The 54,054-nt window shown below is 67.3% G+C and carries 37 protein-coding genes and 3 rRNA genes (1 of these 40 running past the window's edge); 35 read left to right on the forward strand and 5 right to left on the reverse strand.

Annotated features, from left to right (window positions below; all coding sequences use genetic code 11):
- Positions 1-2,248, reverse strand: the 5' portion of a protein-coding gene (locus RIF23_RS13735) for a Tex family protein (protein ID WP_310912890.1). The gene continues 197 nt to the left of window position 1, outside the view; the window shows 2,248 of its 2,445 coding nt (coding positions 1-2,248); the start codon lies at positions 2,246-2,248; its stop codon lies off the left edge, out of view.
- A gap of 251 nt (positions 2,249-2,499) precedes the next feature.
- On the opposite strand from RIF23_RS13735, the gene RIF23_RS13740 reads away from it, so the two are divergent.
- Positions 2,500-3,255 (forward strand): HAD-IIA family hydrolase, encoded by a 756-nt coding sequence (locus RIF23_RS13740; RefSeq protein WP_310912959.1) that lies wholly within the window; start codon positions 2,500-2,502, stop codon positions 3,253-3,255.
- A gap of 136 nt (positions 3,256-3,391) precedes the next feature.
- Here RIF23_RS13740 and RIF23_RS13745 read toward each other — a convergent pair whose 3' ends face one another.
- The 3 genes from RIF23_RS13745 to RIF23_RS13755 form a co-directional block, all read right to left on the reverse strand.
- Entirely contained in the window at positions 3,392-5,578 is a 2,187-nt protein-coding gene (locus RIF23_RS13745; protein WP_310912891.1) for a tripartite tricarboxylate transporter permease, read from the reverse strand.
- 17 nt (positions 5,579-5,595) lie between these two features.
- Positions 5,596-6,627 carry a Bug family tripartite tricarboxylate transporter substrate binding protein gene (locus RIF23_RS13750; protein ID WP_310912892.1) on the reverse strand — a complete coding sequence of 344 codons (1,032 nt, stop codon included), beginning with the start codon at positions 6,625-6,627 and terminating at the stop codon, positions 5,596-5,598.
- A 1,736-nt stretch (positions 6,628-8,363) separates the two neighbouring features.
- Positions 8,364-9,950, reverse strand: a complete 1,587-nt coding sequence (locus RIF23_RS13755) for a protein kinase domain-containing protein (RefSeq protein ID WP_310912893.1) — start codon at positions 9,948-9,950, stop codon at positions 8,364-8,366.
- Between the two features lie 402 nt (positions 9,951-10,352).
- Here RIF23_RS13755 and RIF23_RS13760 point away from each other — a divergent pair, with 402 nt between their 5' ends.
- The 13 genes from RIF23_RS13760 (at position 10,353) to pheT (ending at position 24,933) form a co-directional block, all read left to right on the forward strand.
- Positions 10,353-10,748 (forward strand): DUF948 domain-containing protein, encoded by a 396-nt coding sequence (locus RIF23_RS13760; RefSeq protein WP_310912894.1) that lies wholly within the window; start codon positions 10,353-10,355, stop codon positions 10,746-10,748.
- Positions 10,745-11,083, forward strand: a complete 339-nt coding sequence (locus tag RIF23_RS13765; protein WP_310912895.1) for a hypothetical protein — start codon at positions 10,745-10,747, stop codon at positions 11,081-11,083. Before RIF23_RS13760 ends, RIF23_RS13765 begins: the two co-directional genes overlap by 4 nt.
- Before the next feature lie 291 nt (positions 11,084-11,374).
- A complete protein-coding gene (alaS, locus tag RIF23_RS13770; protein ID WP_310912896.1) occupies positions 11,375-14,041 on the forward strand; it encodes an alanine--tRNA ligase in 2,667 nt (888 codons plus the stop codon).
- A gap of 100 nt (positions 14,042-14,141) precedes the next feature.
- Complete coding sequence (ruvX, locus tag RIF23_RS13775; RefSeq protein ID WP_310912897.1) at positions 14,142-14,603, forward strand: Holliday junction resolvase RuvX; 462 nt, start codon at positions 14,142-14,144, stop codon at positions 14,601-14,603.
- Positions 14,600-16,216: an endolytic transglycosylase MltG gene (mltG, locus tag RIF23_RS13780; protein WP_310912898.1), complete on the forward strand. Its 1,617-nt coding sequence runs from the start codon at positions 14,600-14,602 to the stop codon at positions 16,214-16,216. The genes ruvX and mltG overlap by 4 nt, the downstream gene beginning before the upstream one ends.
- Positions 16,217-16,228: 12 nt before the next feature.
- Positions 16,229-17,086 carry a shikimate dehydrogenase gene (locus RIF23_RS13785; protein ID WP_310912899.1) on the forward strand — a complete coding sequence of 286 codons (858 nt, stop codon included), beginning with the start codon at positions 16,229-16,231 and terminating at the stop codon, positions 17,084-17,086.
- A 386-nt stretch (positions 17,087-17,472) separates the two neighbouring features.
- Positions 17,473-18,009 carry a translation initiation factor IF-3 gene (gene infC, locus RIF23_RS13790; protein ID WP_310912960.1) on the forward strand — a complete coding sequence of 179 codons (537 nt, stop codon included), beginning with the start codon at positions 17,473-17,475 and terminating at the stop codon, positions 18,007-18,009.
- 179 nt (positions 18,010-18,188) lie between these two features.
- Positions 18,189-18,383 (forward strand): 50S ribosomal protein L35, encoded by a 195-nt coding sequence (gene rpmI, locus RIF23_RS13795; protein ID WP_310912900.1) that lies wholly within the window; start codon positions 18,189-18,191, stop codon positions 18,381-18,383.
- Positions 18,384-18,484: 101 nt separating this feature from the next.
- Positions 18,485-18,862 carry a 50S ribosomal protein L20 gene (rplT, locus tag RIF23_RS13800; protein ID WP_310912901.1) on the forward strand — a complete coding sequence of 126 codons (378 nt, stop codon included), beginning with the start codon at positions 18,485-18,487 and terminating at the stop codon, positions 18,860-18,862.
- A gap of 7 nt (positions 18,863-18,869) precedes the next feature.
- The gene (locus RIF23_RS13805; protein ID WP_310912902.1) at positions 18,870-19,691 is read left to right on the forward strand and encodes a TrmH family RNA methyltransferase; all 822 of its coding nucleotides are present in this window, start codon (positions 18,870-18,872) and stop codon (positions 19,689-19,691) included.
- A gap of 335 nt (positions 19,692-20,026) precedes the next feature.
- Positions 20,027-21,139 (forward strand): sensor histidine kinase, encoded by a 1,113-nt coding sequence (locus RIF23_RS13810; protein WP_310912903.1) that lies wholly within the window; start codon positions 20,027-20,029, stop codon positions 21,137-21,139.
- 159 nt (positions 21,140-21,298) lie between these two features.
- Positions 21,299-22,417 (forward strand): phenylalanine--tRNA ligase subunit alpha, encoded by a 1,119-nt coding sequence (gene pheS, locus RIF23_RS13815; RefSeq protein WP_310912904.1) that lies wholly within the window; start codon positions 21,299-21,301, stop codon positions 22,415-22,417.
- Entirely contained in the window at positions 22,417-24,933 is a 2,517-nt protein-coding gene (pheT, locus tag RIF23_RS13820; protein WP_310912905.1) for a phenylalanine--tRNA ligase subunit beta, read from the forward strand. The genes pheS and pheT overlap by 1 nt, the downstream gene beginning before the upstream one ends.
- A 115-nt stretch (positions 24,934-25,048) precedes the next feature.
- Here the strand turns inward: pheT and RIF23_RS13825 are convergent, their stop codons facing one another.
- Positions 25,049-25,552 carry a MarR family winged helix-turn-helix transcriptional regulator gene (locus RIF23_RS13825; RefSeq protein ID WP_310912906.1) on the reverse strand — a complete coding sequence of 168 codons (504 nt, stop codon included), beginning with the start codon at positions 25,550-25,552 and terminating at the stop codon, positions 25,049-25,051.
- A 671-nt stretch (positions 25,553-26,223) separates the two neighbouring features.
- Between RIF23_RS13825 and RIF23_RS13830 the strand changes: the two genes are divergently transcribed.
- The 21 genes from RIF23_RS13830 to rrf all read left to right on the forward strand — a co-directional run bounded on the left by RIF23_RS13830 (position 26,224) and on the right by rrf (position 54,047).
- Complete coding sequence (locus tag RIF23_RS13830; protein WP_310912907.1) at positions 26,224-27,450, forward strand: aminotransferase family protein; 1,227 nt, start codon at positions 26,224-26,226, stop codon at positions 27,448-27,450.
- A gap of 229 nt (positions 27,451-27,679) precedes the next feature.
- Positions 27,680-28,723 (forward strand): N-acetyl-gamma-glutamyl-phosphate reductase, encoded by a 1,044-nt coding sequence (gene argC, locus RIF23_RS13835; RefSeq protein WP_310912908.1) that lies wholly within the window; start codon positions 27,680-27,682, stop codon positions 28,721-28,723.
- A gap of 48 nt (positions 28,724-28,771) precedes the next feature.
- A complete protein-coding gene (argJ, locus tag RIF23_RS13840) occupies positions 28,772-29,923 on the forward strand; it encodes a bifunctional glutamate N-acetyltransferase/amino-acid acetyltransferase ArgJ (protein ID WP_310912909.1) in 1,152 nt (383 codons plus the stop codon).
- Positions 29,924-29,933: 10 nt separating this feature from the next.
- Complete coding sequence (argB, locus tag RIF23_RS13845; protein ID WP_310912910.1) at positions 29,934-30,872, forward strand: acetylglutamate kinase; 939 nt, start codon at positions 29,934-29,936, stop codon at positions 30,870-30,872.
- Positions 30,869-32,086, forward strand: coding sequence for an acetylornithine transaminase (locus RIF23_RS13850; protein WP_310912911.1), 1,218 nt, complete (start codon positions 30,869-30,871; stop codon positions 32,084-32,086). Before argB ends, RIF23_RS13850 begins: the two co-directional genes overlap by 4 nt.
- Entirely contained in the window at positions 32,079-33,038 is a 960-nt protein-coding gene (gene argF / locus RIF23_RS13855) for an ornithine carbamoyltransferase (RefSeq protein WP_310912912.1), read from the forward strand. Before RIF23_RS13850 ends, argF begins: the two co-directional genes overlap by 8 nt.
- Complete coding sequence (locus RIF23_RS13860) at positions 33,035-33,595, forward strand: arginine repressor (RefSeq protein ID WP_310912913.1); 561 nt, start codon at positions 33,035-33,037, stop codon at positions 33,593-33,595. Before argF ends, RIF23_RS13860 begins: the two co-directional genes overlap by 4 nt.
- Before the next feature lie 111 nt (positions 33,596-33,706).
- Positions 33,707-34,906 carry an argininosuccinate synthase gene (locus tag RIF23_RS13865; protein WP_310912914.1) on the forward strand — a complete coding sequence of 400 codons (1,200 nt, stop codon included), beginning with the start codon at positions 33,707-33,709 and terminating at the stop codon, positions 34,904-34,906.
- 383 nt (positions 34,907-35,289) lie between these two features.
- Positions 35,290-36,729 carry an argininosuccinate lyase gene (argH, locus tag RIF23_RS13870; protein WP_310912915.1) on the forward strand — a complete coding sequence of 480 codons (1,440 nt, stop codon included), beginning with the start codon at positions 35,290-35,292 and terminating at the stop codon, positions 36,727-36,729.
- 118 nt (positions 36,730-36,847) lie between these two features.
- The gene (locus RIF23_RS13875) at positions 36,848-37,591 is read left to right on the forward strand and encodes a hypothetical protein (RefSeq protein WP_310912916.1); all 744 of its coding nucleotides are present in this window, start codon (positions 36,848-36,850) and stop codon (positions 37,589-37,591) included.
- A 353-nt stretch (positions 37,592-37,944) separates the two neighbouring features.
- Positions 37,945-40,503 carry a sensor histidine kinase gene (locus RIF23_RS13880; protein ID WP_310912917.1) on the forward strand — a complete coding sequence of 853 codons (2,559 nt, stop codon included), beginning with the start codon at positions 37,945-37,947 and terminating at the stop codon, positions 40,501-40,503.
- Positions 40,503-40,937: a roadblock/LC7 domain-containing protein gene (locus tag RIF23_RS13885; RefSeq protein ID WP_407659471.1), complete on the forward strand. Its 435-nt coding sequence runs from the start codon at positions 40,503-40,505 to the stop codon at positions 40,935-40,937. The genes RIF23_RS13880 and RIF23_RS13885 overlap by 1 nt, the downstream gene beginning before the upstream one ends.
- A complete protein-coding gene (locus tag RIF23_RS13890) occupies positions 40,934-41,323 on the forward strand; it encodes a DUF742 domain-containing protein (RefSeq protein WP_310912919.1) in 390 nt (129 codons plus the stop codon). Before RIF23_RS13885 ends, RIF23_RS13890 begins: the two co-directional genes overlap by 4 nt.
- Positions 41,304-41,912: a GTP-binding protein gene (locus tag RIF23_RS13895; RefSeq protein WP_407659462.1), complete on the forward strand. Its 609-nt coding sequence runs from the start codon at positions 41,304-41,306 to the stop codon at positions 41,910-41,912. Before RIF23_RS13890 ends, RIF23_RS13895 begins: the two co-directional genes overlap by 20 nt.
- 103 nt (positions 41,913-42,015) lie before the next feature.
- On the forward strand, positions 42,016-42,921 hold the full coding sequence (locus RIF23_RS13900; RefSeq protein WP_310912921.1) for a sirohydrochlorin chelatase: 906 nt from the start codon (positions 42,016-42,018) through the stop codon (positions 42,919-42,921).
- A gap of 337 nt (positions 42,922-43,258) precedes the next feature.
- A complete protein-coding gene (locus RIF23_RS13905; protein ID WP_310912922.1) occupies positions 43,259-45,325 on the forward strand; it encodes a sensor histidine kinase in 2,067 nt (688 codons plus the stop codon).
- Between the two features lie 150 nt (positions 45,326-45,475).
- Positions 45,476-46,681: an L-2-hydroxyglutarate oxidase gene (gene lhgO, locus RIF23_RS13910; RefSeq protein WP_310912961.1), complete on the forward strand. Its 1,206-nt coding sequence runs from the start codon at positions 45,476-45,478 to the stop codon at positions 46,679-46,681.
- A gap of 154 nt (positions 46,682-46,835) precedes the next feature.
- Positions 46,836-48,182: a tyrosine--tRNA ligase gene (gene tyrS / locus RIF23_RS13915; protein WP_310912923.1), complete on the forward strand. Its 1,347-nt coding sequence runs from the start codon at positions 46,836-46,838 to the stop codon at positions 48,180-48,182.
- Positions 48,183-48,979: 797 nt separating this feature from the next.
- Positions 48,980-50,516 (forward strand): 16S ribosomal RNA (locus tag RIF23_RS13920).
- A gap of 284 nt (positions 50,517-50,800) precedes the next feature.
- Positions 50,801-53,882 (forward strand): 23S ribosomal RNA (locus tag RIF23_RS13925).
- Positions 53,883-53,928: 46 nt separating this feature from the next.
- Positions 53,929-54,047 (forward strand): 5S ribosomal RNA (gene rrf, locus RIF23_RS13930).
- Together the 16S, 23S and 5S rRNA genes form the textbook arrangement of a ribosomal RNA operon.
- The last annotated feature ends 7 nt before the right edge of the window (positions 54,048-54,054 follow it).

The raw sequence follows: 54,054 nt of genomic DNA on the forward strand, positions 1-54,054 counted from the left end.
GAAGTGTCAGCGAGATACGGGACCGGTCGGTGTCGACCGCCAGCACCTTGACCCGAACGACCGTCCCTGGGCGCACCACCGTACGTGGGTCCTCCACGAAACTCGTGGACATGGCCGAGATGTGCACCAGTCCGTCCTGGTGGACTCCCACGTCCACGAATGCCCCGAAGGCCGCGACATTGGTGACGACCCCCTCCAGGATCATGCCCGGGGCCAGATCCCCGATCGTGGTGACCCCCTCGTCGAACTGTGCGGTACGGAACTCGGGGCGGGGGTCCCGGCCCGGCTTTTCCAGCTCGGCGAAGATGTCGGTCACCGTGGGGAGCCCGAACGTTTCGTCGGTGAAGTCGGCCGGTCGCAGGCGCCGCAGGGCGGAACGACTCCCCAACAGCGAGGTCAGGTCACTGCCCGCCGCAGCGACGATGCGGCGAACCACCGGGTAGGACTCCGGGTGGACCCCGGAGGCGTCCAACGGGTCACTCCCATTGGGAATGCGCAGGAATCCGGCACACTGTTCGAACGCCTTCGGCCCCAGCCGGGGAACCTCGCGCAGCTGCGCCCTGGAGGCAAACGGTCCATGCGTGTCCCTATGCGTGACGATGGCCTGTGCCAGCGCCGACCCGATCCCTGACACCCGAGTCAGTAGCGGAACCGAGGAGGTGTTCACGTCGACCCCGACCGCATTGACACAGTCCTCCACCACCGCGTCCAGAGAGCGGGACAACTTCGTCTCGGCCAGGTCGTGCTGGTACTGGCCCACACCGATCGACTTCGGGTCGATCTTGACCAGCTCGGCGAGGGGATCCTGAAGCCGCCGTGCGATCGAGACCGCCCCGCGCAGGGACACATCCAGATCCGGAAGCTCCCGCGTCGCGTAGTCCGAGGCCGAGTACACCGACGCCCCGGCTTCGGACACCATGACCGTGGACAGGCCCAGATCGGGGTGGGTTCGGGACAGCTCGCGTGCCAGCTGGTCGGTCTCCCGAGAGGCGGTTCCGTTGCCAACGGCCACCAGTTCCACGGTGTGCTTCTGTGCCAGTGTGGCCAGGGTGGACAGGGCCTGAGCCCACCGCCCCTGGGGCTGGTGGGGATAGATCGTAGCGGTGTCGACCACCCGTCCGGTGGCATCCACCACCGCCACCTTGACCCCGGTGCGATAGGCGGGGTCCAGCCCCATCGTGGGACGAGCCCCCGCCGGCGCGGCCAACAACAGGTCGCGCAGGTTTCCGGCGAACACCCCCACGGCCTCATCCTCCGCGGCCTGCCACAGCCGCATCCGAATATCCACGGTGAGCCGCAGTAGGATCCGGGTCCGCCAGGCCCAGCGCACCGTCTCCAGCAGCCACCGGTCCGCGGGCCGGCCCCGGTCGCCGATACCGAACCGCATCGCGATCCGGGTCTCGTAGCCGCTCGGTGCGGTATCGGCACGGGATGTTCCCGCGCCAGCGTCCGGCTGCTCCTCGCCCGCGGACTCCGCGGGCTCCTCCGGTTCCAGGGTGAGGTCCAGAACCTCCTCCTTCTCCCCGCGGAACAACGCCAGAACCCGGTGTGAGGGCAGTGAGCCAAAGGACTCGGCGAACTCGTGGTAGTCGGCGAAGCGCTGTGCGGCCTGGGCCTGGGCGCCGTCGGCGCCGCCCGCACGCAGGCGGGAAACGATCCGGCCTCGTTCCCACATGCGTTCCCGCAGTTCCCCGGTCAGGTCGGCATCTTCGGAGAACCGTTCCACCAGGATCGCCCGGGCTCCGGCGAGCGCCGCGGTGACGTCGCCGATCCCGGCGTCCTCGTTCACATAGTCACCCGCCGCGACCTTCGGATCGGTACTGGGGTCGCCCAGCAGGAGTTCAGCCAACGGCTCCAGGCCCGCCTCCCGTGCGATCTGGGCCTTGGTGCGCCGCTTGGGCTTATAGGGGAGGTAGATGTCTTCCAGACGTGCTTTGGAGTCGGCAGCCCGGATCTGTGCGGCCAGGGCATCATCGAGCTTTCCCTGGTCACGGATTGATTCCAGGATGGTGTCGCGCCGCTCCTCCAGCTCCCGCAGATAGCGAAGGCGTTCCTCCAACTGCCGCAGCTGCGCGTCGTCCAGTGCGCCGGTCGCCTCCTTGCGGTACCGGGCGACGAACGGAACGGAGGCGCCGCCGTCCAGGAGCTCCACGGCGGCGCGCACCTGACCCACCCCGACGTCGAGTTCCTCGGCGATGCGCTGGTTGATGCTACTGGGAGGTGTGGCCTGGGTGGCGTGCACGGACACGGTTCGAGTTCGCCCCTACTGTCATGGCTGTCACGGTCGGCGGGATGGCGTCGCGGGCATGGAGCGCGTGCGGTCACGGCTCCGGTGCGCGACCCGACGCACAGGTTACGGGGATCACTGTCCAGGTGCGACCGACACCGCCCGAACCCGAATCGCGCCGAACGGATTCCCGGCCGGTCTCGCGTGCCACGGAGGTGGTACGCGAAGATAGGGACGTGACAAATGAGATCAGCTGGAACTACCTGTCGGACATGGATGGGGTACTCATCCGGGAAGAGCACCTGGTGCCCGGTGCCGACACGTTCTTGCAGGAATTGCAGGACAACCACCTCCGGTTCATGGTGTTGACCAACAACTCCATGTTCACGCCCCGTGACCTCAGATCCCGACTACTGCGCACGGGGCTCGACGTTCCCGAGGGGTCGATCTGGACCTCGGCACTGGCCACAGCACGTTTCCTGGACCAGCAACGTCCCAAGGGATCCGCCTACGTGATCGGGGAGTCCGGCCTGACCACCGCCCTGCACGAGATCGGTTACGTGCTGACGGACCACAATCCGGACTACGTGGTGCTGGGGGAGACCCGAACCTACAGCTTCGAGGCCATCACCCAGGCCATCCGGCTGGTGGAGGGCGGAGCCCGGTTCATCGCCACGAACCCCGACGAGAAGGGCCCCAGCAGGGAGGGCTCGCTTCCGGCCACGGGCGCGGTCGCCGCGCTGATCGAGCGAGCCACCGGGCGCCGCCCCTACTATGTCGGAAAACCGAACCCGCTGATGATGCGTTCCGCACTGCGGGCCCTCGGTGCCCACTCCGAGAACACCCTGATGATCGGGGACCGGATGGACACCGACGTCCGGTCCGGCCTGGAGTCCGGACTACAGACGATTCTCGTGCTCAGCGGTATCTCCGGAGCCGCGACGGCGGAACAGTTTCCGTATCGCCCAACGAAGGTACTGGACTCGGTGGCCGATCTGGTCGGCCACACCACCGATCCCTTCGGATAGGCGTTCCAGACACCCACCGGTGCCCCGACGTTGGGCAGCCGTGCGGGGCCCGTGCTCCGGTCCCCGCACGGGTGGCCGCGGGCACGCGGCCACCCGTGCGGGAATCAGGACGGAGTCCGCGAGCCTGCGCACGAAGTCAGCGGAACTGGGGGAGCACCCCGCCGCCGACCAGATCCGGCACCACGGGGGGAATCGCGCCCGGCCAGAACATGGCGGGGGAGGTGACCCCCATGGTGATCAGCGGGCCTGCCACCAGTGCCGCCAGGATCAGGGCGCTGCGCCACCGGCGCGGCTGCGTCCCAAGGATGTAGCCCGCCACCAGAACGGGCAGCGCAAGGAAACCAACCGCGATCACCATCGTGACGAACACCGCTGCCCAGCCAAGCACACGGCCGTGTCGCCCCAGAGCTGCGGCGGTGAGGTCGCCAGCAGGGCCAGTGGCCGCCTCCGGGGCCGCCGAGTCCAGCCGGCCGGCGAGCCGTCGCACGCCAGGCAGGACCTCGATGGCCAGAACGATCAGCACCAGGACCGTGGTGACGGCCGCTACCACGGTCGGAAACAGCGCCATGTCCTCCTCATGGCCCTGTGCCGCCCATAGGAACGCCAGCGAGGCCGTCAGGAGGAACGCCGCGAAGCCGGCACCCAGCCAGGTGCGCGGCTGTTCCACTGTCTCGGCGGCGGGGGCGGACTCTCGAACCTGGGACGTGGACTGTGAGGTGCTGGCTCCGGCGGGACGGTCGTTGTCGCCGGCGTCGTGTGGGGTGACGCTCCCGTCCCCGGACGTGTCGTGTGCGTCGCCGCCCGGTGTAGCTGCCGCCGTCGTGGCTCGACGTCGGCCCAGGATGGCCGAGCCGAGGAAGGCGACGACCATCGCCCCGATCAACACCCACACGATCCACCCCTCGAAGAACCCGGAAAGCTCGCCCCCGGACATGGTGCGGGTCTGCACGAAGTTCCGCTCGGCCTCGACCCCGAGCAGAAACCCCAGCACCAGGCTGATGGCCGGATAGTTGAACAGGGCCAGGCCGTAGGCGAGCGCTGCCGCGGCGACCACGATGACGAGATCCCACACGCCACCCCGGTAGAGGTAGGAACCGATGAGCGCGAAGGTCAGGACCGTGGGCACCAGGTAGGCCGTGTGCACGGTGGAAACTCGGGTCACCAGCGGCCCCGCCGCGGCACCCAGCAGCACGACGGCGATCTGCCCGACCACGAGAGCCAGCACGATGATCATGACCAGGCTCAACTCGTGGTTGAACAACGGACTTCCCACGGAAACACCGTGCATGAGCAGTGCACCCAGCAGAACCGCGGTGTTGACATCGCCGGGGATGCCGAAGGCCAGTGTGGGCATGAGTGCCCCGCCGTCCTTGGCGTCGTTGGCCGACTCGGAGGCGATCAGTCCTTCGGGACTACCGGAGCCGAAGTTCTGGGCGTCCGGGGAGGTCTGCTTGGCGAGGAGGTAGTTGATGAAACTGGCCGTGGCCCCGCCGACGGCCGGAATGATGCCCAGGAGTACGCCGATGACACCGCCCCGGATCGTGCGCACCGGCCGACGCAGGACATCCAGAGTTCCCTGCTTCGCCTGTGCACGGTAGCTGCCTCCGGATCCGGCCACGACACCGGCGGTGACCGAGGGGTCGACCACGTAGTCACGTGCCCCGATGAACACCATCGGTGCGACGGCGAATACCCCAACCAGCAGCGCGATCATGGGGATGCCGTCGTACAGGAAGTCGATCCCGCCGGTGAACCGCTCGCCGGGAAAGACGTAGTTGCGGCCGACGAAGGCCAGCAGTAGCCCGATCCCTCCGGCAACCAAGCCCTTGATCGTGTTGCCCTTGGAGGCGAGCGAGATCATCGCGATGCCGAAGACCACCAGCCAGAAGGTCTCCCGCGATCCGAACGCGGTGATGATCTCCGAGATGACCGGGATCAGCGCGAACAGTGCGGTCGCGCCGACGATACTGCCGATGACACACGCCACACCCGAGATGAAGATCGCGCGGGTGGCCTCCCCCCGTTGGGCCAGGGGGTGGCCGTCGAAGGTGGTGCAGACGTTCGCGGGTGTGCCGGGCGTGTTGATCAGGATCGCTGGCAGAGCACCGCCAAAGGACGCCGCGGACATGATCGCGACGAACAGGAGGATCGCGTAGTCGGGATCGGCCCCGTAGGTGAACGGCAGCAGCAGGATCATCGCCTGGCTCGCGCCGAGCCCGGGCAGGATGCCGAAGGTCAGGCCGATCGCCGCGCCGGCCAGCACCGCGAGTATGCCGGCCGGCGTGAGGATCAGGGCGATGGCCTCGAGTAGGGCGTCGAGCACCGGAACAGCTCCTCGTGTCAGTTCGCGCCATTACCGAGGCGTTCTTCGAGATCGGTGACCCCGAAATCCTCGTACTGTTCGAGGACGTCGGCCACGTGCTCCTGCGTGACCTCCCTGCCGATGCGGTCGGCCTGCATACTCTCGGACATGTGGTTGTCCTCCATCCACTCCTGGAATTGCGCGTCGTCCTCGATCAGCTCGCGCACGGAGTCGGCCAGGATGTCGACGGTCTCCTCCGGGGTGCCGGGGGTGGTGCCGATCGGGAAGCCCAGTTGGAAGATGTCCAGCACGGGGAGTTCCACGTCGTACTCGTCCTCGAGCTCCGGGAACGTCATGGCGTCCGGAGCGAGTGGGTGCTCCTCTTCGGTGGCGACCAGGAGCACCTCATAGTCGTCCGCGGTCCCGGTGCGTAGCATCTGCGCGGCATCTCGTCCCACCACGTCCTGCTCACCGGTGAGAACGCTGCTCTGCGCCTCTCCGGGGTCGTAGCCCGGGGTGAATACGTAGTCGGCGTCCAGGGTGTCGAACACGGTCAGGGCGAAGGGGTTCACGGGGCTTTCGTAGCCACTGTCCCCGTAACGGATCGGCTGGTCGTCCAAGAGGTCGTCGAAACTCCCGAAGGGGCCGTCCGCATCGGCGTGGAACGCGTAGGGTTCCTCCAGCAGCGTGCCGAACCATTCGAACTCCTCGAGTCCCGGCTCGAGATTGCCCAGGTGTTCGTGGATCCCGAACGTGCCGTGGACACCGATGAACAGATCGTGGCCGTCCGGATCGGAGTTGGCGACCTCGTGGTAGCCCGCCGATTGGTTGGCACCCTCGACGTTCTCAACGGCCACGGACTCCCCCCACATGTCCTGGAGGTGGGGGGCCAAACCCCGGGCGAGGTGGTCCATGGTGGATCCGGGGCCGGATCCCACCACGATGCGCACCGTCCCGTTTGGGAACTCTCCGTCCGTGCCCGCGCCGGGGTCGTTGGCGCAGGAGGCGAGGAGGAGCGTCGCCCCCGCACTCACGGCGATCACCTGGCTACTGCGTCGACCTCGATGCATGGAGTCTCCTTTGCTGAGGGCCGCCCGGAACTGTCCGGCGCGAGGACATCGTTTGTGTGCGTCTAGCGAACAAGAATTCATACTGCGAACATTGGCTCTGACGCTAGGCCGGTGGTGCACGTCACGTCAATCGGGAGTCCGGAATCGGAACGGTAAAGATGTGCCCACGCTCCCGGTGGGGTTGAGGTCCGGCGAACCGGACCGTTCCCCCGCCGGGCACCGGTCCGCAGCGCGGGGCACGAATGTGCGATACGGGCGCCGGCCTGGCGCGCGAGTGGAGCGGATGGAGCGGCCGCGTCGCACTTCGCCTCCAGCGCCCCCGGGACGCGCACCGTGCATGCGAGACAACCTGCTCTGGTACGGCCAGTCAGCGTGAACTGCTCCGGTACGCGTGCGCAGCGGGCCATTCGGCCGGGCAGGGCCCTCCAGCACACCCCCACCGTTGGCCGCTGTGCGGGGAGGGCTCTGCCCCGGGGAGCGGGATGTGCGGCAGGGTCACCCCGCCCCCACGCCTCGTTGGCCGTCGTGCGGGGGAGCGCCCCCAGGGTGCGACGCCGTACGACGGCCAGTGGGACGTGGGGGGCCGTGAGAGTGCCCCCCGTGCTAGGAGCACCGTGGTCCCCGGCACGACGGCCAGTGGGACGTGGGGGCGGCGCGTGGTCCGTCCGCGGGTGTCCTGGATAGCGGTGCTTGGCTCCGCGCACGCGTCGTGCTGGCCGCCGACGGCGTCGGGCGCTGGGTTCCCTCCGCCGCACGACGGCCAGCGGGGGGTGGGTGCGGGGTGACGGTTCACTCGCGGATGTCGTGGTGGGGGTGGTTGGCTCCGCGCACGCGTCGTGGTGGCGGCCGTGTGGGGGTGTTCGAGCGTGGCGGGGATGGTTGGGGCTTGTAGAGGTGTATGGATGGGCTCGTCCGAGTGGGACTTGCGACGGTCTCGGCATACCGGGAGGTCGGAGTCGGGCGTCGGCATCGCTTTTTGGGTGCGGGGATGCGGGGGAGGGATGTCCAGGGCGTGTCCACGCCGCCGCACTCACACCCTGGTGGCCGTGGTGCAGTGGACCACGGTGTCTCCGTCACGGGGGCACCCCCACGGCCGCCGCCCCCACGCCTCGTTGGCCGTCGTGCGGGGGAGCGCCCCCAGGGCGCGACGCCGCCGGCGGCCGAGACGGCGCGCGGACCGGTGATGACCGCAACCACAATCCCGCCCCTCCCGGGGGCGGTGGGGGGTGTCCGTCATACCTCCCGGTGCGTGTTCGGGGTGGGCAGGGGACGTGTGTGGCCCCCAGGGAGACTCCCGGGCTGGGCCACACACGTGCCCGTGTCATGAGCCAACGGGGCGTGGGGGCGGCCTCAGGGGCATCGATACCGAGGGAGTGCCCTCCCGCCACCCCGGCCCATGGGCGGGTGCGGGCGCGCCGCACGGGCCTCGCCCGAGGCGGATCGGCGCGCATCAGCGCAGCCAGCAGCACCCATGCCGCATCCGGGGAAGAGTTCCCGGCCTGCGACCACGCCCACCGAGCCGGCCCGACCAACACCCCACCCCGCGCAGAGCTTCCAAAAACACACCCTGGTGCGGCTCGTGCGGTCAGTGCGCGGCCGCAACCGCTGGCGGCGATCAGGCATCGGGGCCGGTTCGGGTATCACCGGCCCGGGCCAAGCATCACCGAGAACACGTCCGTGCTTCGGGAGGGCCCGAACCGGTGCCAGACCAGCCCGATGTGGCAGTCGCCCCAGGGTTACTCCTGAGGGCTATCCGGAGTTGGCAGGTACAGCTCCGTGATCTCAACAATCACGGGGGGCTCATCCTCCGCGGAGGGTTCCTCCAGGGTGATCTCGGCAACCATGGGTGCCCCCCAGCCGAGGTAGTCCACGAAATCTGCCGCCCCGAGTTCGTGCTCCTCGGTTCCGGTGAATGTGCCGCGCCCGTCCTCGTCGGTGTGCACCTGGCCGGGGGTCAGGCAGTACTGCGCGCAGTTCACGACCACATCGTCGGCGATGTCGGCCGCCGGGAGGTCGTCGGGATCCGAGACATCCCGCCACTGTTCGTTCCAGGAACGCAGTTCCGCCTCGTTCGCCGCGGGAGTCTCCGGCGCCAGCTCGGGCGCGTCCTCGTCCCGTTCCACCTCGCTAAACACCCACGGTCCCTCGTCCGGGTTGGGCTGGGGAACACCCCCGAACCGTACCGTGCGTACCTCCGGTTCCGGCTCGTCCGGCTCCTGTTCAGCCGCTGCGGAGCTCTCCTCGGCCGCGGCGTCGTCCTCGTCGGCGCTGTTCAGCGACAGTGCCCAGGAACCGCCCCCGATCAGGACCACCGCGACCGCGGTGCCCAGCACCACCATCGGGACCCGAGCCAGACTGCGCTCGGACGCCCGGTCCACCTCAATCATGCGGGGGAGCCAGACCGGGTCGACGATGCCGTTCCATTCACGCGTCAGCATCTTGGTGACGGCCGTGCCCGGCTCGGTGGAACGCTCACTCGAACTGGCCTCCCACGCGGCGATCGTCGCCCCGATCAGCTCCCGAACCGTGGGCCGGTCCGCGGGATCCTTGGCCAGAGCGCGTTCCAGCAGCGGGAAGAGGCGATCCGGGACGCCCTCCAGATCCGGCTCTTCGGACAGAACCCGCTCCGTGATCTGATGCGGCTCCCCTTCGCCGAACGGCAGGCGTCCCGTCGCGGAGAACGCGAGCACCGCCCCCCAGGCGAACACGTCCGCTGCGGTAGTCGGAGCCTCCCCCCGGTGCTGTTCGGGGGCCCGCCAGCCCGCGGCCAGGCTCTCGGACTTCGCATCCCCCGGCAGGGCACAGTCGAGGATTCGTGGCCCTTGCTCACTGAGCAGGATGTTGTTGGGGGTGAGATCACCGTGGGCAACGTTGGCCCGGTGCATCATCGACAGGCCCTCAGCCAGTCCCGCCGCCGCGGCGATCAACATCCCCTCCCGTAGGGGGCCACGCTGACGGATGTACTGCCCCAGGGGCGTTCCCGGAACAAACCGTGTAGCCACCCAGGGCTGGTCCGTGTCGACGTCGAAGGCCACGGGCGGGACATCGCAGCGGGAGTCGATGTCGGAGATCGCTCGTAGTCGCTCGGCCAGCAGGGACCGGCTCTGCGGCGTAGCCACCACCGTCGTGGACAGCACCCGGATCGCAACGACCGAGTTCTCCCCGGAGCGCGGGTCGACCCCCGCATACACCGGGCCGCGACGGCCCGAACCGGCTCGCCCGATCAGTAGATAGGGCCCGACGGTGCGCGGATCCCCCTCCTGGAGCGGTGCGAGGTGCGGTGGGACCTGGACGGAGATGCTCCGTTCGGAACGTCGGCTCATGCTGATCCTGTCTGCGGGGGTGCCCCGGACGGCAGAATTCCGGGACCGGTCGACGGAAAACGGTACTCAGGGTAACCAATGTTCTGTCTCGTAATTATCGGACGATCCGCCACGGACGTCGACCACACCGGGCGTATCGAGACGATCAAGTCGCGGTGACCGTGGGGGAGGCGGGGGAGCAGCAGGGGACGGGCGACCTGCACAACGCGCCCGATCCCGCCAGACGCAGGGTCGGCCCACAGGAGACGGTAGGGTCGACACCCCGTGGCGATGACGAAACCGTGACACCGCCCCGTCCGGGGACGGGGACACGACCGGTGTCGAACCCTCGCCACGGCCCGCGGACGACGGATCTCCCTCCGCCGGCCGAGTCCCCACCCACCATCCGTTGTGGAGTCGCGCATGTTGACCGGACTCGAAGTAGCGGCGCTTATCGCCGCGGTCGTATGGTCCGTGCTGGTCACCTTCCTGTGTGTGGCACTGGTCAAGCTGATCCGACTGATCAACGAAACCACCAAGGTCGTCTCCGAGCTCGGTGACCGTACCGGCCCCCTGCTCGATGACGTGTCGACCACAGTTGAGTCCACCAACGCCCAGCTGACCGAGACCGCGGAGATCACCGCCAACGCACGCAGCGCCTCCGAGGACGTGGCAAGTATGACCGCACTGACCCGGTCCGTGGTCACGGGGCCACTGGTGCGCATCGCTGCGTTCTCCTACGGAGTACGCAAGGTTCTGGGCCAGCGACGGGCCCTGGCCATCCTCCGCAGCCGCCGACGGGAAGGAACACGAGCGTGATCCGCCGACTCTTCTACTTCCTCACCGGACTCGCCGTCGGTGCCTACGCGGTGCACCGGCTCAACCGCACCGCCCGAGCCTGGAGCCCCGAGCAGATCGCTGGGCGGATTGAACGGCGGATGGCCGGATATCGCAGCGCCGTGCGCGAGCTCGGGGCTGATGTGCACAGTGCGATGGAGCACCGGGAAGCCGAGCTCCAGGAGCAGCACGGCCTGGCCCCGACCAGCACCCCCGGCGACGTGCCACGCCGTGGATGGGCAGATGGACGGGAGGGTGGTGCCCCCGGAACGCCCGAAGGAACGCAGCGGCGGCGCCGGCACATCACCGCTGGCTGACAACGGCTGACGCCGACACTGACGTGACGCTGGCACTGGGCGGACCCGGCCCGTGTCCCGCCATGCGCCGACAGGCAGCCCGAGCCGTGGGCGGTGCGCAGTAGGGTGAGGTTATCGGACTCGCTCCGGCGCGCCAGGCGTTGCCGTGGCGACACCGGCGCCGGTTGGGAAACCGCGCACGCCAGGCCGATGATCGCCTCTACGATGGGTCGTCTACGATGTCCCGGGCCCGCATGTCCGTCGATCGTCGTTTGATGGCCCCGCGCACTACTGACTACGGGAGTTCAGCACATGGAGACGGCCGAAATCGCTCGCCGATTCCTCAGGTTCTTCGAGGAGCGGGGACACACCGTGGTGCCCTCGGCAAGCCTGGTGGCCGAGGATCCTACGCTGCTGCTGGTGAACGCGGGAATGGTCCCGTTCAAACCGTACTTTCTGGGGCAGCGCACTCCGCCCTACCCGCGGGCCGCGAGTGCACAGAAGTGTGTGCGCACCAACGACATCGACGAGGTCGGGAAGACGGCCCGGCACGCTTCCTTCCTCCAGATGCTGGGGAACTTCTCCTTCGGTGACTACTTCAAGGAACGTGCGATCCCGCTGGCCTGGGAGCTATTGACCACATCCCAGGACGATGGGGGATTCGGTATTCCCGCCGACCGGCTGTGGGCCACCGTCTATCTCGACGATGACGAGGCCGCCGACATTTGGCGTAACGAGGTGGGGCTTCCCCCGGACCGGATCCAGCGCATGGGCGTTGAGGAGAACTACTGGTCCATGGGCGTTCCGGGGCCGTGCGGCCCCTGTTCCGAGCTGTACTACGACCGGGGGCCCGCCTACGGAGCCGACGGTGGTCCGATGGCCGACGAGAACCGCTACATCGAACTGTGGAACCTCGTGTTCATGCAGTACGAGCGGGGGGCCGGTGGCACCAAGAAGGACTATCCCATCCTCGGTGAGCTCCCCGAGAAGAACATTGACACTGGCATGGGGTTGGAGCGCCTCGCCTCGGTTCTCCAAGGCGTCGACAACATCTACGAAACCGACGTCATGGACCAGATTCTCACGCGGGCGGCGCGGCTGACCGGAGTGTCCTACGGAGCGGCGGAGAGTTCCGACGTCGCCCTGCGCGTGGTCGCCGACCACATGCGGTCGGCGACGATGCTCGTCGCCGACGGTGTGCGCCCCGGAAACGAGAAACGTGGATACGTGCTGCGGCGTATCCTTCGCCGGGTGGTGCGGAACCTTCGCCTGCTCTCCGGGGATGACGCGCTGTACCTGCACGAACTCACCGACACCACGATCTCGGCCATGAGTCCGATGTACCCGGAGCTGTCGAGCGGCGCCGACGCCATCCACGGGGTCATCGACGTCGAGGAGAAGAACTTCGCCGAGACCCTGCGCTCGGGAACCACCCTCTTCAACCGCGCTGCCGAACGCACCCGGGAGTCCGGTGGCACGCAGCTTTCGGGTAGTGACGCCTTCCAGCTCCACGACACCTACGGCTTCCCCATCGACCTCACCCTGGAGATGGCAGCCGAGCAGGGATTGAGTGTCGACGAGGACACCTTCGCCGATCTGATGTCCCGTCAGCGCGAAGCCGCCAAGGCCGACGCCAAGGCCAAGAAGCTCGGCAACGCCGACCTGAGCACCTACACGCAGTTCGTCGACACCTCGGGAGCCACCGAGTTTCTCGGCTACACCGAGCAGGAGGTGGAGTCCCGGGTTCTGGGCATCCTCGTGGACGGCGCCTCGGTCACCACCGCGCAGGCCGGCCAGCAGGTCGAACTCATCCTGGACCGTACCCCCTTCTACGCGGAGAGCGGCGGACAGCTCGCCGACCATGGAACCATCGAGGCTGCTGGGCGCGGGGTCGTCGACATCGCCGACGTCCAGCAGCCGGTACCCGGCCTGTCGGCACACCGGGGTACGGTCCGGACCGGCGAGATCGTGGTTGATGACCGGGTGCGGTCCGCGATCGATACGCAACGGCGGGCCTCGGTGTCCCGCTCCCACTCCGCCACCCACCTGCTGCACTCCGCACTGCGGAACGCACTGGGGCCGGATACGGGCCAGGCGGGCTCGGAGAACCAGCCCGGCCGGCTCCGATTCGACTTCACGGCGCCGCGCTCCCTGGACACTGCGGCGCTGGCCGAGGTCGAGGAGGAGGTCAACTCCACGCTGGCCTCCGACATCGAGGTACGTGACTACCAGACCTCTCTCGACGAGGCGCTGGCCATGGGGGCGCTGGCCATGTTCGGCGAGAAGTACGGTGACCGGGTTCGGGTCGTGGAGATGAGCGACTATTCCCGGGAGCTGTGCGGGGGCACCCACGTCGCCGCGACCGGGCAGCTCGGCCTGGTCAAGGTACTGGGGGAGTCCTCCATTGGCTCCGGGGTACGACGCATCGAAGCTGCCGTCGGGGTGGATGCGCTGCGTCGCGTCTCCGCCGAGTCGATGCTGGTCAGTCAGCTTTCGGAACAGCTGAAAGCCCCACGTGCGGAGCTTCCGGAGCGCATCGAGTCCATGGTGACCCGGCTACGGTCCGCAGAGAAGGAAATTCAGCGCCTGCGTGCCCAGCAGGTCCTCAGCGTCGCAGGCGACCTGGTGGCCGGGGCCAGGGACCGGGGGGGCACACTCGTCGTGACGCACCAGGCACCCGAGGGTGCCACCGCCGACGACGTGCGGAAGCTCGTTCTGGACGTGCGGGGACGGTTGCCCAGTGACCGTCCCGCCGTCGTCGCGGTGGCCACGGTTCCCGAGCAGCGGCCGACCATCGTTGTTGCCGTCAACGAGGCCGGGCGTAGTGCGGGGCTCAAGGCCGGAGATCTGGTCGCCGCCGCGGCCCGTGCCCTCGGCGGTGGGGGCGGCGGCAAACCCGACATTGCGCAGGGTGGGGGCACCGATCCGGAGGCGATTCCCGCGGCGCTGCGTGCCGTGGAGGACGGTGTGGTGCAGTGAGCCTCGGTCCGCGACCCGTCCGACGGACCGCCGCGCGCGGGGATACGCATACCCGATCCGCAAGTTGGGTAGTCGTTTCGTGACACGGAGTGGCGTTCGGTTGGCCGTGGATCCAGGGTCCGTACGGATCGGTGTTGCCCGGAGTGATCCTGCGGCCACATTGGCCGTTCCGGTCACGACGGTGCGTCGCGGGGCGGGGGACCTGACCCGGATCGCGGAGCTGATTGTGGAGCACGAGGCGCGGGAGGTGGTTGTGGGATTTCCGGCGTCGTTGCACGGCGGCGAGGGCCCCGCGGCCCGCCGGACCCGCCGCTTCGCCCGCGAGCTCGCCGGGGTGGTCTCTCCGATCCCGGTCCGGCTGGTCGACGAACGCCTGACCACAGTCACCGCAGAGGCACAATTGCGGGCGGGTGCCAGCACTGGCAAGATTGGTGCGCGCGGAGGTCGAGCTCGCCGTGCCGTCGTTGACCAGGCTGCTGCTGTGGTTCTGCTCCAGGGTGCCCTGGATACTGAGAAGACGACGGGATCCCCCCCCGGAGAGGTTGTTGCGCCAGCGTCATGAGTGATGTGGACTTCAGTCAGTTCGTCCGGGAGAACCGGGACTGGGGTGCGGGGACAACCTCGGAAGCGGCACGCGGGGGTACGGACCGGTTCGGCGCGGTGGATCCCAGTACTGCTGAGGGCTGGTCCGGTTCCGCTCCGGACCCCTCGGCCGAGCCGTCCCCCCGACCACGAGGACGACGGCGTAAGCCTGAGCCACGTGGGGACGAGGAGTTCCAGGCAGACTCCACGGAGCTGCCCCGCCCTCGAGGTCGCCGACATCGTCCGGACAGCAGTCGGCCGGAACAACCCGCGGAGCCCGCCAATGCGGGGGAACCTCCCCGCGGCCGTCGACATCGCCGTGGAGCAGACGAGGAGCCGCCGGATCCGGGATCCCGCGAGTTCACCAGCCCTGGAGCGGGGGAGCCGGATACCGGATCCCTGGAGGAGCTGGGGCTTGCCGGTACGGACGACGAGGAGGACGAGGAGGCCGCCCCCGCACGCCCCGGCCGCCGGTCCGGGCGCTCCGCCCCCTCCGGACGTCGCGCGCGGCGGGGAAGCGGAACCAAACGTGCACGTAAGCGACGTGGCAGGCGATTTGCGCCGGTCGCAGCCCTGCTGGCGCTGCTTCTCTTCGTCGGGGCCGCTGGCGGTGGCGCCTACTGGTGGCTGCGCACCTATGTCGTTCCTCCCGACTACGAGGGGCGGGGAACGGGTCAGGTCGAAATCGTGGTCGAGGACGGGCACACGGGTGCCGATGTTGCCGACACGCTGGTCGATGCCGGGGTCGTGGCCAGCGCCCGTGCTTTCACCAACGCCTTGCGTGGACTGGACAGCAGTGACATTCGTCCAGGAACGTACGAACTGCGTTCCCAGATGAGCGGGGAGGCGGCGGCAGAGCGCCTGTTCGATCCCGACGCGTTGATCGCAACGCAGGTCACCCTGCCGGAGGGGCTGCGCGCCAGCCAAATCTATGAGCGCGTCGCCGAACAGACCGACCTGACCGTCGCGGAGTTGGAGGACGCTGCGCAGGAGCCCGAGGAACTTGGACTCCCGGACTACGCGGACGGCGAGATCGAGGGTTATCTGTTCCCCGACACCTACACTGTGGATCCCGACGTGTCCGCCGACGTTCTCCTGGGCCGGATGATCGACCGGTTCGACGACACGGCCGAGGACATCGGACTCGAGGAGCGGGCCACCGAACGGGACCTGGACCCCCAGGAGGTTATGGCGATCGCCGCGATTGTGCAGGCGGAATCGGGCAGTGCCGAGGATATGCGCAAGGTGGCGCGTGTGGTGTACAACCGTCTGGACATCGGAATGGAGCTGGGCATGGACAGCACCTGTTTCTATGTCATTGACGACTACGGCATCGCGCTGACCGCGGAGCAGCTGCGCGAGTGCGACGAGGCGGACAGCGAGTACGCCACCTACGGGCGTGAGGGAATCCCAGCCGGCCCGATTGTCAGTCCGGGGCAGGTCGCGATGGAGGCGGCCCTCGACCCCGCGGACGGGGAGTGGTTGTTCTTCGTGACGACCGACCCGGAGGAGGGCTACACTCAATTCGCCGAAACCGAAGAGGAGTTCCTTGAGCTCAAGGAGGAGTTCAATCAGAACCGGGGAGCGCAGTAGGTGACGGCGTCGGTGCATGCAGCGGTTGTAGGCTCGCCCATCGCTCACTCGTTGTCCCCGGTGTTGCACACCGCGGCCTACCAGGAGCTGGGGCTTGCCGACACATGGACCTACCGGGCCGTCGAGTGCTCGGTTACTGAGCTTCCCGCCTTCCTGTCGGCGTGTGCAGCCTCCCCGGAGCCCTGGGCCGGCCTGTCGGTGACCATGCCACTCAAGCGGGTGGCCCTGGACCAGGCCGAGCGGGCCAGTGAACTGTCTCGGCAGGTCGGTGGCGCCAACACCCTGGTATATCGACAGGGGAACTGGCATGCCGACAACACCGACGTTGGCGGCATCGTGTCCGCGTTGGGAGAGATCGGAGTCCGAAGTGTTCGGTCTGCCGTGATCGTCGGGGCGGGCGCGACGGGCGCCGCTGCGCTGGCGGCCCTCCGCGCTCTCGGGGCAACCGGAGATCATGCGGTACGGGTCGTGGTCCGGGACCCTGGGCGTGCCCAGGAACTGGAGCGGGCGGCGGCGCGGATGGGGGCCACGATCGATGTTCGGCCCATGGCTGACCTGGCCGCGTGCCTGGACCGTGACGGCGCCGGTGTGGACGTCGTGGTCTCCACGGTTCCGGCCGGCGCCGCCGATACCCTGGCTTCCACCATCGCTGCGGCCAACGCTGCGGTCCTGGATGTGGTGTACGCACCCCGACCGAGTGTGCTGGCCGCAGCGGTCACCACGGCGGGGGGACGCGTGGTCGACGGGTTTCCGATGCTGCTGCACCAGGCGGCACTTCAGGTGGAACAGATGACCGGGTGCGAGCAGGCCCCGGTGGAGGCCATGCGTGCTGCGGGGCATGCCGAGCTACGGCGGCGCGCCGCCGCCTGAGCCACATAGCCTCCGATCCGGGATCAGCTCCAGGGGGTGGGACCGAGCCGTGGCGTTGTGGCAGGGTCGCGGCCGACTGGTGATACCATGTGCCCAGAACTGATTCGGTTCCGCTGGACGGCAGTGGAACCGATACCGCAAGCGGAGGATGACCCTCCCACCTACTGGGGCTGCGCCCACGTAGGTTAGCGGCGCGTCAACGCGCTGGCCACGGGGCTGTCCACACGCCCCCGGGTGCAGGTGCGGCGACAGACGTGGCTGGTGGGTCACCCCTGCATGCGATCAGGCAGAGGCGGGGTTTTGGCCACGGCCCACCGGGTAGGCTGATCCCTCGCTAGGCAGAGCAACACGACAAGCTAGGGAGGGGTCCCATCACCGAGCCCCGTATTAATGATCGTATTCGGGTTCCCGAGGTCCGGCTCGTCGGACCCAATGGGGAGCAGGTTGGAATCGTCCCGGTCGGGGATGCGCTCCGGCTTGCCCAGGAGGCCGATCTCGACCTTGTGGAGGTCGCTCCGACTGCCAAGCCGCCCGTCTGCAAGCTGATGGACTACGGAAAGTACAAGTACGAGTCCGCGGTCAAGGCGCGTGAGTCCCGCAAGAACCAGGCGAACACGATCATCAAGGAGATCAAGCTTCGGCCGAAGATCGATCCGCACGACTACTCCACGAAAAAGGGGCACGTCGAGCGGTTTCTCAAGGCCGGAGACAAGGTCAAAGTGACGATCATGTTCCGTGGGCGGGAGCAGTCTCGGCCAGAGCTGGGCTTCCGGCTGCTGCGTCAACTGGCCGAGGATGTCCAGGAGCTGGGCCAGGTCGAGTCGCAGGCCAAGCAGGACGGCCGGAATATGGTGATGGTGCTCGGTCCGCACAAGCGGCGGTCCGATCACAAGGCGGAGGCTAAGGCCGGTAAGGGCCACTAGCCCGTCCGGATCCCGAACGGGCCGCTGGAATGCCCCGGAGCGCACCGGGCTACGGCACGGTCGCTGCCGGGGTTGGCGTGTGTACGATCCCCCGGGGCCGGTGCCGCCGCGGTCCGCCAGAATTCATGTCGTGTTGCCGTGATGGCATGCGCAACTACGAGTAGGAGACGACGGCGAGTATGCCGAAACAAAAGCCGCACAGCGGAGCCAAGAAGCGCTTCCGTACCACTGGCTCTGGCAAGATCATGCGCCGCCGTGCCAACCGGGCGCACTACAACGAGCACAAGCCCTCCAAGCGCACCCGTCGACTCAAGAACGAGATCGTGGCGTCGCGCCCCGACAGCAAGCGGGTGAAGCGGCTGCTCGGCGAGTAGCGGTTGGTGCCGGACACTCGGCACGCCGGCGGGAAGAGCCGGCACCAGGCCAGGCCGACGCCCGGGGCGTCGGTGAGAAGAAGTGAGGCGAGGGAGTCACTGTGGCACGCGTGAAGCGGGCGCTAAACGCCAAGAAGAAGCGCCGGGTCGTCCTTGACCGCGCGAGTGGCTATCGCGGGCAGCGCTCCAGGCTGTACCGCAAGGCCAAGGAGCAGATGCTCCATTCGATGACGTACTCCTACCGGGACCGCAAGGACCGCAAGGGGCAGTTCCGCCGCCTGTGGATCCAGCGCATCAATGCGGCGGCCCGGGCGAACGGGTTGACCTACAACCGGTTCATGCAGGGGCTGAAGGCTGCCGGTGTCGACGTCGACCGGCGGATGCTCGCCGAGCTGGCGGTCAACGACGAGCAGGCGTTCGCCTCGCTCGTGGAAACCGCACGGGCGGCACTGCCGGAGCAGGACGCCCAGGCGGCCTGAGACCACCATGGCGAGTCACGAGTTCACCAGCATTCGCTCCCCGCGAGTCAAGGGTGCTCGTCGGCTCGCCAAACGCGCATTCCGCCAGCGTGAACAGCGGTTCCTTGCCGAGGGGCCGCAAGCGGTCCGGGAGGCGTTGGGAACGGCAGGGGTTGTCCAGGAGCTGTACACGACCTCAGAGGCCGAGCACCGTTATCCCGAACTTCTTGCGGCCGCTCGCACCCAGGACGTCGCCACGCACCGGGTCACGCTGGAGGTGATGGGTGAGCTGGCACAGACGGTCACACCTCAAGGGCTCGTGGCCGTGTGCCGGTTCGTGGATGTCGACATTGCCGAGGTCCGCGAGGTGCGGCTGGCTGTCGTCCTGTCCCATGTTCGCGACCCCGGGAATGCGGGAACGGTTCTGCGCACCGCGGATGCGGCCGGCGCCGATCTGGTGGTCTTCACCGACGCTTCGGTCGATCCCTACAACGGCAAGTGTGTACGGGCCTCGGCCGGAAGTCTCTTTCACGTCCCGCTCGCGGTGGGGTTGCGTGCCGATGAGGCCCTGAGTCGACTGGGTGATCGTGGCATACGGCGCCTGGCGGCCGACGGGTCGGGAGAGCGCAGTCTGGACGCGGCGATGGCGGGCGGCGAGTTGCGGAAACCTGTCGCGTGGGTTTTCGGGAACGAGGCGTGGGGGATGCCGTCTGAGCTGCGGGCGGCCTGCGACGCGACCGTCAGTGTTCCCATCTATGGGCACGCGGAGAGCCTGAACCTGGCGACGGCTGCGGCCGTGTGTCTGTACGCCACGGCCAGGGAACAGCGTGCTTATGCGTCTCGTGCGTAAGCACGCCGTCCGAACGGTTTCCGGGTAGATCCCGAAACGCGGCCCTTTCGACCCGTAACTACTCTTTGTGGCGGCCGCGTGCGAACTTTCCCGAATGTCCGGGGAGATTGCGTCGTCTGGCTACCCTCAGTAGGGGCTATGCTCAAGTGTGATGGTACAGCCTGGCCGCCGATCATGCCCGTCATGCATTACCGGCGGTTGAGGGATGTACGGCCCGGCACCTCATGCGTCTAATAGATGTCGGATCCCAGCGTTGCCACGTCCCGTCGTCCCCCTCCGTGCAGCGCGGGCCCCAGGGTGCGAGCATGCAGTGAGCGAGCGTCGGGAGGACGAGCGTGGACGGTGACGAACCGGTGGAGGGTCTCGCTGCGCACGGGAGGGACACGGAAGCTGACGCCGAGCCAGCGCGCCTCCGCCCCGGCCTCGACGCCGAGGAACTGCCCGACGGGGTGGTCGTGGCCGATCACCTGGGGCGGATCGTCACCTTCAACGCCATGGCGAGCCGCATTGTGGGAATATCCGCGGCCGACGCGTGCGGACGAGACTTTCGGGACGTGCTGGTCCTCCACGACAGTGACGGTCGGGACTGGTGGAAGTGCGACGACCCGTATCGGGCGCCCGCGGGACGAACCCGCCAGCCCGAGCGTCCGTTGACGCTCCCGGATGGTCGGGAGGTTCTGCTCACCGCGCGCTACGTGCGTGCGCAGCCGCGTGGACCACTCACACGGCTGGTGTTGACCCTGCGCGACGCCGGTTACCGGGCTCGAGCCGAGCGTAGCCGCGCGGGGCTCGTCTCCACGGTCGCCCATGAGTTGCGGTCCCCGTTGACCAGTGTGAAAGGGTTCACCGCGACGCTGTTGGCCAAGTGGGATCGGCTCACCGAGACCCAGCGCATGTTCATGCTCCAGACGGTGAACGCCGACGCGGACCGGGTGACCCGACTGATCGCGGAACTGCTGGACGTGTCCCGGATCGAGTCCGGCCGCCTGGAGCTGCGGCGGCGTAGGGTTGATCTGGTGGAGCGAGCCCGGCAGGTGATCGCCGGACGGATCGTGGCCGGGGACACCGAGGATCGGTTCCGGCTCGAGGCCCACGGACCCCTTCCGCCGATGTGGCTGGACCCGGACAAGATTTACCAGGTTCTGGGCAACCTGACGGAAAACGGCGTGCGGCACGGCGCTGGTACTGTCACTATTGTGATTGAGCCGTACGAGGGAGGGGCCGCCGTGTCGGTGCGCGACGAGGGTGAGGGCATCGCGCCCGAGGCCATTCCGCGCGTCTTCCGGCAGTTCTGGCGGGGTAAGCGCCGAGGCGGTACTGGCTTGGGGCTCTTCGTGTGCAAGGGACTGATCGAGGCGCACGGCGGAACCATCACGGTGGGGCGCGCTCCCTGTGGCGGAGCCGAGTTCCGATTTACGGTGCCCGCCGGGTCCCCCGAGCTCGCCTGAGGCGTCTCGGCCAGCGACACGGCGGGCGATCCGGTCGGTGGCGCCGCCGTTTGCGCGGTGCCACGGTCACTGTCACATTCGATGGCACAGCAGTGGTGAAGCACGCCCGTCACCTGGTGGCGGGCCTAGACGGCCGCCCCGTGCGGCGATGCGAGTGACATGTCTGCACCGAACAACTCTTACGACCCCGTGGAGGTGGCGGCCCTCCGCCCGGAGGAGGTTGCGCGAATGCGCGACCACGCCTTGGAGGCGATCGCCAACGCACGCAACCTGGCCCAGTTGAAGGAGGTACGTCTCGCCCACACCGGAGATCGCTCCCCACTCGCCCTGGCCAACCGGGAGATCGGAGCCCTACCTCCGTCCGCCCGAGCCGATGCCGGAAAGCGGGTCGGCGCGGCGCGCACGGAGGTGGCCGAGGCACTCCAGCAGCGACAGGAGGAGCTGGAGGCCGAGCGCGACGCCCGCGTGTTGGTCGAGGAGTCCGTGGATGTGACCCTGCCCTGGGGGCGCCGTCCGCAGGGAGCACGGCATCCGATCACCACGATCACCGAACGCATTACCGACGTGTTCGTTGCGATGGGATTCGAGGTCGCGGAGGGCCCCGAGGTCGAGGCGGAGTGGTACAACTTCGACGCGTTGAACATCCGGCCCGACCATCCCTCCCGGACCATGCAGGACAGTTTCTATATCGCCGGCGGGTCAGAGCAGGCATCCGGCATGGTGCTGCGTACCCACACCTCGCCCGGGCAGATCCGGTCCCTGCTCCAGCGAGAGCTCCCGGTGTACGTGGTCGTGCCAGGAAAGACCTTTCGCTCGGACGAGTTGGACGCAACCCACACCCCCGTGTTCCACCAGGTCGAGGGGCTCGTGGTGGACGAGGGGATCACGATGGCCCATCTGCGGGGGGCGATTGACGCCTTCGTCACCGAGATGTTCGGCGCGGACCTGCGGACCCGCTTCCGGCCGTCGTACTTCCCGTTCACCGAACCCTCCGCCGAGGTCGACATGCAATGCTTCGTGTGTCGCGGAGCCTCCGTGGGTGACCCGACGGCGGCGTGTCGGACCTGCTCCTCGGAGGGGTGGATCGAGATCGGTGGCTGTGGCGTCGTCAACCCGCGGGTCCTGGTGGCCTGCGGTGTGGACACCGACCGCTACAGCGGTTGGGCGTTCGGCCTGGGCGTGGAGCGCACGCTCATGTTCGCCCACGGTGTCGAGGACATGCACGACATAGTCGAGGGTGACGTCCGGTTCACCCAGGCATTCGGGATGGAGATCTGATGCGCGTCCCCCTTTCCTGGTTGCGCGAGTATGTGGACCTGCCCACGGAGGTGACCGGACGGGACCTGGCGACAACGCTGATCGCGGCGGGGCTTGAGGTCGAGACCGTCGAGGAACTGGGGCGGGACCTGTCTGGACCCCTGGTCGTGGGGGAGGTCCGCACTGTTGAGGAGCTGACCGGGTTCAAGAAGCCGATCCGTTTCTGCACGGTCGACGTTGGGCGGGCCAACGGCACCGGTGAGCCCCAGGAGATCGTCTGTGGCGCGGTCAACTTCACCGAGGGCGACCGGGTGGCGGTGGTTCTGCCCGGGGCAACCCTGCCCGGTGGGTTCACCGTGGATGCACGTACGACCTACGGCCGTACCTCGGCAGGCATGATCTGCTCGGCGAGTGAACTCGGGCTGTGGGAGGATCACACGGGGATCCTCGTGCTCAACGGCCTGCTGGACCCGGTTCCCGAGCCCGGAACCGAGGTCGCGCCGCTGCTGGGGCTGCGGGATGACATCCTGGACATCGCGGTGACACCGGACCGTGGCTATGCCCTGTCCATGCGGGGCATCGCACGTGAAGCCGCGGTGCAGTACGACGTGGCGTTCCGGGACCCGGCGGAGGTGGAGACCAAGCCGGACTCGGCCCCCGGCCACCCGGCCACGATCCAGGACCCGAGTGCCTGTGACCGCTTCGTGCTTCGCGGCATCTCCGGTTTTGACCCGGGAACCCCCTCTCCACTGTGGCTGCGGCACCGGTTGTCGATGGCGGGGATGCGCTCGGTTTCGCTGGCCGTGGATGTCACCAACTACGTGATGTGGGAACTGGGACAGCCACTGCACGCCTTCGACCGGGACAAGCTCAGTGGCGCGATCACGGTGCGACGGGCCAAGTCCGGCGAGCAGCTCACCACGCTGGACCACGTCGAACGGGAGCTCGACCCGGACGACCTCGTGATCGCCGACGAGTCCGGGCCGGTTGGTCTCGCCGGCACCATGGGAGGTCTGTACAGCGAGATCGACGAGTCCTCGACCGAGCTGGTGTTGGAAGCCGCCCACTTCTCGGCGACGGGGGTGGCCCGGACCGCGCGGCGACACAAGCTCAGCTCGGAGGCGGCCCGCCGGTTCGAGCGCGGGGTGGATCGTGAGCTTCCCCTGGTCGCCTCGTCGCGCGCCAGCGAACTGCTGGTGAGCCTGGGGGGCGGGCGTGTCCACGGACTCACGCATGCTGAAGCCGTGCCCTCTGCGGAGCTGGCACCCCCTGCGGAGATCACACTCGCCGAGCAGTACGCCTCCCGGGTCGCCGGAGTCGAGTACCCCCGAGGCCGGGCCGCCCAGCGGCTGCGCCAGATTGGCTGCACGGTCCTGGAAGACGGTGCACAGCTCCGGGTCACCCCGCCCACGTGGCGGGGTGATCTCAGTGATCCCAATGACCTGGCCGAGGAGGTCATCCGGCACGAGGGCTACGAGAATCTCCCCTCGATTCCCCCGCGGGCACCGGCCGGCCGTGGACTGACTCCGGCGCAGCGGCTCCGCCGTTCGGTAGCCCGTGCCCTGGCCGGGGATGGGCTGGTCGAGGTTTTGAGCTATCCCTTCCTGGGTGAGCGGGAGCTGGATGCGCTCCAGCTGGCTGAGGACGACCCCCGGCGTGGCACACTGCGCTTGGCCAATCCGCTGAACGAGGATGAGCCCCTGCTACGCACCACCCTGCTTCCGGGGCTGCTGCGGACGCTGGCACGAAACGTGGGCCGTGGCAACACCGCACCGGCCCTGTTCGAGGTGGGTTCGGTATACCTGCCCAACGACGGTGCCCCACCGGCCCCGATCCTGCCGGTTGACCGCAAGCCCACCGAGGTGGAGCTGGCCGAGATCGAGGCCGCGCTTCCCGCACAGCCCCGTCATGTGGGGGCCGCTCTCGCGGGGGACCGGGAACCCTCCGGCTGGTGGGGACCGGGGCGGTCCGCGATCTGGGCCGATGCGATCGAGATCGCACGTGTGGTCGTGCGTACCGCCAACGCCGAGCCGGTCGTACGCGCGGCAGAGTCTCTGCCCTGGCATCCGGGGCGCTGCGCGGCTGTGTATGTGACTCTCGCCGACGGCACGGAGTCGCTCGTGGGCCACGCCGGAGAGTTGCACCCCCGTGTCGTGCAGGCCTACGGGCTACCGGAGCGGACCGTGGCCCTCGAACTGGATCTCGACGGCATCGAGTTGGCCCAGGGGGTCGTCTCGGCGCCACAGATTTCCACGTTCCCGGTGGCGACCCAGGACGTGGCGCTCGTGGTGAGCGCGGAGATTCCGGTCGCCGAGGTGGAGAACGCGCTGATCGAGGGGGCCGGCGAACTTCTGGAGGAGCTGCGCCTGTTCGATGTCTACACGGGTGAGCAGGTCGGCGCCGGATCCAAGTCGGTGGCCTACACGCTGCGGTTCCGCGCACCGGACCGGACGTTGACCAGCGAGGAGATCACAGCCGCCCGAGACGGTGCCGTGGCGGTGGCGGCGGAGCGGTTCGGCGCGACCCTGCGTAGCTAACGAGGTTCGTACCAGCCGGATCGCTGGCCGGACCGAGGAACTGGCGCGAATCTGGCGGGGGCGATCGCGAACGCGGTCGCCCCCGCACGTATGTGGGGGCCGTACCGACGGCCCCTCAGGGCTGGTTGGGCGTGCAGCGTGCAGCGTCGCGTAGGCGCCGGGCCAGGCTCGACAGGTCGCGGACGCCCCGGGGGCCGAGCACGTCCAATACGTGCCTCCGCAGCAACGTCGCATGCCGGTCGTGGGCGTGCTGAGCGACCTCGCGTCCGGTCCGGGTCAGGACGGCATAGGAGATACGTCGATCCTCCGGACAGGGGGTGCGCTCCAGATACCCCAGGCGGCGGAGACGGTCCACCACTTTGGTGAGGCCCCCAGAGGTCAGGGATACCTCGCGGGCCAGCTCGCCCATGGGAAGCCGGCACTCGGGGGAACGGAGTAGTCGCAGCAGTACCTCGAACTCCGCGGCGGGCAGGCGCTGGGTACTCGGGCCCACCCCGTGCAGGAGCAGCGGGTCGGTCGCGGTGACCGCCTCGTGTACCAGGCCCCAGCAGGTGATGAGCTCGTCGTCCGAGACGGACACAGCGGCGGTGTCGGTGCCATCGCCGTCGGTATTCCCCACGTCATCCACCCCACCCGACACAGCCCTCCTCCGTTCCGTATGCAGCGTCGCTCGCGACCCCAGGATAGTCCGCGCCGTGGAGCCGAGGGTGGCGCCTTCTTCGGCAGGGAGTACACCGGTCTCGGAAGCGGGCAGAGCGTTTGTGTCCCGCAGCAGTAACTCCGGAACAATTTGGTTCCCGCTCGGCGTGTTCGTGGGGTCGTGTTTGTGTTTCGTTGTCTCGCTTGTTAAGTCCGGATTTCCGGGGTGGGTTTTTGGTTTGCTCCGGGTTGTTGCGTAGATACGGGCGGCCGAACACCCACCACCGACAGAGGTCCTACCTTTAACTTGGATAACCCTGTGTGTTTGGGCTTTTTCTTGGTCGGATGATGCGGGTAACAGCAGGTCAGTCGAGGTTGTTGGAGAGTGGTTCGTAGACGGAAGACCCTTCGTCGGGTCCTCCCATCTCTGCTTATGTGTATGACTTGTCGGGGGAGCCGCGAAGGAAGTACGCTACAGGCACGCATACGCGGAGCAGGACACGAAGAATGTGTCTTGGTGGAGGTTACGTTTACCTGGTATATCCTGGGATTAATTGTCCGGAGGTCGCTGTGGCTCAGCCTGCCGTATCACCCACACCCTCGTTGAATGACGACCGGTACTCCGGTCGCATGTGGCATACTTTTTCAGATATGAATGCGGTCCAGGCTGGACCAAAATTCGTCGTCACCGAGGCCAGTGGGGTGTGGCTGTGGGACGACCAGGGGGACCGCTATCTCGACGGCACCGCCAGCCTCTGGTACTGCAATGTCGGGCACGGGCGCAGGGAGATCGCCGACGCGATCCACAGCCAGCTTCTGCGTCTGGAGGCCTACACCGTCTACGGCGACTTCGCGAACAGGCCCGCCCTCGAGCTCAGCGAGCGGCTGGCGGATCGGGCCCCAGTGGACGATCCGCGGGTCATGCTCACCTGTGGTGGCGGTGAGTCCATCGAGACCGCGGCCAAACTCGCGCGCAAGTACTGGGCGAGTCGCGGCCACCCCGAGCGCGTTCACCTGATCAGCAGGACCGGCGGCTATCACGGACTACACGGGATCGGCACCGGTGTGATCGGAATGGAGCGCTTCCGTTCCGGGTACGGACCGATGGTCGAGGCCACCTCGGTGGTGGCCCACGACTCGGTGGCCGAGCTGGAAGCGGAGATCCACCGCATCGGTCCGGAGAACGTGGCGGCGTTCTTCGCCGAGCCGGTGATCGGGGCGGGTGGGGTGTACGCCCCGCCGGACGGCTATTTCGAGCGGGTGGCCGAGCTGTGCCGGCGTCACGGCATCCTCTTCATCTCCGACAGCGTCATCTGCGGATTCGGTCGCCTCGGCAACTGGTTCGGAATTGAACGGTTCGGGGTGCGTCCGGACATGATCGTTTTCGCCAAGGGGGTGTCCAGCGGATACCTGCCCCTCGGCGGGGTCGTGGTCAGTGGTGAGGTCGCTGCCCCCTTCTGGGACCAGCCGGGCAACACCCTGCTGCACGGCACTACCTATGCCGGGCACCCGACGTGCTGTGCGGCGGCCCTAGCCAATATGGACATCCTGGAGCGGGAGAATCTGCTCGAGGTGAGCCTGTACGTCGAGCGGGACCTGGACCGCGCCCTGCGTGGGTTGGAGTCCCACCCTGCCGTGGCCGAGGTGCGGAGCGGAACCGGTGTCATGGGCGCGGTGCAACTCACCACGGAGGCTGAAGAGGCCGGGATCTCCGCACCGGCGGTGTTCCGTGAGGCCCGACGTCGGGGTGTGATCCTGCGGGCCATTCCGGGAGCCGTCGTGATGTCCCCGCCGTTGATCATCACCACCGAGCAGATCGAACATCTCGTGGCGACACTGCGGTCGAGTCTGGACGCGGTGTCCGAGCGGGCGGGATAACTCCCGTGCCTGGACGGCGGCATCCGTCCAGGGCACAGCCACGCCAGGGCCACACGCCGCCTCGGGCCCGAACACTCCTGCGTTAGCTCGGCTGTCGGGGAGTTGGGCTCGAGGCTGGGTGCTGTCACCACCACCCCGGTTGATTGTGTATGCATTAGGTTGCATATATTTTCGAGATGGGGCATGGTGGATTGTGACAGTCACGGTGTGCAGCCTCAGGAGTGCCAGAATGGGACGGACCGTAGCCCTGGCCGGAGCGAGCGGCTATGTGGGTGGTGAGGTGCTCCGACTGCTCCTGGCCCACCCCGAACTCGATATCGGCACGCTCACGGCTGGGGACAGCGCCGGGGACCAGCTCGGCCTCCACCATCCCCACCTGCCTCAGCTCGCGGAGATCCCCCTGCGCGAAACCACTGTGACCAACCTCGCCGGCCACGATGTCGTGATCCTGGCACTCCCGCACGGCCAGTCCGCAGCGATCGCCACGGAACTCGACCAGCGGGGGGAGGCCCCGTTGATCGTTGACTGCGGGGCGGACTTTCGGCTCGGCGACACCGAGCAGTGGCAGCGCTACTACGGAACCCCGCACGCCGGTACCTGGCCCTACGGACTTCCGGAACTTCCCGGCGCTCGGAACCAGCTGACCCAGACGGCGCGGATCGCCGTTCCCGGATGCCACGTCACCGCCGCGACGCTCGCCCTGTTTCCCGCGCTGGCCGCGGAACTGGTCGCCCCCGATGTCACTGTTGTCTCCGTGACCGGGACCTCCGGTGCCGGCAAGGCTCCCAAACCACATCTGCACGGTGCCGAGGTGATGGGAGCCGCCACCGCCTACGGGGTGGGCGGCACCCATCGGCACACCCCCGAGATCGTCCAGAACCTCTCCGGGGTGACGCCCACGGCAGATCCCGTGGCCGTCTCGTTCACGCCCGTGCTCGCACCCATGCCCCGGGGGATCCTCGCCACGTGTAGCGCACCCCTGGCCCCCGACACCACCGAGACCCACCTGCGCTCGGTGTACGAGTCCGCCTACGCGGACGAACCGTTCGTCACCCTTCTGGAGCCGGGCGTGTGGCCCAGCACGGCGATGACCCTGGCCGCCAACACCGCCGCGGTCCAGATCGCCGTCGATGCCCAGGCCAACCGGCTGGTGGCCCTGGCGAGCCTGGACAACCTCACCAAGGGCACCGCTGGGGCAGCGCTCCAGAGCGTCAACATCGCACTGGGACATCCCGAAACCACGGGGCTTCCCATGGCCGCGGTCGCCCCCTGAGGTCTGACCGCGCCGTCGTCCACCCCACACGGAAGGGCACACGTACAGGTGAGTGTTACAGCCGCGCAGGGATTTCGCGCCGCCGGTGTCGCGGCGGGAATCAAGGACGCCGGGTCCCGTGACGTCGCCGTCGTCATCAACGACGGCCCATCCCGTGCCGCTGCCGCCGTGTTCACCAGCAACCGCGTGCAGGCTGCCCCCGTGCTGTGGACCCGCCAGGTCACCCGCGGCGGCCGGGTGCGTGCTGTGGTCCTGAACTCAGGCAACGCCAACGCCTGCACCGGTCCGGACGGTTTCGGGGACACCCACGCCACCGCCGAGCGCGCCGCGGCAGCCTTGGACGATTCCGCCGCCGAGGTCGCGGTGTGCTCCACGGGCCTGATCGGTCAGCGGCTGCCCACCACGGCCCTGCTCACCGGGGTGGAGGACGCGGTCGCCGTGGCGGGCCGGGACGGGGGTCTTCCCGCCGCCGACGCAATCCGGACCACCGACACCGTCGCCAAGATCGCCTTCCGACGCGGCCCCGGGTACACCGTCGGCGGGATGGCCAAGGGCGCAGGCATGCTCGCCCCGTCCCTGGCAACCATGCTGGCGGTGATCACCACCGACGCCGAGCTCACCTCCCAGCAGCTGGACCGGCTGCTGCGCCAGGCGACGGCCGTCTCCTTCGACCAGGTCGACTCGGACGGATGCGAGTCCACCAACGACACCGTGATGCTCCTGGCCAGCGGTGCTAGTGGACACACCCCGGATGAGGAGGAGTTCGGTGCGCTGCTCACCGAGGTCTGTACCGAGCTGGCCCACCAGATGGTGCGCGATGCCGAGGGGGCCACGAAACACATCACCATCGACGTCACAGGTGCAATCAGCACCGCCGACGCACGCGAAGTCGCGCGCAGCGTGGCCCGCAGTGCGTTGTTCAAGTGCGCCGTCTATGGCGCGGACCCCAACTGGGGCCGAGCCCTGGCCGCCGTCGGGACCACCCGCGCGACCTTCGACCCCGATGCCGTCAACATCGCAATCAACGGGGTGTGGGTCTGCCGCCAGGGTGCGGCGGGGGAGCCGCGCGCCAAGGTCGACCTGAGCCCGGCCGAGGTGACCGTCACCATCGACCTCGCCGCGGGTACCCATAGCGCCACCGTCTGGACGACGGACCTCACCCCCGAGTACGTCCACGAGAACTCCGCCTACAGCACCTGAGAGGCCCACGATGACCTCCGCTGACGCCGCGTCCAAGGCGAGCACCCTGATCGAGGCGCTGCCCTGGCTCCGCCGTTTCCACGGCAAGACCGTCGTCGTCAAGTACGGCGGCAACGCGATGGTCGACGACACCCTCCGCGCCGGATTCGCCGAGAACATTCTGTTCCTCCGGTATGCGGGACTGCGTCCGGTGGTCGTTCACGGCGGCGGCCCCCAGATCAACGATCACCTCGACCGGTTGGGTGTCGCCAGCGAGTTCGCCGCTGGCCTACGCGTCACCACACCCGAGACCATGCAGGTCGTGCGCATGGTTTTGGCCGGACAGGTCAATCGCGACATCGTCGGACTCATCAACGACCACGGTCCCCTCGCCGTGGGAATCTCCGGGGAGGACGCCCGCCTGTTCACCGCCGAACGCAAGCCGGCCATGGTCGACGGCGCTCCCGTCGACATCGGCCGTGTGGGTGAGGTGGTCGATGTCCAGGTGGGAGTGGTCCGGACCCTCCTCGACGATGGACGGATCCCGGTCATCTCCAGCATCGCCCGCGCCGAGGACGGGGTGTACAACGTCAACGCGGACACCGCCGCCGCAGCACTCGCCGCTGGACTCGACGCCAGCAAACTGATCATGTTGACCGACGTTCCCGGACTCTACGCCGACTTCCCCGACAACACCGAGCTCATCAGTCGACTCACCGCCAGCGAACTCGAACGGCTCCTCCCGAGCCTCTCCTCCGGGATGGCGCCGAAGATGGAGGCCTGTTTGCGCGCCGTGCGTGGTGGGGTCCCACAGGCGCACATCGTGGACGGGCGTGAACCCAACGCCATGCTGCTGGAGGTCTTCACCAACGAGGGCATCGGCACGATGGTGGTCGACGAGGTGACCGAGCCCACGGAGTTGCACCAGCCCGCGGGGCTTGCCGAGCTTGCTGAGGAGGGTCTGCTGTGAGCGCCACCGAGCAGCTGCGGGAGCGATTCGCCCGGGCCATGATGCCCACCTACGGCACGCCGGACATCGCGCTGGCCCAGGGCCGTGGGTGCCGGGTGCGCGACGTGGACGGGAACGAGTACCTGGATCTGGTCGCGGGGATTGCCGTGTCGGCGCTGGGACACGGACACCCGGCCCTGGTCCGGGCCGTCGCCGACCAGGCAGCACACCTCGCCCACACCTCCAACCTGTACATCCACGAGCCCGGGGTGCAGCTGGCGGAACGACTGGTACGGCTGGTGGCACCGGACGGCAACGCCCGCGTCTTCCTCACCAACTCGGGCACCGAAGCCATGGAGGCCGCACTCAAACTGGTCCGACGCGCGGCCGGACCGGAGCGGAGCACCGTCGTGGCGACCACGGGTGGTTTCCACGGCCGCAGCACGGGGGCGCTGGCGATCACGGGCAAAGCCGCGATCCGCGACCCCTTCGGGCCCTTCGGCGTCGATGTGCGGTTCGTGGACTACGGCGACACCGCCGCGCTCCGCGCTGCCGTGGACGAGACCTGCGCCGCCGTCGTGGTCGAGCCCGTTCAGGGGGAGGCCGGGGTCGTGCCGCCGCCGGAAAACTACCTCCACACCGTCCGCCAGGTGTGCACGCAGACCGGAGCCCTGTTCGTCCTGGACGAGGTGCAGTCCGGGATCGGGCGGACGGGGACGTGGTTTGCGTACCAGGACGCCGGCCCCACACCGGATGTGCTCACCCTCGCCAAGGGCCTGGGCGGTGGGCTGCCCATCGGGGCCTGTGTCGGACTGGGCGACGCCGCCACCGCCCTGGCCAAGGGCGACCACGGCTCAACCTTCGGCGGGAACCCCGTGGCGTGTGCCGCAGCCCTGGCCGTTCTGGACACTATCGAGGATCAGGACCTGCTCACCAACGCCTCCGAGCGGGGCGGCGAGCTGGCCCGTGGGCTGCGGGAACTGGAGCATCCCCGCATTGCCAGCGTCCGTGGACGGGGGCTTTGGCTCGGTGTTGAGCTGGCACAACTCGCCGCCTCCGATGTACAGGTGACCGCCGCACGGCACGGCTTCCTGGTGAACGCCGTCGCCGCCGACACGCTGCGCCTGGCGCCGCCACTGACCATCTCCACCACCGAGATTCAGGAATTCATCGCCGCATTCTCTGGCATCCTCAACGAGGCCAGTCACCCATCCCCGGGAGGTCCCGATGCCTGAGCACGTCCGCCATTTCCTCGCCGACGACGACCTCACCCCGGCCGAACAGGCCCGGGTCCTGGACCTGGCGCTGGAGTCCAAGAAGGACCGGTACGCCCACCGGCCCCTCGCCGGTCCGCAGACGGTTGCTCTCCTGTTCGACAAGCCCTCCACCCGCACCCGAATCTCTTTCGCGGTCGGGGTGTCTGATCTGGGAGGACAGCCCCTGGTCATCGATGCGCAGACCAGCCAGCTCGGTCGGGGCGAACCCATCGGCGACACCGCGCGCGTCCTGGAGCGTCAGGTGTCGGCGATCGTGTGGCGTACCTTCGCCCAGGAGCGGCTGACCGAGATGGCCGACTCCAGTTCCGTGCCCGTGATCAACGCCCTCACCGACAGTTACCACCCCTGCCAGATCCTCGCGGACCTGCTGACTGTGCGCGAGCATCGGGGAACGCTCGCCGGCACCACCCTCACCTACTTCGGCGACGGCGCCAACAACATGGCGCACTCCTACCTCCTCGGCGGTGCCCTGGCCGGGATGCACGTCCGTATCGCCGCACCGGCGGACTATCAGCCACAACCGGCGATCCTCGCCCGCGCGGAGGCCGTGGCGGCCGACACGGGCGGCTCGGTGACCGTGCACACCGACCCCTGGCAGGCCGCCCACGGAGCCGACGTTCTCGCGACGGATGTGTGGACCTCGATGGGGCAGGAGAGTGAGGCGGAACATCGCGCCACCCCGTTCCTGGACTACGCAGTGGACTCCGGAAAGTTGGCCGAGGCGGCCACATCCGCGATCGTGCTGCACTGTCTTCCGGCCCACCGGGGGGAGGAGATCTCCGCCGAGGTGATTGACGGCCCGCAGAGTGCCGTATGGGATCAGGCGGAGAACCGCCTGCACGCCCAGAAGGGGCTGCTGCGTTTCCTCCTGGCCACCTGGGCCACGGAGGGGCAGGGGAGCACACCGTGACCGCAGGCGAACACCCGGCCGGCCCCGCAGAATCCGCGGGGGCGGCCGGTCCCACCACCAAGGCGGCACGCCACGCCCGCATCACCGAGATTCTGGAACGCACCCAGGTGCGCTCCCAGAGCGAGCTGGCCGACATGCTGGCTGCCGCGGGAGTGCAGGTCACCCAGGCCACCCTCTCCCGAGACCTCGACGAGCTGGAAGCCGTCAAACTACGCACCGTCGACGGCGACTTGGTCTACGCCGTACCAGGTGAGGGTGGGGAACGGCTACAACGTGCCCGTACCGGGGAGGTGGACCTGACCGCGGCCGCCACCGCACGCCTCAGCCGACTCGCCGAGGAGGTTCTGGTCTCCGCGGAGGCATCCGGCAATCTCGTGGTGGTGCGGACCCCGCCGGGAGCCGCCCAGTTCCTCGCCTCCGCCATCGACCACACCGACTTTCCCGCCATCCTCGGGACCATCGCGGGCGACGACAGCATCCTGGTTATCGCGCGGGCCCCGGACGGGGGCGCGGAGCTCGCCGCCGCACTGCTGCGGCTGGCCAACCGAACACCCTGATCCCCGTCCTAGCCACCCCGGCCGGGACGGGACCGGGCACAGCCGAGCGGCGGTCGACCCGCCCGAGGCACGCATATCCACCCAACAATCACGAGCCAACAGGGGGACACCATGAGCGAGCGGGTCGTACTCGCCTATTCCGGGGGGTTGGACACCTCCGTGGCCATCGGCTGGATCGCCGAGGAGACCGGCGCAGAGGTCGTGGCGGTAGCAATCGACTGCGGTCAGGGCGGCGAGGACCTCGACGTGATCCGGCAACGCGCCCTGGACTGTGGCGCCGTCGAAGCGGTTGTTGCCGACGCCCGGGACGAGTTCGCCGAGGAGTACTGCGTGCCCGCTCTCCAGGCGAACGCGCTGTACATGGATCGCTATCCACTCGTATCCGCGCTGTCCCGCCCCCTGATCGTCAAGCACCTCGCCGAGGCCGCGCGCTACCACAACGCCACCATGGTGGCCCACGGATGTACGGGCAAGGGAAATGACCAGGTTCGTTTCGAAGCCGGGCTGGCGGCGCTGTATCCCGAGCTGCGTGTCCTCGCGCCGGTACGGGACTCCGGGCTGACCCGGGACCGGGCGATTGCCTTCGCCGAGGAGCGGGGTCTTCCGATCGACGTCACCAAGAAGTCCCCCTACTCGATCGACCAGAACCTGTTCGGGCGTGCGGTGGAAACCGGGTTCCTGGAGGACATCTGGAACGGGCCCATCGAGGACGTCTACGCCTATACCAGTGACCCGGCCGAACAGCGGCAACCCGACGAGGTCGTGGTCACCTTCACCGCGGGCGTGCCCACGGCGGTGGACGGCAAGGAGCTCACTCCCCTCCAGGTCATCGAGGAGATGAACCGTCGTGCCGGGGCCCAGGGCGTCGGGCGGATCGATATGGTCGAGGACCGCCTCGTCGGGATCAAGAGTCGTGAGGTCTACGAGGCCCCCGGAGCGATCGCTCTGATCGCCGCGCACCAGGAACTGGAGAATGTGACCGTGGAGCGGGACCTGGCGCGGTTCAAGCGCGGAGTCGACCAGCGCTGGGGCGAGCTGGTGTACGACGGCCTGTGGTTCTCTCCGTTGAAGAATGCCCTGGACGGATTCGTCACCCAGGCCAACGAACACGTCACCGGGGATGTGCGCATGGTGCTGCACGGAGGCCGCGCGGTGCCCACGGGCCGCCGGAGCCCGGCATCGTTGTACGACTACGAGCTGGCCACCTACGACACCGGCGACACCTACGACCAGAGCATGGCGCGGGGGTTCATCGACGTGTGGAGTATGCCCGCCAAGATCGCGAGCCTGCGCGACACCCGAATGAACTAGGCCGTGGTGGCTGTCGGTGGGTGGGACGAGGAATGGCCCCCGTGGGCGGGGCCACGCAGGCTCGCGCGGCCAGCGGCATCCTAGAGTGGCTGTCTGGGATGACCGTCCGGGCGCATCGGCGTGGCGAGCGTCGGTTCGGGGCTGCGCCCCGCAGTGATGCCCAGCCGCACAGCTACAGCCCAGGTCCTGAACCGTCCCGGACGTGCGTCTCGGCGTCGATGGGGCCGCTGCACGCGGATACCCCTACGCTCCTATGCCCCCATGCCCGCATCGGGGTTCGGACGACGCGCCCAGCTCTGGCGGGCGAGCCCAGGCGCGCCCGCCAGAGCTACTCCGTACAATCCGGATCCAACCAGCACCAGCGAGGACAGGAAAGCACCGCAGTGGCAGACACCAACTCCGAGCAGGCCCAAGCCCCCACCGACACCCGGCTGTGGGGAGGACGGTTCAGCGGGGGGCCGGCCGAGGCGCTGGCCCGGCTCTCCGACAGCACCGCCTTCGACTGGCGGCTGGCCCGGCAGGACATTGCGGGATCCCGTGCCCACGCTCGAGTTCTGCATGCGGCGGGGTTGCTCACCAGCGAGGAACGTGACGCGATGCTGGCAGGGCTGGACCAGCTCGAGCAGGACGTCGCGGCTGGAGCCTTCACCCCGGTGCGGTCGGATGAGGACGTGCACACCGCACTGGAGCGCGGACTCATCGAACGTCTCGGCCCGGAGCTGGGCGGACGGCTCCGGGCGGGACGATCCCGCAACGACCAGATCGCCACCCTGGTCCGCATGTACCTGCGGGATCAGGCCCGGGTCATCGCGGCCGAGCTGCTGGATCTCGTCGAGGCCCTGGCTGGCCAGGCTGAGACGAACTTCGATGTCACCATGCCGGGGCGTACCCACCTCCAGCACGCCCAGCCGGTCCTGCTGGCACACCATCTCCTCGCGCACGCCTGGCCGATCGTGCGTGACGTCCAGCGCCTGCGGGACTGGGACGAACGCGCCGATGCCTCCGCCTACGGCGCCGGCGCACTGGCCGGATCCTCACTTGGACTCGACCCCAGCCGCGTCGCGGCGGAGCTGGGATTCTCCCGGGTGGTGGAGAATTCGATCGACGGTACGGCCGCACGGGACGTCGTCGCGGAATTCACCTTCGTCACGGCGATGGTCGGGGTGGACGTGTCCCGACTCGCCGAGGAGCTCATCCTGTGGTCGACCCAGGAGTTCGGTTTTGTGACACTCGACGACTCCTTCGCCACCGGATCCTCGATCATGCCGCAGAAGAAGAACCCCGATGTCGCCGAGCTGGCCCGCGGCAAGGCCGGCCGGCTGGTTGGAGACCTCTCCGGTCTCCTGACCACGCTCAAGGCCCTGCCACTGGCCTACAACCGCGATCTTCAGGAAGACAAGGAACCCGCCTTCGACGCGGTGGACACCTTGACCCTGCTGCTTCCCGCGGTCACCGGCATGGTGGGCACCCTCACCGTGCACGGGGAACGGATGGGTGCGCTCGCACCCCAGGGCTTCACGCTGGCCACGGATCTTGCCGAATGGCTGGTGCGGCGCCGTGTTCCCTTCCGTGAGGCACACGAGATTGCAGGGGCCTGCGTTCAGGAGTGTGAACGGCTGGGCATCGACCTCGTGGATCTCTCCGATGCCCAGCTGGCCCGCATCTCGACCGAGCTCACGCCCGAGGTGCGCGAGGTGCTGACGGTTCACGGATCGGTGTCCTCCCGGTCCGGTGTCGGTGGAACGGCACCCCAGCGCGTGCGCGAGCAACTGGAGCGGTTGCGCGAGACGGTGGCTCAGCAACGGGAGTTCTGCGTGCGGTGACAGGAGGCTGCCCGGAACTGTGGGTGGCGTGGGAGTGCCCGTGATCAAGACGTGCCGGTAGGTGTTATCTCGCTGCGATTGCCGTTGCCCGGACCACAGCGGATTCTGGAGTCAGGCGGTGCCCGAGCAGCGGAAGGACCTCCAGGTGTGGCTGCATCGATCCAGGCGTTTCCCGTGGCCAGAACCCGACGCAGTTGTCGTCTATCCCAACGAGACCACGAGTCGTACTGGATGCCGCGGACTGTTCCTGGTCGCGCCCATCGCGCTCGGTACGTTCGTGCTGCTGGTGATCTGGGTGGAAGCGCTCGTGACCGCCGGGTCCCGTGGCTCCGGGGGGGCGTGGTGGTACGCGACCGGAACACTGGCAGCGATGTTGGTCGCCTCCGGTGCACTCATCCCGGCCCTGTACCGCAGGCGCCTGCACCATGACGGAGCGATCGCACTGGATTCCGCAGGGCTGTGGCAGATCCAGAACGAACGAGCCGAGCTGCTGCCCTGGACCTGGATCCGAGCCGTGGCGGGGCGCCGCTCCGCGGGGAGCCAGGCGCTGCGCCGGCGGCTGCGGCACCGGGCCGCCGGAACCTTCGCCGATGTCACCCGGGACCGTGCGGCCCGCGAATCCCGCCAACTGTGGCACACGCCCGACACACTCGAGGTCTATCTGACCGAGGAAGGCCGGGCAGCCCTCGCTGAACGCACCACGGGCCTGCGTCCCGCCCACCATGACGAGCAACCGGCGCGACCTGACCTTCCACAGGAACGCATTCGGTACCCGTTCCTGGTGTGGGACCACTGCCAAGCGGCCGTGGACTACGTCGTCACCCACCATCCGGAACTGGTCGTGGACACCTCCCAGGACTGACCGGACGCGCCCGTCGGGATCCGATCCTCCCCTGGTCCCGGTTGATCTGGCGAAACCGCCGACGTTTCGCACGGCGATGAGATAACGTCCTGGCGGTGGGGCGCCATGCACTGGGTCACAGTGTCACTGGGCGCTGGTCGCGGTCGTGACCAGGGTGTGCGATGTCGGCTGGGGAGACCGGCATCCGGACAACCACCACAATCGGCCCGTGTGCTCCGGCCGGTGCTGAACGCCCGGGACACCGCACGTGTGCGGGCACTGTCCCGGCGTAGCGGCCAGTGGGGACGCCATACCGGTACGGGGAGGCGCACAGCCGAGTGAACCCGGAGTCCGCCCACCTCGGGAGGAGCGAAATGGGGCAGCCGGGAGAGTCGAACCGCAGCATCAGGACGCAGCTCACCAGGATCGTGCTGATTCCCAGTGTGACGTTCCTGCTGCTGTTCGCTGTCCTCAGCGCGGTCGCACTGGGCCAGGCGGTGTCGCTGAAGGTCGCGGCCTACGACGGACGCGAGGCCGTGGAGCTTCGGGAGGCCACCGTGGCCTTGCAGAAGGAGCGGCGTATGGCCGCGGAGTTCCTCGGCCAGCCCGACGAGGAGTCCCGTACCACCTACGCCGAGCACGTCGAGGCAACCGATGACCGGGTGGCGCGGGCGCAGGAGGGGGTGGAGACCCTGCGCTCGCGCGGCAACGCCACCGTGGAGAACCGAGCCGAGATTCTGCTGTCGGAGTTGGCGACCCGCGACGAGTTGCGCTCGCGCGTCCTCGACCGGAGTCTGGACCGCTCCACGGCCATCGATGAGTACACAACGGTCATCGATGCGGGACATCATCTCTTCGACAGTGCCGGACGCACCCTCGACGATGGCCCCAGCGTGGCCCAGGGAACGCTCAGTTCCGCGCTGACCAGCGGACACGAGGCCCTGTCCAGAGCCGATGCCGTGCTCTCGGGTGCGTTGCGTGCGGGTGAGCTCACCGCGGCGGAGCGTGCCGACTTCGCCGGCCTCATGGCGCAGCTACAGGGGGACGTCACCACCAACGCCGCCTACATGGGCGAGGACATCCATCGGTCCTACACTGGGATCATCGACAGCGACGCCTGGTCGCAGCTACAGGAGCTCGCTGCCGAGATCAGCGAGCACGAGCGTGTGGTGCAGCTGGATGCCTTCGGTGAGGTCGACGAGGACAGCGGCGACCAGGACGCCGCGGCGGCCCCGGTCACGGCCGGCGAGTGGCGCCCCGCGGCCGACCGCGTCTCTGGCGGTTTGGCCGGACTGGCCGAAGAACAGTGGCACGAGGTGATTGATGCCGCAGACTCGGCCGGCAACCAGTTGCTGACCCTCGCCGTCGGCGGGGGGATCCTGGCCTTCTTTGCCGGCACCCTCGCCTTCGGTATCGCCTCACGCTCCTCCCACCGCATTATCCGTCGGCTGCTGCGCCTGCGTCAGGACAGCCTCGCACTGGCCAAACAGGACCTCCCGCGCATCGTGGACCGACTGGAGCGCGGCGAGTCCGTGGACCTGTCCGACGAGATGAAGCACCTCGACTACGGTTCCGACGAGATTGGCCAGGTCGCGTCCGCCTTCAACATCGCCCAACGCACCGCCGTAGCCGCGGCCGTGCGCCAGTCCGACATTCGCGCAGGCGCGAGCCGGGTCTTCTTGGGGATCGCGCACCGGAACCAGTCCCTGGTGCAGCGACAGCTCGAACTGCTGGACCGCATCGAAGGGCAGGAAGAAGACCCGGATCTGCTCGAGGAACTGTTCCGGCTGGATCACCTGGCTACGCGTGGACGGCGGCACGCGGAGAACCTCATCATCCTGGGAGGCGGGCAGCCGGGGCGTCGTTGGCGTTCCCCCGTGCCGCTGGTGGACGTCCTACGGGGCGCCGTATCCGAGACCGAAGAGTACGCCCGGGTTCGGCTACGGCCCATCCCGGACCTGTCCCTGCGCGGTGCGGTCGTGGCCGACGTGATTCACCTGGTCGCGGAGCTCATCGAGAACGCGACCTCGTTCTCGCCACCGCACACCCACGTCCAGGTTCATGCGGAATCGGTGCCCAAGGGCGTGGCCGTGGAGATCGAGGACCGTGGACTGGGAATGACCGAGGAGGACCTGGCCGCGGTCAACCGCACGCTGGAGGAGCCTCCGGAATTCGACGTGATGGCTCTCACCGAGGATTCACGCCTCGGCCTGTTCGTCGTGGCCCGCCTCGCGCACCGCCACGGCGTGACCGTCCAACTCCGCCCCTCACCGTACGGAGGAACCCGCGCGATCGTGCTGATCCCCGCAGGGGCCACCGCACCCAGCGACCATTCGCGACAGCCCGCAGAGCCGGCCACACCCCCCAACCCAGACCACCGACCCGACGGGCGGGAGCGTGCCGCGTCCGCCGACCCGGACGTCCTGGGACAACCGGGACGACACGCCCAGTCCAGCGCGACAACCTCCCCGGATGTTGTCGGTTCCCGTGCCACAGTGCGATCCACCGGGCGGAACCCGGCCCCGAGCGGGGGTACGGCACAGGAGGCGACACCGAATGGAGGAGGACGCGAAGGCGCCCCCCAGCTGCCGCGTCGTCGGCCGCGGCAGGGCGCGGACGACGATCCGCGCGGAGCATCCAATCCAGAGTCCGTGGCCACCGCTGCCCCCCAGCAGGTCGCCACGGAGCACGATCCTGGCCGACCACAGCTGCCACGCCGAACACCGCAGGCAAACCTGGCACCGCAGCTGCGTGCGGAGCACCACAACGACGACATCGGTCCGAGCCGTCGGCCCCCCGAGGAGGTGCGCCAGTCGATGAGTGCACTCCAGGTGGGGACCCGGCGCGCCCGATCGGCTGACGAGCCACTTCAGACCAGGACGGGGGGAGTCGTTGGTGACCGTGGCTCGGGCCCTGACGAGGAGAGCGAATGATGGTGGAGATGACTACCGCTACGGGTGATCTGAACTGGCTGCTCGACGACCTGGTGGATCGGGTGGTCGGCGCCGAGCACGCGATTGTCCTCTCGGCGGACGGCCTGCTGCTGGGGCGCTCCCGAGCCCTGTCCGCGGACGACGCCGAGCACCTTTCTGCCGTCGCCTCGGCTTTCCAGAGCCTGGCACGCGGCACCGGTCGACACTTCGGGGGTGGCGCGGTACGACAGACTGTCGTGGAGATGGAGCAGGCCTATCTGTTCGTGACGGCCGCCGGCAAGGGGGCGTGCCTGGCCGTGCTCACCACTGAGGACGCCGACGTGGGGCTGATTGCCTACGAAATGAATATGCGGGTCAAGCGGGTCGGCCAGTTCCTCAGCAGCGCGCCCCGGACCGAGTCCCCGCGGCCGACCGCAGGTACCGCAGGGTCATGACGGCCGAGAACGCACGCAACCTCGGGCGCCGCGCCCGCAGTCCCGGACCCCTGGTGCGCCCCTACGCCATGACCGGTGGGCGTACCCGGCCTGCGGTTTCGGACATCGACCTGATCACGGTCGTGGTCCCGGCGGCGCAACCCGCGGACACACACGGGCTGGAACCAGAGCACCTGTCCATTCTCAGCTTGCTCAGGGCCCCCCTCACCGTGGCGGAGATCTCGGCCCACCTCGATCTTCCGCTGACCGTGACCCGCGTGCTCGTTGGTGACCTCGTGGCACGTGGACTGCTCCTGAGCCGTGCACCGGTCCCCGCTCCAGATTTGGCCAATCTTCCCGAACTCGACGTGTTGCAGGCGGTACTGGATGGTATCCGTAGGCTCTGATCCCGTAGGGACAGACACCGAGACCGTAGCGATCCCCATGGCGATCAAGATTCTGATCGCCGGGGGATTCGGCGCGGGTAAGACCACCCTGGTCGGTTCCGTGAGTGAGATCACTCCCCTCAGTACCGAGGAAGTGATGACGGAGGCGAGTCTGGGGGTCGACGAGCTGGATGGGGTGGAAGGCAAGTCCACGACCACGGTCGCACTCGACTTCGGGCGGATCACCATCAACGAACGGGTCCTGTTGTACCTGTTCGGGACCCCCGGGCAGGGCCGGTTCTGGTTCATGTGGGACGAGCTGGCCCACGGTGCGCTCGGCGCCGTGGTGCTGGCCGACACGCGACGGCTCCAGACCTGCTTTCCCGCCGTTGACTATTTCGAGCGCAGGGAGATTCCGTTCGTCGTGGCGGTCAACTGTTTCGACGGGACCTGCGCCTATACGGTCGACGAGGTTCGGGACGCCCTCAATCTCTGCCCGGAGGTTCCCATGGTGCTGGCTGACGTACGCGAGCGGGAGTCGAGTAAACAAGCCCTGCTGGCGCTCGTCGAACACGTAATGTCACGGCGCGGCACCCCCGTAGGTGGTTAATCCGGCCCAACCGAGCCGACATCGATGTCCGAGTGCGGGTACGTTAACCTCACTCGATGTAATCCCATGATCGTCCTTACCGACTGATTGTTAGCATTCTGCTGTGACTTCTGACACCACACCCTCCCCCGATAAGCTCCCTCCGCGTGAGCTCCCCAGACGACGATCGGGACGGCACCGTGATCCGCTGTCCTTCGATGACGCACTCGGCACCCCCACCCTGGTGCTCGTAGCTCCCCAGGAAGAGGACAACTGCGGTGCGGAACTCGCGGAGCTGGTGCGTACCTACCGTCCCGAGGTTCCCGTCCGGCTGGGTTATGCCTCGCGCGGTGTCGAGGGCCTCAGCGCACTGTTCCGTGAGCTGGACGCGGTGCGGGAACAACCCTTCCGCGCCGTGGCGGTGCCACTGGTGGCCGCTCCTGACCAGCAGTTGCACGAGACCATCGCCGCCGCGGTCACCGAGTCCGGCGTTGCCGTGAGCGTCACCGAGGGGCTCGGGCCGCATCCGATGCTGGCCGAGTTGCTCCACCTGCGGCTCGCGGAGAGCGGTTTCGTTCGTGCGGACCGAATGCGACTGATCAGTGTGGTCGCGGCGGGTTCCGGCATGACGGATGGAGTCGTGGTCGGGGCCACGGGCGGCGCGGACGCAGACGCAGCCGCGGGGGTGAGCGCGGTGCTGCTCGCGGCACGTCTGGGCGTGACCGTTCTGCCGGCGGTTCTGGACGCGGGTAGCAGCGTCGACGATGCCTTTGCGCAGCTGCGCGACGCCGGGGCGCAACATCCGGTTCTTGCGCCCTGCCTGTTGGGAACGCGAGACGAGCTGGAACTGGCGGACCAGGCCGTGCAGCGGGCCGGGGCGCAGCGCTGCGCCCCGTTGGGTGCCAGCACCATCCTTGCCAAGATCGTCGCGTTGCGTTACGCCGAGGTTCTCAACGCGGTCGGACTGGACAACCAGCCAACGGAGCAGGATCTTCCGGCTCCCGCGGGCTCGCGGCACCGCACCGAGTAGCCGCTAACCGCCTGTGGTCGTCCCCGTCTGGACCTTAGGTACGCGGGGTCCGCACGGGCAGCGTGCTGGTGCTGCCCGTGCGGATCGGCATGATTCCGGTCCAGTCCCGACCCAGCCGCTGGTGCCGCGCGCCCGGCGGGTCGTGGTCGCGCCGTGCGTCGGCTGCGCGTGGGCTCCACGCATCGTTTCGCTGCGATAGTGAAGTCACCGAAACAGCCCCCGTAGTCATGCCACCTCCGGTAGCTTTTCGTGATCAGGGGATATCAGGTGGTGATCAACGGGGTCACGTGGATGGCCACCCGACGGCCCTGCGCCTGTCCACCGGCGGAGGCGACACATGCGCGACGAACGCGAGACGGACGCTCACCACGCGAAACCGCGGTCGATACGGGCCCAGCTGACCCGCATTCTGTTGATTCCAAGCCTGAGCTTTCTCGTGCTCTGGCTGGTGATGAGTGTTGCCACGACCGTGGATGCGGTTCGGCTGATGCAGTCCACGCTCAATGGTCGCGACGGCGCCGCGAGTTTCGCTGAGATCGGTGCCGAGCTGCGGGAGGAGCGTCGTGCCACCCAGGTGTTCCTCGGCCAGCCAACCGAGCGGAACCGCGAGGAGCTGGACGATCTCCGTGCACAGACCGATGACACCGTCGCCCGGGTCCGGGACCAGGCATGGAGTTTGACGCAACGTGGGGACCCGGACACGCGTCGCGGTGCGACTGCGTTCTTCGAAGAGCTCTCCGAGCTGGATGAGCTACGCACAGATGTTGACCAGGAGGAACTCAGCCGGCCGGAGGCCCTGGAGCACTACACCTTGCTGCTGGAGTCCGTGCATCACATGTTCGATGCGACCAGCAGTGCCCTGACCGAGCACGAGAGTCTCGCGGCGGGGGTTCTCGCTGTGGAGCTACTTCGGGCACGGGACCAGTTCGCCCAGGCTGATGCCCTGTTGGCGGGAGCATTGGCGGCCGGAGAGCTGACCTACGCCGAGACAGCCCACTTCACCTATCTCACGGCTGCCTACCGGGAGCGGCTGCGAATGTCCGAGGAGAAGATGCCGCCCCAGGTCCACGGCAGCTACGAGCGCATGGTGGACTCCACGGCGTGGCAGGACGTGGAGGAGCTCAGCGGCCGCGTGGTCATGCGCGACCCCGGGGGCAGACCTCGCGACGCTGACGCACAAATCCCGGACTGGGGTGCGGACGTCGACGTAACCAGCGAGGAGTGGCGGGAGGTCAACGAGGCTCTCGCATCGGACTTTCACGAGGTTGCCGTGGGTCAGGCGGAGATCGCGATCGACTCTGCCTGGTCCGCCGCACTACGCACGCTGGTGGTGAACATTGGCGGTAGTGTCCTGGCGCTGCTGGCCGGTGTCGTTGCCATCCTCGTGGCCGTGCGGTCCTCGCGACGATTGACCAAACGCCTGGGTGACCTGCGTGACCGGGTGCTGCAACAGGTCGAGGAACGTCTTCCCGGGCTGGTATCCCGGGCCCAGCGCGGTCAACGTGTGGACGTCGCCACCGAGCTTCCCCCGTTGCGCACCAGCTCTGACGAGCTGGGGGAGCTGGCCGATGCCTTCTCGTCCGCACAGCGCACCGCGATCGGTGCCGCGGTCAAGCAGGCGGAGCTTTCCGAGGGCGCCAGGCGCGTATTCCGGAGCATCGCCTACCGCAACCAGGCGTTGCTGCAACGACAACTAGCCCTGCTGGGGGAGGCCCGTGCCGAGGAGGACGATTCCGAGGCGCGAGCCCGGCTGTTCCAGCTGGATCACCTGGCAACCCGGGGTCGTCGCTACGCTGACAACCTGATCATTCTCAGCGGTTCCGGTGGTGCTCGCCGAGCACGGCAGCCGCGGCCCCTTCCCGATGTGGTGCGTGCAGCCATCGCGGAGACCGAGGATCTGGACCGCGTACGACTGTGTGCGGCGCCCGATCTGCGAATCCGTGGCCCGGCCGTGGCCGACCTCGTCCACCTGCTGGCGGAACTGATTGAGAACGCCGCACAGTTCTCCCCATCCACGGCGACGGTGGACGTGACCGCGGGCACCGTTGTCAGTGGACTCACGGTCGAGGTTGAGGACCGGGGGTTGGGGATGAGCGGCGAGGAGTACGCGACCCTGAACCACACTCTGGCGACGCCACCCGAGTTTGATGTCATGGCCCTGTCCGAGGAGCCCCGCCTGGGACTCTTCGTCGTGGCCCGCCTCGCGGATAAGCACGGGATTCGGGTACGCCTGAGTGCCTCCCCCTACGGGGGGACGCGAGCGGTTGTTCTGGTACCCGCGCGGCTGCTCACGGGTACGGAGGACCCGGAGGGCGGCGCCGCGTGCCCGTCTGCTCGCAGCGCACCCGAGGCCGACGCTCCCGAGAGACCGCGGAGTGGTCAGGAAACCACCGCGAGCGGGTGACGGTGGTAGCGGCCGGGGCGGTGCAAGTCCAGGGAAACGGCATCCGGACCCCACGTCGTGCAGTCCGGGCCCCGGGACTACCCGGACACTCCGGGGCTCGGCCACAGTGCCACCGGGTCGGCGGGGGAGTGCTACGTTCCCCGCGTGGGCATGGAACACATCGGTGTGATCGGGGCGGGCATTATCGGACTCGCCCTGGCCAGAGCCGTCGCACACGCATATCCCGGGGCCACGGTGACCGTGCTGGACAAGGAGTCCCACGTCGCTGCACATCAGACGGGCCACAACAGTGGAGTTGTACACGCTGGACTGTACTATCCGCCGAATTCGCTGAAGGCAGACCTGTGCCGACGGGGTGTGGGGCTGCTGCGGGAGTACTGCGCCGAACACGGGATTTCCTACGCGGAACTGGGAAAAGTGCTGGTGGCCCGGGACCGGGACGAGGCGGGCCGCCTGCCCGAGATCGAACGTCGGGCCACAGCCAACGGTGTCCCGGGAGTCCGGCGTCTGGGCCCGGACGGATTGATCGACCTGGAACCCCACGTTCGCGGTGTCGCCGGGCTGCATTCCCCGAGTACGGCGGTGACGGATTTCGGGGCGGTGGCCCGTCAGCTGGCGTGCGACGTCACAGCGATTGGCGGCGATATCCGCCTGTCGAGCCCGGTGTTGGATCTGCGTCAGGACGACGACGGCGTGGACGTGCTCACCGGTGTGCCCGACGGGCCACGCCGATGCTGGCGGTTCGACTGGTTGCTCGCGTGTGCCGGCTTGCACAGCGATCACATTGCGGAAATGGCCGGGATCGGCGACGATCCCCGCATCGTTCCGTTCCGTGGGCAGTACCACGAGTTGGCTCCGCACCGCAGGCACCTGGTGCGCGGCCTCGTCTATCCAGTGCCCGACCCCCGCTACCCGTTCCTGGGAGTGCATCTCACCCGACACGTCTACGGGGAGGTCATGGCGGGGCCCAACGCCGTGCTTGCCACGGCCCGCGAGGGTTATCGGCTGCGCGACGTGGTTCCCAGCGAACTGCGGGAGACCCTGACCTGGCCGGGGTTTCGCCGATTGGCGCAGGAGCACTGGCGCACCGGAGCCCAGGAGCTGATCCTGGCGGCGTCCCGCAGTATGTTCGCACGGCAAGCCCGGCGGCTGGTCCCAGCGATCCGGACCCACGACCTGCGACCGGCGCCGGCCGGGGTTCGCGCCCAGGCATTGGCCGCCAACGGGCGCCTGGTTGATGATTTCGCCGTCGACACCCGTGGCCGGGTACTGGTGGTACGAAACGCCCCCTCCCCGGCTGCTACCTCGGCGCTGGCGATCGCCGAGCACCTGCTGCGGCGAAGCCCGTTGTCGTGAGGGGCCGCGGAATGTGGACATCGTCGGAGTCCGGTCCGCCGAGCTGCTCCGGAGCCGATACGCTGATCAGACGCGGCGCATCGTGACGCCTTCCCTCGCGGGGCCACGGGCGCCGTGCCGAACGAGACGACGACACACGAACAGGCGAAGCGACGTGACCGACATCATCGACGAACTCGAGTGGCGTGGGCTCCTTGCGCAGACAACGGACTCGGAGGAGCTTCGTAAGACTCTCGCCGATGGGCCGGTCACCGTCTATTGCGGCTTCGACCCGACCGCCGGGTCCCTGCACGTGGGGCACCTCACCCAGATTCTGACGCTGGCGCGGTTCCAACGTGCGGGACACCGCCCCCTCGCCCTGGTGGGTGGGGGCACCGGCCTGATCGGGGACCCGAAGGCCACTGCGGAGCGGTCCCTCAACGATCCACAGACGGTCGCGGGCTGGGTGACGGTACTCGCACGACAGCTGGCCGTCTTCCTGCGCTTCCCGGAGGGCAACCGTCCGGCGGACCCTACCGACGCGATTCTGGTGGACAACGGGGAGTGGCTGGCCGAGATCAGCGCGATCGAGCTGTTGCGGGACATCGGTAAGCACTTCAGCGTGAACCAGATGCTCGCACGAGAGACAGTCCGGAGCCGGCTCGAGAGCTCGGGTATGAGCTACACGGAGTTCAGCTACGTCCTGCTCCAGTCCTACGACTTTCTCCAGCTGTACCGCAGGTACGGCTGTGTACTCCAGACCGGTGGCAGCGACCAGTGGGGAAACATCACCGCCGGTATCGACCTGATTCGGCGAGTGGATGGTAACGAGCCACACGGAGCCGCGCATGGCGTCACCACCAACCTGCTGACGAAGGCCGACGGCACCAAGTTCGGGAAGACCGAGAGCGGAACCGTCTGGCTCGATCCCGAGCTGACCAGCCCGTATGCCTTCTACCAGTTCTGGTTCAATACCGATGACCAGGACATCTCCCGGTACCTGCGTGTGTTCAGTTTCCGTTCTCGCAGCGAGATCGAGGAACTGGAGCAGGAAGTGGTGCAGCGCCCCGCACAGCGGGCCGCACAGCGTGCCCTGGCAGAGGAACTCACCACGCTCGTGCACGGCAGCCAGGAGTGCGAGCGTGTGATCGCCGCCAGCCGCGCCCTCTTCGGTCAGGGGAAGCTGACCGAACTCGATGCTCGCACTCTCGGATCGGCGCTCGCGGAAGTACCAACCACGACCGTCACTGTGGCGGAGAACCGAGACGCCGGCACCGACACGAGTACCGACACCGACGCCACGGCCAGTGGTCTGCCCTCGGTCGTGGAGCTCCTGGAAGCGACCGGACTCGTCAGTAGTCGCTCGGCGGCTCGCCGTACCGTTCAGGAGGGCGGCGCCTACGTGAACAACGCGAAGGTGACCGACATCGGCGCCGTACCCCGACCTGCGGACCTTCTGCACGGGCAGTACCTGGTCCTGCGCCGGGGCAAGCGAAACGTCGCCGGCGTGATCGTCACCTGATCCCGGGCGGCCACACCGGGCCGCGTCCCGCCGCACGACACCGCGGGAATAGACCGTGGCGGCACGTATGTTTCGAGCACCCGAGACCGGGGCATAGACTGTCCCGAGTCAGGCGGTCGCCGCTGGTGGATGCCCAGCATTCGGCAGTGGATACCGCCCCGGTACTCGGAGCCCGGACAGCAGGGTTTGACTTCCCGCGGTGAGTCGCATAGAGTGGCCTACCGCGCTGCGGGGCGGGGAGAGCCAGCGACGCTCTCCGAACCGAACCGCATCCCCGAGATCGGACGACATGGCGAGCCAGGAGCTTGCTTGAGTCCGAATCGCGGGAATCCACCAACGTTCGGCACAGTTCCGGTGTCCGCCGGATCTGTGGAACAAGGTCGGCATTCATACGGATGTTCTGCATCGGCCATTCATGGTCGTGGTGCGGGAGATTCGAGGATGGTGGCCAAACCACTCGGATATTTGTGGTTAAATGGTGGACAGCGGGATCCGGCTTTCGGGTCGGATCGGGAAAGTGATAAAAAAACTTTGAGAAGTGGTGCCGCTGCTGCTGAAGAGGGCCCTGGGTGGGTTCTTGTGGGTGGTGGGTGGTTGTTTCTTGAGAACTCAACAGCGCGTGTTTGTTTGTTCTTGTGCCTTGTTTTTGGGCCCTGAGCGCATGCTGGATGGTGGCTGTGGCTGCTGTTGGTGTGTGTGAGGGTTTCTTTGGGTTTGGACTGGCTCTGCATTGGTTGTGGGGTTGGTCTGGATTGTTTTCATGGTTGGGATTGTTTCTGATCATGGTTGTGTGACCTTGGTTGGAGAGTTTGATCCTGGCTCAGGACGAACGCTGGCGGCGTGCTTAACACATGCAAGTCGGACGCTGAAGCCTGCTTCGGTGGGTGGATGAGTGGCGAACGGGTGAGTAACACGTGAGTAACCTGCCCTTGACTCTGGGATAGGCCTGGGAAACTGGGTTTAATACCGGATGTGACATGGTCCCGCATGGGATGGTGTGGAAAGCCTTTGGGTGGTTGAGGAGGGGCTCGCGGCCTATCAGCTTGTTGGTGGGGTGATGGCCTACCAAGGCGGTGACGGGTAGCCGGCCTGAGAGGGCGACCGGCCACACTGGGACTGAGACACGGCCCAGACTCCTACGGGAGGCAGCAGTGGGGAATATTGCGCAATGGGCGAAAGCCTGACGCAGCGACGCCGCGTGGGGGATGACGGCCTTCGGGTTGTAAACCTCTTTTCCTCGTGACGTAGGCTCTGCTTGTTGGTGGGGTTGACGGTAGTGGGGGAATAAGGACCGGCTAACTACGTGCCAGCAGCCGCGGTAATACGTAGGGTCCGAGCGTTGTCCGGATTTATTGGGCGTAAAGAGCTCGTAGGCGGCGTGTCGCGTCTGCTGTGAAAGCCCGGTGCTTAACGTCGGGTGGGCAGTGGATACGGGCATGCTTGAGGAAGGTAGGGGAGACTGGAATTCCTGGTGTAGCGGTGAAATGCGCAGATATCAGGAGGAACACCGGTGGCGAAGGCGGGTCTCTGGGCCTTTCCTGACGCTGAGGAGCGAAAGCGTGGGTAGCGAACAGGATTAGATACCCTGGTAGTCCACGCCGTAAACGTTGGGCGCTAGGTGTGGGGGCTTTCCACGGTTCCCGTGCCGTAGCTAACGCATTAAGCGCCCCGCCTGGGGAGTACGGCCGCAAGGCTAAAACTCAAAGGAATTGACGGGGGCCCGCACAAGCGGCGGAGCATGTTGCTTAATTCGACGCAACGCGAAGAACCTTACCAAGGCTTGACATTGCCCGTGGACCTGCAGAGATGTGGGGTCATTTGGTTGGTGGGTGACAGGTGGTGCATGGCTGTCGTCAGCTCGTGTCGTGAGATGTTGGGTTAAGTCCCGCAACGAGCGCAACCCTTGTTCCATGTTGCCAGCGGTTCGGCCGGGGACTCATGGGAGACTGCCGGGGTCAACTCGGAGGAAGGTGGGGATGACGTCAAGTCATCATGCCCCTTATGTCTTGGGCTGCAAACATGCTACAATGGCCGGTACAGCGGGGTGCGATACTGTGAGGTGGAGCGAATCCCGAAAAGCCGGTCTCAGTTCGGATTAGGGTCTGCAACTCGACCCTATGAAGGTGGAGTCGCTAGTAATCGCGGATCAGCAATGCCGCGGTGAATACGTTCCCGGGCCTTGTACACACCGCCCGTCACGTCATGAAAGTCGGCAACACCCGAAACGTGTGGCCTAACCCTTCGGGGAGGGAGCGCGTGAAGGTGGGGCTGGCGATTGGGACGAAGTCGTAACAAGGTAGCCGTACCGGAAGGTGCGGCTGGATCACCTCCTTTCTAAGGAGCTTGGTTTCACTGACTGTGTGCCGCTGTCCGTTCGGTGGATGGTGGGGTTGGTGGCAAGTTCGTGAGTGGACGCTCTGACCTGGCCTGGTTTGGTTGGGTTGGGGTGTGGTGTGGGTATGAGGGCGAGCACGCGCGCTGTTGGGTGTCTGAGGAAGCAACCGGTTGGTGTGCTTCTTGGTCCTGCCTGTGTGAAGACCGCCGTGGTGGGTGGTTGTGGCTGGGTGGGGTTGGGTTTTGATTTGTGGATAGTGTGCGCGAGCATCTTGTTTCTGTGGTGGTCAAGTGAGTGTGGCATACGGTGGATGCCTTGGCACCAGGCGCCGATGAAGGACGTGGGAGGCCGCGATAGTCCACGGGGAGTTGTCAACCGAGCGGTGATCCGTGGGTGTCCGAATGGGGAAACCTAACCTCCGTCATGGGGGGTTGCTGCCGTCTGAATGTATAGGGCGGTTGGTGGTGACGCGGGGAAGTGAAACATCTCAGTACCCGTAGGAAAAGAAAACAATAGTGATTCCCTGAGTAGTGGTGAGCGAACGGGGATGAGGGCTAAACCATGCGCGTGTGAGACTCGGCAGGGGTTGCGTGTGTGGGGTTGTGGGATGTGCCTGTCCAGTTCTGCCGGGCTGGAGTGTGGGCTGCTGTTGCTAGTCGAAGCTGGTGGGATCCAGCGCCGGAGAGGGTGAGAGTCCCGTAGGTGAAGGTGGCGGTAGTTGCATTGGGCATGGTCCCGAGTAGCGCGGAGCTCGTGAAATTCCGTGTGAATCTGGCAGGACCACCTGTCAAGCCTGAATACGTCCTGGTGACCGATAGTGGACGAGTACCGTGAGGGAAAGGTGAAAAGCGCCCCGGTGAGGGGTTGTGAAATAGTTCCTGAAACCGTGTGCTGTCAAGCCGTCAGAGCCTTCGGGTGATGGCGTGCCTTTTGAAGAATGAGCCTGCGAGTTGTGCTGCGTGGCGAGGTTAACCCGGGTGGGGGAGCCGGAGCGAAAGCGAGTCCTAATGGGGCGGTGGAGTCGCGTGGTGCAGACCCGAAACGGAGTGATCTACCCATGTCCAGGGTGAAGCGGCTGTAAGAGGTCGTGGAGGCCCGCACCCACCAGGGTTAAAAACCTGGGGGATGAGGTGTGGGTAGGGGTGAAAGGCCAATCAAACTCTGTGATAGCTGGTTCTCCCCGAAATGCATTTAGGTGCAGCGTCGTGTGGTTCTTGGTGGAGGTAGAGCTACTGGTTGGTCGATGGGCCCGCGAGGGTTACTGAGATCAGCTAAACTCCGAATGCCATCAAGTGGAGCGCGGCAGTGAGACGGCGGGGGAGAAGCTTCGTCGTCGAGAGGGAAACAGCCCAGATCATCAGCTAAGGCCCCTAAGCGTGCGCTAAGTGGGAAAGGTTGTGGAGTTGCGGTGACAACCAGGAGGTTGGCTTAGAAGCAGCCATCCTTGAAAGAGTGCGTAATAGCTCACTGGTCAAGTGGTTCTGCGCCGATAATGTAGCGGGGCTGAAGCGTACCGCCGAAGCTGTGGAGCCCCCTCTGTGGGGGTTGGTAGGGGAGCGTCGTGCGCGCGGGGAAGCGGCCGGGTGACCGTGTCGTGGAGCGTGTGCGAGTGAGAATGCAGGCATGAGTAGCGATTCCAGTGTGAGAAACACTGGCGCCGATTGACTAAGGGTTCCTGGGGCAGGTTAATCCGCCCAGGGTGAGTCGGGGCCTAAGGCGAGGCCGTCAGGCGTAGTCGATGGATAACGGGTTGATATTCCCGTACCCGTCCGGTCGCGTCCAATACCGGGGCCCGTGATGCTAACCACCTCGCCACGCTGTTGTGGTTTCGACCATGATGGTGGTGGTGGGCTGGGATCCGAGCGGGTAGTAGGTAAGTGATGGGGTGACGCAGGAGGGTAGCCCATCCCAGGCGGTGGTTGTCCTGGGGTAAGCGTGTAGCCCGGAGCATAGGCAAATCCGTGCTTCGTGTGGGTGAGGCGTGATGCCGAGGCGTGGAGCCGAAGTGGGTGATCCCATGCTGTCGAGAAAAGCCTCTAGCGAGTGGCTGGGCGGCCCGTACCCGAAACCGACGCAGGTGGTCAGGTCGAGTAGACCGAGGCGTTCGGGTGAACCATGGTTAAGGAACTCGGCAAATTGTCCCCGTAACTTTGGGAGAAGGGGAGCCCGGTTTGGTGATCATCCGGAGCGGTGTGAGCTGAGCTGGGCCGCAGAGACCAGGGGGAAGCGACTGTTTATTAAAAACACAGGTCCGTGCGAAGTCGTAAGACGCGGTATACGGACTGACGCCTGCCCGGTGCCGGAACGTTACGAGGACCGGTTAGCCCGTTTTCGGGTGAAGCTGGGAATCTAAGCGCCGGTAAACGGCGGTGGTAACTATAACCATCCTAAGGTAGCGAAATTCCTTGTCGGGTAAGTTCCGACCTGCACGAATGGCGTAACGACTTCCCCGCTGTCTCAACCATGGGCCCGGTGAAATTGCACTACGAGTAAAGATGCTCGTTTCGCGCAGCAGGACGGAAAGACCCCGGGACCTTCACTACAGCTTGATATTGGTGTCTGGGTGGGTTTGTGTAGGATAGGTGGGAGCCTGTGAAGCCACGACGCCAGTCGGGGTGGAGGCACTGGTGAAATACCACTCTGGTCCTCTTGGGCATCTAACCCACACCCGTGGATCCGGGTGGGGGACAGTGTCTGGTGGGTAGTTTAACTGGGGCGGTTGCCTCCCAAAGAGTAACGGAGGCGCCCAATGGTTCCCTCAGCCTGGTCGGCAACCAGGTGGCGAGTGTAAGTGTACAAGGGAGCTTGACTGCGAGACTGACGGGTCGAGCAGGTGCGAAAGCAGGGACTAGTGATCCGGCACCACCGTGTGGAAGGGGTGTCGCTCAACGGCTAAAAGGTACCCCGGGGATAACAGGCTAATCTTCCCCAAGAGTCCGTATCGACGGGATGGTTTGGCACCTCGATGTCGGCTCGTCGCATCCTGGGGCTGGAGTTGGTCCCAAGGGTTGGGCTGTTCGCCCATTAAAGCGGCACGCGAGCTGGGTTTAGAACGTCGTGAGACAGTTCGGTCCCTATCCGCTGCGCGCGTTGCAGACTTGCGAAGGGCTGTCCCTAGTACGAGAGGACCGGGACGGACCAACCTCTGGTGTGCCAGTTGTCCTGCCAAGGGCATGGCTGGTTGGCTATGTTGGGGATGGATAACCGCTGAAAGCATCTAAGTGGGAAGCCAGCTTCTAGATGAGGTCTGCCACCACCATCGAGTGGGTAAGGCCCCCCGCAGACCACGGGGTTGATAGGCCAGATGTGGAAGCCCGGTGACGGGTGCAGCTGACTGGTACTAATCGGCCGAGGGCTTGCCCACCACAGATACTGGATGCTCGCGCACACATGCACACATCACCACAACTTTCCGGTGGTGACAGCGGCAGGGACACACCCGGACCCATTCCGAACCCGGTCGTTACGTCTGCCAGCGCCGATGGTACTGCCCCCATGGTGCGGGGTGGGAGAGTAGGACACCGCCGGAAACCAACA

Source organism: Lipingzhangella rawalii (assembly GCF_031628175.1).
GTDB classification, from domain to species: Bacteria; Actinomycetota; Actinomycetes; order Streptosporangiales; family Streptosporangiaceae; genus Lipingzhangella_A; species Lipingzhangella_A rawalii.

Bases quoted from the DNA above. Each gene is read 5' to 3' on its own strand.
- RIF23_RS13740 (WP_310912959.1), top strand. From the start codon at position 2,500: ATGGATGGGGTACTCATCCGGGAAGAGCACCTGGTGCCCGGTGCCGAC.
- RIF23_RS13750 (WP_310912892.1), bottom strand. From the start codon at position 6,627: ATGCATCGAGGTCGACGCAGTAGCCAGGTGATCGCCGTGAGTGCGGGG.
- RIF23_RS13755 (WP_310912893.1), bottom strand. From the start codon at position 9,950: ATGAGCCGACGTTCCGAACGGAGCATCTCCGTCCAGGTCCCACCGCAC.
- RIF23_RS13760 (WP_310912894.1), top strand. From the start codon at position 10,353: ATGTTGACCGGACTCGAAGTAGCGGCGCTTATCGCCGCGGTCGTATGG.
- alaS (WP_310912896.1), top strand. From the start codon at position 11,375: ATGGAGACGGCCGAAATCGCTCGCCGATTCCTCAGGTTCTTCGAGGAG.
- mltG (WP_310912898.1), top strand. From the start codon at position 14,600: ATGAGTGATGTGGACTTCAGTCAGTTCGTCCGGGAGAACCGGGACTGG.
- rpmI (WP_310912900.1), top strand. From the start codon at position 18,189: ATGCCGAAACAAAAGCCGCACAGCGGAGCCAAGAAGCGCTTCCGTACC.
- RIF23_RS13805 (WP_310912902.1), top strand. From the start codon at position 18,870: ATGGCGAGTCACGAGTTCACCAGCATTCGCTCCCCGCGAGTCAAGGGT.
- pheS (WP_310912904.1), top strand. From the start codon at position 21,299: ATGTCTGCACCGAACAACTCTTACGACCCCGTGGAGGTGGCGGCCCTC.
- pheT (WP_310912905.1), top strand. From the start codon at position 22,417: ATGCGCGTCCCCCTTTCCTGGTTGCGCGAGTATGTGGACCTGCCCACG.
- RIF23_RS13830 (WP_310912907.1), top strand. From the start codon at position 26,224: ATGAATGCGGTCCAGGCTGGACCAAAATTCGTCGTCACCGAGGCCAGT.
- argC (WP_310912908.1), top strand. From the start codon at position 27,680: ATGGGACGGACCGTAGCCCTGGCCGGAGCGAGCGGCTATGTGGGTGGT.
- argB (WP_310912910.1), top strand. From the start codon at position 29,934: ATGACCTCCGCTGACGCCGCGTCCAAGGCGAGCACCCTGATCGAGGCG.
- argF (WP_310912912.1), top strand. From the start codon at position 32,079: ATGCCTGAGCACGTCCGCCATTTCCTCGCCGACGACGACCTCACCCCG.
- RIF23_RS13865 (WP_310912914.1), top strand. From the start codon at position 33,707: ATGAGCGAGCGGGTCGTACTCGCCTATTCCGGGGGGTTGGACACCTCC.
- RIF23_RS13880 (WP_310912917.1), top strand. From the start codon at position 37,945: ATGGGGCAGCCGGGAGAGTCGAACCGCAGCATCAGGACGCAGCTCACC.
- RIF23_RS13885 (WP_407659471.1), top strand. From the start codon at position 40,503: ATGGTGGAGATGACTACCGCTACGGGTGATCTGAACTGGCTGCTCGAC.
- RIF23_RS13890 (WP_310912919.1), top strand. From the start codon at position 40,934: ATGACGGCCGAGAACGCACGCAACCTCGGGCGCCGCGCCCGCAGTCCC.
- RIF23_RS13895 (WP_407659462.1), top strand. From the start codon at position 41,304: ATGGTATCCGTAGGCTCTGATCCCGTAGGGACAGACACCGAGACCGTA.
- RIF23_RS13905 (WP_310912922.1), top strand. From the start codon at position 43,259: ATGCGCGACGAACGCGAGACGGACGCTCACCACGCGAAACCGCGGTCG.
- lhgO (WP_310912961.1), top strand. From the start codon at position 45,476: ATGGAACACATCGGTGTGATCGGGGCGGGCATTATCGGACTCGCCCTG.